Below are 56423 nucleotides of genomic sequence, written 5' to 3' on the forward strand. Positions count from 1 at the left end.
CAGGAGCGTCGCTCTTTGTGCTGCTGTCTGTGATGCGCGTGGTGTTCCCAGGGCTCGACATGCGATCTCCTTGATTAAGGTAAGCCTAACCTAACCTATTCGGAGGTCTGGAGAACGTGCCTAACCAGTCGCGTCCCAAGGTCAAGAAGTCCCGTGCGCTCGGTATCGCGCTGACGCCGAAGGCCGTCAAGTACTTCGAGGCCCGCCCCTACCCGCCGGGCGAGCACGGCCGTGGCCGCAAGCAGAACTCGGACTACAAGGTCCGTCTGCTCGAGAAGCAGCGTCTGCGTGCGCAGTACGACATCAGCGAGCGCCAGATGGCGCGCGCCTACGACCGCGCCAAGAAGGCCGAGGGCAAGACGGGCGAGGCGCTGGTCGTCGAGCTGGAGCGTCGTCTCGACGCCCTGGTCCTGCGTTCGGGCATCGCCCGCACCATCTACCAGGCCCGCCAGATGGTCGTCCACGGCCACATCGAGGTCAACGGTGGCAAGGTCGACAAGCCGTCGTTCCGCGTCCGTCCCGACGACGTCGTGATGGTCCGCGAGCGCAGCCGCAGCAAGAGCCTGTTCCAGGTGGCCCGTGAGGGTGGCTTCGCCCCCGACGGCGAGACCCCCCGCTACCTCCAGGTCAACCTGAAGGCCCTGGCCTTCCGCCTGGACCGCGAGCCGAACCGCAAGGAAATCCCGGTCATCTGCGACGAGCAGCTGGTCGTCGAGTACTACGCCCGCTGACCCGGGTGTAACGCTCACGCGTGCACCGAGCCCGCCGTTCCCTCCGGGGAGCGGCGGGCTCCGGCGTTTCCGCCCGCGATCGCCGGCCGGACGGGGGGGGCGGACGGCGGGCCGCGCGGGCTCGTTTCCGCACGCGGCCGCGGCAGGCCCGGCCGGCGCCCTCACGGCCGCCGGTCCCGAGGCGCCGGGCCCGGAGGCGCCCCGCCCGGAGGCCTCCCGCCTCCGACGCACCCGCAGCGGCCCGCACGGCACGCCGCCGCCCCGCCGCCCTCCGGGGCACCCGCGCAGGGCCGGCCCGACAGCGCGCGCTCCACCGCCGCGTCCAGCGACAGCGCCCCGCCCTCCGCCACGTACGCCCGGAACCGCTCCGCGCCCAGCTTCGCGGCCAGGTGCTGCGCCAGGTGCGCCTCGTCCGGCACCTCCAGGCACAGCTCCAGGGCGGCCCGCAGATCGGGCGGCGCGCCGTCGGCGCAGGCCGCCACCTCGGCCTGGCGCGGGCTGAACCACTCCACCTCGCACCAGGTGGCCAGGCCCATGTACCAGTCACGGTGCCGCCGCCGCATCCGCTCCTCGTCGCCCAGCGCGGCCAGCCACTGGGCGCCGTACGCCCGGACGGTGTCCAGCAGCCGGTAGCGCATGCCCGCGGGGGTCTCCTCCCGCAGCACCACGGACTGGCCCACCAGACCGCCGAGGGTGAGCGCCAGCCGGGTCTTGCCCACCCCTCCCACGCCGGTCACCGTGACGAGCCGGAACCGGGCCAGCAACCGCTCCACTTCGGCGAGTTCGCCCTCACGTCCGACGAACCGGTTCAGCTCCGCCGGAAGACAACCCCGTCGCTTGGAACACATGGAACACGGAGCGTCCTCAGAGGAACGCGCTGCGTACAATCGGACCGCACAACTCCGGCTCCGGACGCCCCTAATGCGGTACGGGGAGCGAGCATCGGCGCGATAGGCTCGGAGAACGACTTTCACGACGTTCGACACCCGACGTGCGACGTCCGACGACCGACGAGCAGAGAGCGGTGCGCAGTGACCGGTGGAGAGGTTGCCGGGATTCTGGTCGCCGTCTTCTGGGCGATCCTGGTCTCCTTCCTGGCCGTGGTGCTGGTGAGGCTGGCCCAGACGCTCAGGGCGACCACCCGACTCGTGGCCGAGGTGACCGAGCAGGCGGTCCCGCTGCTGGCCGACGCCTCCGCGACGGTGCGCTCCGCGCAGACGCAGCTCGACCGGGTCGACGCGATCGCGTCGGACGTCCAGGAAGTCACCTCCAACGCCTCCGCGCTCTCCACGACGGTCGCCTCCACCTTCGGCGGACCGCTCGTCAAGGTCGCGGCGTTCGGCTACGGCGTGCGCCGGGCGATGAGCCGGAACAAGAACGACAGGCCGGCCGAGCAGCCCCGGCGTACGGTGATCGTCGGCCGTACGGTGCCGGGCGCCAGGGGCCGGAAGCGGAAGGGCTGACGCAAGGGATGTTCCGCCGTGCTTTCTGGTTCACCGCGGGCGCCGCAGCCGGCGTGTGGGCCACCACCAAGGTCAACCGCAAGCTCAAGCGGCTGACCCCCGAGAGCCTCGCCGCCCAGGCCGCCGACAAGGCGGTCGAGACCGGCCACCGGCTCAAGGAGTTCGCACTCGACGTCCGCGCGGGCATGCTCCAGCGCGAGGCCGAACTGGGCGAGGCCCTCGGCATCGAGGCGCCCGCCGGCGACCCGGCGCTGCCGGCGCCGCGCCGCGCCGCCCTGGACAGTCCCCGGGACGGCGCCCGCCGTCCGTACCCCGACAACCACTCGTACAACCGGAATGAGGACCACTGATGGAGTCGGCTGAAATCCGCCGCCGCTGGCTGAGCTTCTTCGAGGAGCGCGGGCACACCGTCGTCCCTTCGGCGTCGCTCATCGCGGACGACCCGACTCTGCTCCTGGTCAACGCCGGCATGGTGCCGTTCAAGCCCTTCTTCCTCGGTGAGGAGAAGCCGCCGTACACCCGCGCCTCCAGCGTCCAGAAGTGCGTGCGCACGCCGGACATCGAGGAGGTCGGCAAGACCACCCGGCACGGCACCTTCTTCCAGATGTGCGGCAACTTCTCCTTCGGCGACTACTTCAAGGAAGGCGCCATCAAGCTCGCCTGGGAGCTGCTGACCACCTCCGTCGAGCACGGCGGCTACGGTCTGGCCCCGGAGAAGCTGTGGATCACCGTCTACCAGGACGACGACGAGGCCGAGCAGATCTGGCGCGACGTCGTGGGCGTGCCCGCCGAGCGCATCCAGCGCCTGGGCAAGAAGGACAACTTCTGGTCCATGGGCGTCCCCGGCCCCTGCGGACCCTGCTCCGAGATCAACTACGACCGCGGCCCCGAGTTCGGCGTCGAGGGCGGCCCGGCCGTCAACGACGAGCGGTACGTGGAGATCTGGAACCTGGTCTTCATGCAGTACGAGCGGGGCGAGGGCACCTCGAAGGAGGACTTCGAGATCCTCGGTGACCTGCCGAGCAAGAACATCGACACGGGTCTCGGCCTGGAGCGCCTGGCGATGATCCTCCAGGGCGTACAGAACATGTACGAGACCGACACCCTGAAGGTCGTCATCGACAAGGCCACCGAACTCACCGGTGTGCGGTACGGCCAGGCCCACGGGAGCGACGTCTCGCTGCGCGTGGTCGCCGACCACATGCGCACCTCCGTGATGCTCATCGGTGACGGCGTCACCCCCGGCAACGAGGGCCGTGGCTACGTGCTGCGCCGCATCATGCGCCGCGCCGTCCGCAACATGCGCCTGCTGGGCGCCACCGGCCCGGTCGTCGGCGAGCTCGTCGACACGGTCATCCGGACGATGGGCGAGCAGTACCCCGAACTGGAGACCGACCGCAAGCGCATCGAGACCGTCGCCCTCGCCGAGGAGGCCGCCTTCCTCAAGGCCCTCAAGGGCGGCACCAACATCCTCGACACCGCCGTGACCGAGACCAAGGCCGCCGGCGGCACGGTCCTGCCCGGCGACAAGGCGTTCCTGCTCCACGACACGTGGGGCTTCCCCATCGACCTCACCCTGGAGATGGCCGCCGAGCAGGGCCTTTCCGTGGACGAGGCCGGCTTCCGCCGCCTGATGCAGGAGCAGCGGGACCGCGCCAAGGCGGACGCCCGCGCCAAGAAGACCGGCCACGCCGATGTCTCCGCCTACCGGGAGATCGCCGACACCTCCGGTGCCACCGAGTTCGTCGGCTACACCAACACCGAGGGCGAGACGACCGTCGTCGGCCTGCTGGTCAACGGCGTCCCCTCGCCGGCCGCCACGGAGGGCGACGAGATCGAGGTCGTCCTCGACCGCACGCCGTTCTACGCCGAGGGCGGCGGCCAGATCGCCGACACCGGCCGCATCCGGCTGCACAGCGGTGCCGTCATCGAGGTGCGCGACGTCCAGCAGCCGGTTCCGGGCGTCTCCGTCCACAAGGGATCGGTGCAGGTCGGCGAGGTGACCGTGGGCGCCACCGCCTACGCCACGATCGACGTCCGGCGCCGCCGGGCCATCGCCCGCGCCCACAGCGCCACGCACCTCACCCACCAGGCGCTGCGTGACGCCCTCGGCCCCACGGCCGCCCAGGCCGGTTCCGAGAACCAGCCCGGCCGGTTCCGCTTCGACTTCGGCTCCCCGTCCGCCGTTCCGCAGACGGTGATGACCGACGTGGAGCAGAAGATCAACGAGGTGCTGGCCCGCGAGCTGGACGTGCACGCCGAGGTCATGCCCATCGACGAGGCCAAGCGGCAGGGCGCCATCGCCGAGTTCGGCGAGAAGTACGGCGAGAGGGTCCGCGTCGTCACCATCGGCGACTTCTCCAAGGAGCTGTGCGGCGGTACGCACGTCCACAACACCGCCCAGCTCGGTCTGGTGAAGCTGCTGGGCGAGTCGTCGATCGGCTCCGGTGTGCGCCGTATCGAGGCCCTCGTCGGCGTCGACGCCTACAACTTCCTGGCCAGGGAGCACACGGTCGTCGCCCAGCTCCAGGAGCTGGTCAAGGGCCGTCCCGAGGAGCTTCCCGAGAAGATCTCCGGCATGCTCGCCAAGCTGAAGGACGCCGAGAAGGAGATCGAGAAGTTCCGCGCCGAGAAGGTGCTCCAGGCCGCCGCCGGGCTGGCCCAGGGCGCCCAGGACGTGCGCGGCGTGGCCCTGGTGACCGGCCAGGTCCCCGACGGCACCTCCGCCGACGACCTCCGCAAGCTGGTCCTGGACGTGCGCGGCCGCATCCCGGGCGACCGCCCGGCCGTGGTGGCCCTGTTCACCACCGCCAACGGCCGCCCGCTGACGGTCATCGCCACCAACGAGGCCGCCCGTGAGCGCGGGCTCAAGGCCGGCGACCTGGTCCGCACGGCCGCCAAGACCCTCGGCGGCGGCGGTGGCGGCAAGCCGGACGTCGCCCAGGGCGGCGGCCAGAACCCGGAAGCCATCGGCGACGCCCTGGCCGCCGTCGAGCGTCTCGTCGCGGACACCGTCTGATGAGACGGGGCCGCCGGCTCGCGATCGACGTCGGGGACGCCCGGATCGGGGTCGCCTCGTGCGACCCCGACGGGGTGCTCGCCACACCGGTGGAGACCGTGCCGGGACGTGACGTCCCGGCCGCCCACCGGCGGTTGAAGCAGCTCACCGAGGAGTACGAACCGATCGAACTCGTGGTCGGGCTGCCTCGCTCCCTCAGTGGGGGCGAGGGCCCGGCCGCGGTCAAGGTCCGCGCCTTCGCCCAGGAGCTCGCCCGGGGCGTCGCCCCCGTCCCCGTACGACTGGTGGACGAGAGGATGACCACAGTGACGGCGGGTCAGGGGCTCCGCGCGTCGGGCGTGAAGTCCAAAAAGGGCCGTTCTGTCATCGATCAGGCGGCCGCTGTGATCATCCTTCAGAACGCTCTTGAGTCCGAACGGGTATCGGGTAATCCGCCCGGGGAGAGCGTCGAAGTGGTCATCTGATCGCGATACGGTAACGTTCCGCGCGATGCGGTGGTGTTCGAACAGAACCGCCGCCGCGCGACGTAGAGGCGGATCGTCCGGAAGCCTCGCGGCTGTTTGGGGATCGATGACTGAGTATGGCCGGAGCCCCGGCTCCGAACCGTGGCACCCCGAGGACCCGGCCCACGGGCACCAGGGGTGGGAAGGTCAGCAGGCCTACTACCAGCAGACGCCGTACGGGAACGAGCAGGACCCGTACCAGCAGCAGCCGCAGCAGGGTTACGGCGACCAGCAGTACCAGGGCGGGCAGGAGTACCAGGGCCCGCAGGTCCCTCCGCAGCAGGCGCACCCCCAGCAGCCCCAGGCCGAGCAGTACCCGCCCCAGCAGGGGCATCCGCAGCACGGCCACCCCCAGCAGTCCTACCCGCAGCAGGCCTACGCGGGGCAGACCTACGGGGGGCAGCCGTACGACACCGGAGGCTGGGACACCGGCCAGCAGACCGCCATGCCCTACGGCGCGGCGGCCCCGGCCGACCCGTACGGCGCCCAGGGACCCGACCTGTACGGCACGCCCGAGGCGTACCCGCCGCCGCAGCCGCCCGGCCGGCGGCGGGCCGAACCGGAACCGGAGCGCCGGGAACCGGAACAGGAGCCGGAGGAGGAGAGCCACCCGTTCTTCTCGGACGGCGCCGACGACGGCGACGAGGACGACGGCCACGACGACGAGGCCGCCGGATCGCGGCGCGGCGGCGGGCCGGGCCGCCGGGGCGGCAAGCAGCAGAAGAAGAAGAGCCGCAACGGACTGGCCTGCCTGGTCGTCGCCCTGGTCATGGCGGGCGGCGCGGGCGGTGTCGGCTACTTCGGCTACCAGTTCTGGCAGGGGCAGTTCGGCCCCGCCCCCGACTTCACCGGCGACGGCACCGGCGAGACCGTCCAGGTGGAGATCCCCAAGGGCGCGGGTGGCTACGAGATCGCCGCGCTGCTCGTCAAGAACGGTGTGGTCAAGAGCCAGGGTGCCTTCGTCTCCGCCCAGGAGAAGAACCCCGACGGCAAGAGCATCCAGGACGGCGTCTACACGCTCAAGAAGGGCATGTCCGCCGCCAGCGCCGTCGAAGCCATGCTCGATCCCGCGAACCGGAACGCGCTGACCATTCCGGAAGGCAAGCGGAGCGCCTACGTCTACGCGCAGATCGACAAGAAGCTCGAACTGAAGCCGGGCACGACGAAATCGGTCGCCCTGGCCAAGGCGAAGACCCTCGGGCTGCCGGCCTGGGCGACCAACCACCCCGACCTCAAGGACCCGCTGGAGGGATTCCTCTTCCCGGCCAGCTATCCGGTGGCGAAGGGCACCAAGCCGGAGGACGTCCTCAAGAAGATGGTCGCCCGGGCGAACGCCGAATACGCGAAGCTCGACATCGAGACGAAGGCCACCTCCCTCGGCCTCAAGGGGCCCTGGGAACTGCTGACCGTCGCGAGCATGGTCCAGGTCGAGGGCAAGTACAAGCGCGACTTCGACAAGGTCGCCCGGGTCGTCTACAACCGGCTCAAGCCCAACAACCTGGAGACGGTCGGCCGGCTCGAATTCGACTCCACGATCAACTACATCAAGGAAGAAAGCACCCTTGACGTCGGTACGGTCGCCGATCTCCGGAAGATCGACGATCCGTACAACACCTATGACATCAAGGGCCTCACGCCCGGCCCCATCAGCAATCCGGGCGTCGACGCCATCAATTCCGCGCTGAAGCCGACTCCCGGCCCCTGGTACTACTTCGTCTCGATCAACGAGGAGAAGACCGTCTTCTCGGTGACGAACGAGGAACACAACCGGAACGTCGAGCAGTACGAGAAGGAACGGGAGAAGTCCGGCCAGTGAGCACAGCGAAGCGCGCCGCCGTACTCGGGTCGCCCATCGCCCACTCCCTCTCCCCGGTGCTGCACCGCGCCGCCTACGCGGAACTCGGCCTCACCGACTGGTCGTACGGCAGGCACGAGGTGGACGAGGCCCGGCTCCCCGCTTTCCTGGAGGGGCTGGACGCGTCCTGGGCCGGGCTGTCCCTGACCATGCCGCTCAAGCGGGCCGTGATCCCGTTGCTCGACGAGGTCACCGCCACGGCCGCCGCCGTCGAGGCCGTCAACACGGTGGTGTTCACCGAGGACGGCCGCCGCCTGGGCGACAACACCGACATCCCCGGCATGGTCGCCGCGCTGCGGGAGCGGGGCGTGGAGACGGTGGAGTCCGCCACGGTGCTCGGCGCGGGCGCCACCGCGTCCTCCGCGCTCGCCGCGCTGTCCCGCGTCTGCACCGGCCCCGTCACCGCCTATGTGCGCAGCGAGGCCCGCGCCGCCGAGATGCGCGGCTGGGGCGAGCGGCTCGGCGTCCCGGTCCGTACCGCCGACTGGTCACGCGCGGCCGAGGGCCTGGCGGCGCCGCTGGTGGTCGCCACCACGCCCGCCGGGACCACCGACGCGCTCGCCGCCGGGGTGCCCGCCCGGCCCGGCACCCTCTTCGACGTGCTGTACGACCCCTGGCCCACCGCCCTGGCGGCCGCCTGGTCCGCGCGCGGCGGCGGCGTGGTCGGCGGGCTGGACCTGCTCGTCCACCAGGCCGTCCTCCAGGTGGAACAGATGACCGGGCGCACGCCCGCCCCGATGGCCGCCATGCGGGCCGCCGGGGAGCGGGCCCTGGCCGCCGGGTAGCGCCCCGCCCGGTCCGCCCCGGCCCGTGCGCGCCGGTCCGCTCCGGGGTGCCCGGGGTGGCCGGGGTGGCCCAGGCGCCGGTCGGCTCCGGCCCGTCCGGGGAGTCCGTGCGCCGGGCCGCCCAGGGGGTGTCCGCCTGACGGACCGGATGTCCGCGTGCTGGACCGGACACCGGGGCGCCCCCCGGACATGGGAGGATCGGGGGAGGCGGGCCAGGGCCGCGCACCCGGTCGCGCCGTCGCAGTCGAGGCGCGAGCATGAGGAGCACCGTTGAGCAGGTTGCGCTGGCTGACCGCGGGGGAGTCGCACGGCCCCGCACTGGTGGCGACGCTGGAGGGCCTTCCCGCCGGCGTCCCGATCACCACGGAGATGGTGGCGGACCACCTGGCCCGTCGGCGCCTCGGCTATGGGCGCGGTGCGCGGATGAAGTTCGAGCGCGACGAGGTGACCTTCCTCGGCGGCGTACGCCACGGCCTGACCATGGGCTCGCCCGTCGCCGTGATGGTCGGCAACACCGAGTGGCCCAAGTGGGAGAAGGTCATGTCGGCCGACCCGGTCGACCCGGCCGAGCTCGCCGAACTGGCCCGCAACGCCCCGCTGACCCGGCCCCGCCCCGGCCACGCCGACCTGGCCGGCATGCAGAAGTACGGCTTCGACGAGGCCCGGCCGGTCCTGGAGCGGGCCAGCGCCCGCGAGACCGCGGCCCGCGTCGCGCTGGGCGCGGTCGCCCGCTCGTACCTCAAGGAGACCGCCGGCATCGAGATCGTGTCGCACGTCGTGGAGCTGGCCGCCGCGAAGGCCCCCTACGGCGTGTACCCGACCCCGGCCGACGTCGAGAAGCTGGACGCCGACCCGGTGCGCTGCCTGGACGCCGACGCCTCGAAGGCGATGGTCGCCGAGATCGACCAGGCCCACAAGGACGGCGACACCCTCGGCGGCGTCGTCGAGGTCCTCGCCTACGACGTACCCGTCGGCCTCGGCTCGCACGTCCACTGGGACCGGCGCCTGGACGCCCGCCTGGCCGCCGCCCTGATGGGTATCCAGGCCATCAAGGGCGTCGAGGTCGGCGACGGGTTCGACCTCGCCCGCGTGCCCGGCTCCAAGGCGCACGACGAGATCGTCGCCACCGACGAGGGCATCAGGCGCACCTCCGGCCGCTCCGGCGGTACGGAAGGCGGCCTCACCACGGGCGAGCTGCTGCGCGTCCGCGCCGCCATGAAGCCCATCGCGACCGTGCCCCGGGCGCTGAAGACCGTCGACGTCGTCACCGGCGAGGCAGCCGCCGCTCACCACCAGCGCTCCGACGTCTGCGCGGTCCCGGCCGCCGGCATCGTCGCCGAGGCCATGGTGGCCCTCGTCCTCGCCGACGCGGTCGCGGAGAAGTTCGGCGGCGACAGCGTGACGGAGACCCGCCGCAACGTCCGCTCGTACCTCGACAACCTCCACATCCGGTGAGCACCGGCCCGCTGATCGTCCTGGTCGGCCCGATGGGCTCCGGCAAGTCCACCGTGGGCGCGCTGCTCGCCGAACGGCTCGGCGCGCCCTACCGGGACACCGACGCCGACATCGTGGCCGCCGAGGGACGCGAGATCTCGGACATCTTCGTCGAGGACGGCGAGGAGCACTTCCGCGCCCTCGAACGCGAGGCCGTCCGGACCGCCGTCGCCGAGCACCGGGGCGTCCTCGCCCTCGGCGGCGGCGCCGTCCTCGACGCCGGCACCCGCGCACTGCTCGCCGGGCTGCCGGTCGCCTACCTGTCGATGGACGTCGAGGAGGCGGTCCGGCGCGTCGGCCTCAACACCGCCCGCCCGCTGCTCGCCGTCAACCCGCGCCGTCAGTGGCGCGAGCTGATGGAGGCCAGGCGCCACCTGTACACCGAAGTCGCCCGGGTGGTGGTCGCCACCGACGACAAGACCCCCGAAGAGGTCGCCGAGGCGGTCCTCGACGCACTGGAGCTGAAGAAGTGACTGACCAGGCAGTGACCCGCATCCAGGTCGGCGGCACGGCCGGCACCGACCCGTACGAGGTACTGGTCGGCCGGCAACTGCTCGGCGAACTCGCCGGCGTCATCGGCCCCAAGGCCAAGCGCGTCGCCCTGATCCACCCCGAGGCGCTCGCCGAGACCGGTGAGGCGCTGCGCGCCGACCTCGCCGACCAGGGATACGAGGCGGTCGCCATCCAGGTGCCGAACGCCGAGGAGGCCAAGACGGCCGAGGTAGCGGCGTACTGCTGGAAGGCGCTCGGGCAGACCGGCTTCACGCGCACCGACGTGATCGTCGGCGTGGGCGGCGGAGCCACCACCGACCTCGCCGGTTTCGTGGCGGCCACCTGGCTGCGCGGGGTGCGCTGGGTCGCCGTGCCCACCACCGTCCTGGCGATGGTGGACGCGGCCGTCGGCGGCAAGACCGGCATCAACACCGCCGAGGGCAAGAACCTGGTCGGCGCCTTCCACCCGCCGGCCGGCGTCCTGTGCGACCTGGCCGCGCTGGACTCGCTGCCCGTCCACGACTACGTCAGCGGCCTGGCCGAGGTCATCAAGGCCGGTTTCATCGCCGACCCGGTGATCCTGGACCTCATCGAGGCCGACCCGGCCGCCGCGCGGACGCCCCAGGGTCCGCACACCGCCGAGCTCATCGAGCGCTCCATCCGGGTCAAGGCGGACGTCGTCTCGTCCGACCTGAAGGAATCCGGCCTGCGCGAGATCCTCAACTACGGTCACACCCTCGCCCACGCCATCGAGAAGAACGAGCGCTACAAGTGGCGCCACGGCGCCGCGGTCTCCGTGGGCATGGTCTTCGCCGCCGAACTCGGCCGGCTCGCCGGACGGCTCGACGACGCCACCGCCGACCGGCACCGCGCCGTCCTGGAGTCCGTCGGACTGCCCCTCACCTACCGCGGCGACCAGTGGCCCAAGCTGCTGGAGACCATGAAGGTCGACAAGAAGTCCCGCGGCGACCTGCTGCGCTTCATCGTCCTCGACGGGCTGGGCAAGCCCACGGTGCTCGAGGGCCCGGACCCGGCCGTCCTCGTCGCGGCCTACGGGGAGGTCGCCGCGTGACCCGCAAGGTGCTGGTCCTCAACGGCCCCAACCTCGGCCGCCTCGGCTCGCGGGAGCCCGACGTCTACGGCGCGACCTCCTACGCCGGCCTGGTGGACGCCTGCCGGGCCCTCGGCAAGGAACTCGGCTTCGACGTCGACGTACGCGAGACGAACGACGAGGGCGAGATGATCCGCTGGCTGCACGAGGCGGCCGACGGGGCGCTCCCGGTCGTCATCAACCCCGGCGCCTTCACCCACTACTCGTACGGGATGAGGGACGCGGCCGCCCAGCGCACCGCCCCCCTCATCGAGGTGCACATCTCCAACCCGTACGCGCGGGAGGAGTTCCGTCACACCTCCGTCGTCGCGGCGGTCGCCAGCGGCACCGTCGCGGGCTTCGGCATCGGCTCCTACCGGCTGGCCCTGCGCGCCCTCGCCGACGAGCTCACCGGCTGACCGGCACGTCCCCGCCTCCCCGGCCGTTTCACCCAACGGCGGCCGGGGAGGGTACGGTTCGGTAACGGCCGATCCGAACGGCCGCCCGACCAGCGTCAGTCGCACGAGACGGAGTGGCACCGGATGCAGCATGCAGTGGGGGCTCCGCTGCCGCCGCCCCACCACCCGGGGCACGCAGCCACCGGATGGATGAATCAGCCCGCCGCCCACCACCCGGGCCCGCCGCCGCCCCAGGGGCCGCCCGCCCCGCCCGCGGCCGCCCCGGTACCCGCGCCCCCGGCCGCCCCCGCGGCGCCGGTGCCGCCCGGCTGGACGCCACCGGGCGCGCCCCCGCGCGACGCCACGGGCCACATCCACCTCCCGCCCGGCGCCCCGGTCGCCGCCCCGGCCCCGCCCCCGCCCGCCGACCACGGCGGTACGGGCGCCGCCACCCTGGCCGTCCTGCTCATAGGCCCGGCCGGCGCGGGCAAGACGACCGTCGCCCGGTACTGGGCGAACAACCGCCGGGTGCCGACCGCGCACATCAGCCTCGACGACGTCCGCGAATGGGTCCGCGCCGGCTTCGCCGACCCCCAGGACGGCTGGAACGACCAGTCCGAGGCCCAGTACCGCCTCGCGCGGCGCACCTGCGGCTTCGCCGCGCGGAACTTCCTCGCCAACGGCATCTCCTGCATCCTCGACGACGCCGTCTTCCCCGACCGGCCCGTCGTCGGCCTCGGCGGCTGGAAGCGGCACGTCGGGCCGGGCCTGCTGCCCGTCGTGCTCCTCCCGGGCCTGGAGATCGTCCTGGAGCGCAACGCCGAGCGGTCCGGCAACCGCCGCCTCTCCGACGAGGAGGTCGCCGGCATCCACGGCCGGATGGCCGGCTGGTACGGCTCCGGCCTGCCGATCATCGACAACTCGAAGTACGACGTGGAGACCACCGCCCGCGTCCTGGACGACGTCCTCGCGCGCGCGATCGCCAGCCCCCCGGCCTTCTAGGTCGCGGGTAGGTCCGTCCGGGCCGGTCACGCACCGCCCGCACGACCGCACCGCCCGGACGGCGGGAACCGTCCGGGCGGTGCGGGTGACCGGGCCGGGGACGCGGGCCCGGTGGCCGGCGGGGAGCCGGGGGCGCCGGCTCGGGGCCGGGGCTCAGTCGGAGGACGACTCCACCAGCCGGCGCACGTTCTCCACGCTGCCGCAGTCGTCCGCGAGCAGCCGCGCCCGCGCCTCCTCGAACGCCGCGCCGAGTTCCGCGCGGCGCTCGGCCGCGACGTTCTCGCGCGCGTCGTTCAGGAGCGTCCGCTCCTCCTCGTCGGCGTGGTGGTTCACCGCCGTGACCAGCTCCTCCAGCTTCTCGTCCCACTCCTCGGAGCCGGTGTCCCCGACCTCCAGCAGCGCCAGGAGGGCCTCGTTGCCCTCCCGGTGCTCGTGGACGCTGTGTTCGACGTCCTCGTCGTCCACGTTCTTGTAGCGCCGCAGCGCCGGGTAGACCTCGCGCTCCTCCGCCTCGGCATGGGCCACGAGGAGGGCTGCGAACTCCTGGAGCGCCCCGGCACGGTCCGCCTGGACGTTGCGCATCGCCCGGAACAGCTCCTCCATCCGGCGGTGGTCCCGGAGGATCAGCTCGACGACGTCGGTGGTGGTCGTGGCGGGGCTGCTGCTGGGCATGGTGGCGACTCCTTCGAACCGTGGCGACTGCTGTCCGAAGCGCCGGATACCCCGCTTCCGGCCGTTGACTACCGCAACCTCACCCGGTCGGCGGCATGACCGTACGCGGGCGTCCGCCCCGGCCGCTCGGCCGGGCCGCACAGCGCCTTGTCGAGCAGCTCCTCGGTGACCGCCCCTTCGCCGGCGTCCGGCCCGTAGGGGTTGGCCGACAGCGCCACCTGGCGCCGCCCGTCCTCGGTACCGAGGAGGAACGTGGAGTAGCCCTCGATTCCGCCGGGGTGGCCCCACACCGGTCCGCAGGCCGTCTCGTACCGGATGATCCCCAGCCCGTAGGAGGCGCCCAGCTCGGGCGCGGGGACGGTCCGCTTCAGCTCCGCGAGCTGCGCCTCCGGCAGCAGCCGCCCGCCGAGCAGTGCCGACAGGAACCGGTTGAGGTCACGGGTGGAGGAGATGCCGGCCCCGGCCGCGCCGGCCACGCTGGGGTTGAGCCGGCTGACGTCGGCCGGGCCCTCCGGCAGCGGGAAGTAGCCCTTCGCGTGCGGACCCGGGATGCGCGTCGAGGTGTCGGGCATGACCGTGCCGTCCAGCCGCAGCGGGCGGAGGATCCGCCGTTCCACCTCCCGCTGCCAGGTCCTGCCGGTCACCTTCTCCACGATCATTCCCACCAGCACGTAGTTGGTGTTGGAGTACCTCCAGCCCTGGCCCGGCGCGAAGTACGGGTCGTGGCGGTCGGCCGCGTCGAGAAGCTGCCGGCGGCTGTACGTCCGCCACCGGTCCTCCGCCAGGAACCGGCGTACGTCCGCCTCGTCCTCCAGGGCGAACTCCGGGTCGGAGGTGTAGTCGTAGATGCCGCTGGTGTGGTTGAGGAGCTGCCGGACGGTCACGCTCCGCCCATGGGGGAGAGGTCCGGGAAGATACCGCTCCACCGGGTCGTCGAGCCCGATGCGGCCCTCGGCCGCGAGCTGGAGCACCACCGTGGCGACGAACGTCTTGGTGACGCTGCCGATGCGGAAGCGTCCGTCCGCCCGGGCGGGCGCCCCCGTCCGCAGGTCGGCCGCGCCGGCCGCTCCCCGCCACGTGACCCGCCCCCGGTCCCGGACCTCGCCGAGCGCGGCGCTCGCCCCGGCCCGCTCGACCAGTGCCCGGAGCTCCGGCCCCAGGTCGGTGCCGTGTACCCGGTCACCCTGCCCGGCGGATGCGGCGGATGCGGCGGATGCGGCGGATGCGGCGGATGCCGCGGGGGACGGGGCGGCCATGGCGGCCGGGGCGACGGTCAGCAGGGTCGCCCCCACGAGCGTCGTGGCGGTCATCCATAAGGCCGTCCGGCGGGCGCCGCGCACGGCTGACTGCTTGGCGATCACGTCTCTCCCTCCACGGGCCGCCCGGTGCGGCCCGGTGCGGAAAGCCTCGCAGCGGACGTCCGCTGCGGCGTCCGCCGCAGGTACCCGGCCGTTTCCTCCCTCCGGCAGAGGGACGGCCCCCGCATTTCCCCGGGTCGCGACGGTGCCCGGGGAGGATGCCCGCCGGGCGCCCGTCGGCGAAAATGCGCGCCCGCCGTGACCGCCGCCGTGACCGCCCGCCGTAGCCGCCCGCGTGGCCCGCGCCCGGCCCGGGCGCCCGGGCCCCGGGGAGGCGCCCCGCCCCGGTCGGACCCGCCCGACCTGCCGGGGCGCGCCCACCCTCGTAGGCTCGGGGCATGTCAGAGGTGTTTGCGGACCGACGAGGGCGGCTGCGCGACCGGTGCGCGGCGTCCGGCTCTGCGGCGGCCCTGGTCTCCCGCCCCGCCAACGTCCGGTATCTCGCGGGCGGCGCGCCCCCGGGCGCCGTCCTGCTCCTGGGCGCCGACGACGACGTCCTGCTGTGCCCCCGCACGCCGTCCGGCGACCCCGTGGAGGGCCGCATCGACGAGCGGCTGCGGCTCGTGGTGCTGCCCCCGTCCGGCGGGGACCCGGCGGTCGCGGCCGCCGGTTTCGCCGGCACGGCCGGAGCGGACGTGCTCGCGGTCGAGGAGCACCACCTGAGCGTGGCCCGGCACCGCGCGATGGGCGCGGCCGCCCCGCGACTGCGCCTGGCGGACCTGGGCTCGGCCATCGAGCAGGAGCGGATCGTCAAGGACGAGGACGAGATCACCTGCCTCCGGATCGCGGCGGAGATCACCGACCAGGCCCTGGGCGAGCTGCTGGAATCCATCCTCGTCGGCCGCACCGAACGCCATCTCGCGCTCGAACTGGAGCGCCGGCTGGTCGACCACGGCGCCGACGGCCCGGCGTTCCCCACCTCGGTCGCCACCGGCCCCAACGCCGGCCGGGGCGGCCACCGGCCCTCCGACCGCCGGGTCGAGGAGGGTGATTTCCTCTCCGTCTGTCTGGGCGCCAACTACCGCGGCTACCGTTGCGAGATCGGCCGGACGTTCGTCATCGGGACCTCGCCGGCCGACTGGCAGATCGAGCTGTACGACCTCGTCTTCGCCGCTCAGCGCGCCGCCCGGGAGTCACTGGCGCCGGGGCGGGCGTACGGCGACGTGGACCGCGCGGCCCGCCAGATCCTCGACGGCGCCGGGTACGCGGAGTGCGTCGCACCCGTCATCGGACACGGTGTGGGGCTCGAAATCGAGGAGGACCCGCAGTTGGCACCCGGCGCCATGGGTAAACTGGACGCTTGTGTGCCGGTCACCGTCGAACCGGGGGTCCACCTCCCGGGCCGGGGCGGGGTCCGGATCGATGACACGCTCGTCGTACGCCAGGAGGCGGACGGCGGACCCGAGCTACTCACCATCACGACCAAGGAGCTGCTCGCGCTGTAGCGCGTGACGCACCACGCCTCGGTCGTCCACCAGCGTCAGTCCAGGAGATTCCGCAACCGTGGCTTCCACGAACGACCTCAAGAACGGCATGGTGCTCAAGCTCGACAACGACCAGCTCTGGTCCGTGGTCGAGTTCCAGCACGTCAAGCCCGGCAAGGGCCCGGCCTTCGTGCGCACCAAGCTCAAGAACGTGCTCTCCGGCAAGATCGTCGACAAGACGTTCAACGCCGGTGTGAAGGTCGAGACGGCCACCGTCGACCGCCGCGACATGCAGTTCTCGTACATGGACGGCGAGTACTTCGTCTTCATGGACATGCAGACGTACGACCAGCTGCACGTCTCCCGCGCGGCCGTCGGCGACGCCGCGAACTTCCTGATCGAGGGCTTCACCGCCACCGTCGCCACGCACGAGGGCGAGGTGCTCTACGTCGAGCTGCCCGCCGCCGTCGAGCTGACGATCCAGGAGACCGAGCCGGGTGTGCAGGGCGACCGCTCCACCGGTGGCACCAAGCCGGCCATCCTGGAGACCGGCCACCAGATCCAGGTCCCGCTCTTCATCACCACCGGTGAGAAGATCAAGGTCGACACCCGCGACAGCGGCTACCTCGGCCGGGTGAACAGCTAACCGTGGCTGCCCGGAACAAGGCCCGTAAGCGCGCCTTCCAGATCCTCTTCGAGGCCGACCAGCGCGGTGCGTCCGTGCAGGAGGTCCTCGCGGACTGGGTCCGGCACGCCCGGTCCGACGACCGGCAGCCGCCGGTCAGCGAGTACACGATGGAGCTCGTCGAGGGGTACGCGCAGTACGCCGGCCGCATCGACGAGCTCATCGCCACCTACGCGGAGGGCTGGGCGCTCGACCGGATGCCGGTCGTCGACCGGAACATCCTGCGCCTCGGTACGTACGAGCTCGTCTGGGTGGACGGCACGCCGGACGCGGTGGTGATCGACGAGGCGGTGCAGCTCGCCAAGGAGTTCTCCACCGACGAGTCCCCGTCGTTCGTCAACGGCATGATGGCCCGCTTCAAGGACCTCAAGCCGAAGCTCCGCCGGGACTGATCCCGACGACCTGCCGAAGGGCCCGCCGCGCACTCCGCGCCGCGGGCCCTTCGGCGTACCCGGGGCGGGAGGAAGGCCGGGGACGGGCCCATGACGGAACCGCCGGGTGCGGAGGGCGCCCGAAGGCTTCCCCCGCACCCGGCGGCAACGTTTCTGCTGTGGTGGCCCGTGGATCAGGCCTCTTCGTGGGCGACCGCCCGACGCGCGTCCGCGTCCAGCACTCCCCAGCTGATCAGCTGCTCGGTCAGCACCGAGGGCGACTGGTCGTAGATGACGGCCAGGGTGCGCAGGTCGTCCTGGCGGATCGAGAGCACCTTGCCGTTGTAGTCGCCGCGCTGCGACTGGATCGTCGCCGCGTAGCGCTGCAACGGGCCCGCCTTCTCCGCGGGGACGTGGGCCAGGCGCTCCAGGTCCAGGACGAGCTTCGGCGGCGGCTCGGCGGCCCCGCCCGGCGTGGTGCCCGGCAGCAGCTCCTGCACCGGGACGCCGTAGAAGTCGGCCAGCTCGGCGAGGCGCTGCACGGTCACGGCACGGTCACCGCGCTCGTACGAACCGACCACCACGGCCTTCCAGCGGCCCTGCGACTTCTCCTCCACACCGTGGAGGGAGAGGCCCTGCTGGGTGCGGATGGCACGGAGCTTGGCCCCGAGCTGTTTTGCGTATTCGCTGGACATATAGCTCCCGGGACGAAGGCTGGTAACTCACTGTGAGGTTACGCAGCGTTACTTGGCTGCGTCAAGCCGAATGGTCCGTACCGACGGTCTTCACCGGGCCGGAGCGGAGCAGCCGCCGGGCCCTGGTACCGTGGGTGACGCAATTCCGACGTCCTTTAAGGTCCGTCCCGTGAGGCGGAGAAGGAGGTCCGTTTCGTATGGACGCCATTCAGCAGTCCGATGCCGCACGCCCCGTCCTCGAGGGCCCGGACATCGCGCGGGTCCTGACCCGCATCGCCCACGAGATCGTCGAGCGCGCCAAGGGTGCCGACGACGTCGTCCTCCTCGGCATTCCCACGCGCGGCGTCTTCCTCGCCCGCCGTCTCGCCGACAAGCTCGAGCAGATCACCGGCCGCCCGGTGCCGGTCGGCTCCCTCGACATCACCATGTACCGGGACGACCTGCGGATGCGGCCCGCCCGCGCGCTCGCCCGCACCGAGATCCCCGGTGACGGCATCGACGGCCGCCTCGTCGTCCTCGTCGACGACGTCCTCTTCTCCGGCCGCACCATCCGCGCCGCCCTCGACGCGCTCGGCGACATCGGCCGCCCGCGCGCCGTGCAGCTCGCGGTCCTCGTCGACCGGGGACACCGCGAACTCCCGATCCGCGCCGACTACGTCGGCAAGAACCTCCCCACGTCGCTGCGGGAGACGGTCAAGGTCCAGCTCGCCGAGGAGGACGGTCGCGACACCGTGCTGCTCGGTGTGCGGGAGACCGCCCCCACCGCCCCGGCCGGCGAGCGGTAGCACCCCCGTACGACCCCGTCGTACGGCGTGTGCCGCCGTGCGCCCGCATGCCCGCCGGGCCTGTCCGACAACAGGTCACTCCGGCCCTCACCTCCACCTCAACGGAGAGAACCCCCGATGATGCGCCACCTCATCTCGGCCGCCGACCTCACCCGCGACGACGCCGTCCTCATCCTCGACACCGCCGAGGAGATGGCCCGGGTCGCCGACCGGCCGATCAAGAAGCTGCCCACCCTCCGCGGCCGCACGGTCGTCAACCTCTTCTTCGAGGACTCGACCCGCACCCGCATCTCCTTCGAGGCGGCCGAGAAGCGCCTGTCCGCCGACGTCATCAACTTCAGTGCCAAGGGCTCCTCGGTCTCCAAGGGCGAATCGCTCAAGGACACCGCGCAGACCCTGGAGGCGATGGGCGTCGACGCCGTCGTCATCCGGCACGGCGCCTCCGGCGCCCCGTACCGCCTGGCCACCTCCGGCTGGATCGACGCCGCCGTCATCAACGCCGGCGACGGCACCCACCAGCACCCCACCCAGGCCCTGCTGGACGCCTTCACCATGCGCCGCCGCCTCGTCGGCCGGGACGCCGGCCTGGGGCAGGACCTGGCCGGAAAGCGCATCACCATCGTCGGCGACGTCCTGCACAGCCGGGTCGCCCGCTCCAACGTCGACCTGCTGCACACCCTCGGCGCCGAGGTCACCCTGGTCGCCCCGCCCACCCTCGTCCCCGTCGGCGTCGAGACCTGGCCCTGCGAGGTGTCGTACGACCTCGACAGCACCCTGCCGAAGTCCGACGCCGTGATGATGCTGCGCGTCCAGCGCGAGCGCATGAACGCCGCGTTCTTCCCCACCGAGCGCGAGTACTCCCGCCGCTACGGCCTGGACGGGGACCGCATGGCGCGGATGCCGGAACACGCCATCGTGATGCACCCCGGCCCGATGGTGCGCGGCATGGAGATCACCGCCGAGGTCGCCGACTCCGGCCGCTGCACGGTCGTCGAGCAGGTCGCCAACGGCGTCTCCATCCGCATGGCCGTCCTCTACCTGCTGCTCGGCGGTAACGAGTCCGCCGTCGCCCACACCCGTACCGAGGAGAAGTAAGAACCATGAGCAAGATCCTGATCCGTGGTGCGAAGGTGCTGGGCGGCGAGGCCCAGGACGTCCTGATCGACGGCGAGACCATCGACCGGGTCGGCTCCGGCCTGCCGGCCGACGGCGCCACCGTCGTCGAGGCCGAGGGGCGGATCCTGCTGCCCGGCCTGGTCGACCTGCACACCCACCTCCGCGAGCCCGGCCGCGAGGACTCCGAGACCGTCCTCACCGGCACCCGCGCCGCCGCCACCGGTGGCTACACCTCCGTGTTCGCCATGGCCAACACCTTCCCGGTCGCCGACACCGCCGGCGTGGTCGAGCAGGTCTACCGGCTCGGCCAGGAACACGGCTACTGCGACGTCCAGCCCATCGGCGCCGTCACCGTCGGCCTGGAGGGCAAGAAGCTCGCCGAGCTCGGCGCCATGCACGAGTCCGCCGCCGGCGTCACCGTCTTCTCCGACGACGGCAAGTGCGTCGACGACGCCGTGATCATGCGCCGCGCCCTGGAGTACGTGAAGGCCTTCGGCGGCGTCGTCGCCCAGCACGCCCAGGAGCCCCGCCTCACCGAGGGTGCCCAGATGAACGAGGGCGTCGTCTCCGCGGAGCTGGGCCTCGGCGGCTGGCCGGCCGTCGCCGAGGAGTCGATCATCGCCCGGGACGTGCTCCTCGCCGAGCACGTCGGCTCCCGCGTCCACATCTGCCACCTGTCGACCGCCGGGTCCGTCGAGATCGTCCGCTGGGCCAAGTCGCGCGGCATCGACGTCACCGCCGAGGTCACCCCGCACCACCTCCTGCTGACCGACGAGATGGTCCGCTCGTACAACCCGGTCTACAAGGTCAACCCGCCGCTGCGCACCGAGCGCGACGTGATGGCGCTGCGCGCGGCGCTGGCCGACGGCACGATCGACATCGTCGCCACCGACCACGCCCCGCACCCGCACGAGGACAAGGACTGCGAGTGGGCCGCCGCCGCCATGGGCATGGTCGGCCTGGAGACCGCGCTGTCCGTCGTGCAGCACACGATGGTCGAGACCGGGCTGCTGGACTGGGCCGGCGTCGCCGACCGCATGTCCTTCGCGCCCGCGCGGATCGGCCGCGCCACCGGCCACGGCCGCCCCGTCTCGGCTGGTGAGCCCGCCAACCTCACCCTGGTCGATCCGGCATACCGTGGAGCCGTGGACCCCGCGGGCTTCGCCTCCCGCAGCCGCAACACGCCCTACGAGGGCCGTGAGCTGCCGGGGCGTGTCACCCACACCTTCCTGCGGGGCCGGGCGACGCTCATGGACGGGAAGCTGGCGTGACACTCATCGAACTGGCCGCGGAGCAGAAGTCCGCCGAGGTGACCGACTGGGCCGCCCGGCTCGGCTGGGTCGCCGGACTGCTGCTCTTCATCACCCTCGTCTACTGGCTGATGCGCCAGGGATGGAAGTGGCGCGGCAGCCTCCAGTCCGGTCTGCCGGACCTCCCCGCCGCGCCGGACGCGCCCGGTGCGGCGAGACTGACGATGAGCGGCCGCTACCACGGGTCCACCACCGCCGGGCAGTGGCTCGACCGGATCGTCGCCCACGGCCTGGGCACCCGCAGCCGGGTCGAGCTGACGCTGACCGACGCGGGACTGGTGGTCGTCCGCCCCGGGGCGCGCGACTTCTTCGTCCCGGCCGGGCAACTGCGCGGCGCCCGCCTCGACAAGGGCATCGCGGGCAAGGTCCTCACCGAGGGCGGCCTGCTGGTCGTCACCTGGGAGCACGGCGGCACGCTGATCGACTCGGGCTTCCGCTCGGACCGGGCGGCGGAGCACGGCACCTGGGCCGACACCCTCAACACCATGATCACTACGACGGAAGGCACCGCACGATGACCACCTCCACCCGGGGAACCAAGGTTCCCGCCGTACTCGTCCTGGAGGACGGCCGCACCTTCCGCGGCCGCGCCTACGGGGCCGTGGGGGAGACCTTCGGCGAGGCCGTCTTCTCCACCGGCATGACCGGCTACCAGGAGACGCTGACCGACCCGTCGTACCACCGCCAGGTCGTCGTGATGACCGCGCCGCACGTCGGCAACACCGGTGTCAACGACGAGGACCCCGAGTCCGGGAAGATCTGGGTCTCCGGCTACGTCGTCCGCGACCCCGCCCGCGTCCCGTCGAGCTGGCGCTCCCGCCGCACCCTCGACGAGGAGCTGGCCGCCCAGGGCGTCGTCGGCATCAGCGGCATCGACACCCGCGCCCTGACCCGCCACCTCCGCGAGCGCGGCGCCATGCGCGTCGGCATCTTCTCCGGCGAGGCCCTCGCCGACGACGCCGCCCTGCTGGCCAAGGTCCAGGCCGCCCCGCAGATGAAGGGCGCCGACCTGGCCGCCGAGGTGGCCACCAAGGAGCCCTACGTCGTCCCGGCCGTCGGCGAGAAGAAGTTCACCGTCGCCGCCGTCGACCTCGGCATCAAGGGCATGACCCCGCACCGGATGGCGGAGCGCGGCATCGAGGTGCACGTGCTGCCCGCCACCGCCACCGCCGAGGACGTGTACGCCGTGAACCCCGACGGCGTGTTCTTCTCCAACGGCCCCGGCGACCCCGCCACCGCCGACGGCCCCGTCTCCGTGATGCGGGCCGTGCTGGAGCGCAAGACGCCCCTGTTCGGCATCTGCTTCGGCAACCAGATCCTGGGCCGCGCGCTCGGCTTCGGCACCTACAAGCTGAAGTACGGCCACCGCGGCATCAACCAGCCCGTGCAGGACCGTACGACCGGAAAGGTCGAGGTCACCGCGCACAACCACGGCTTCGCCGTCGACGCCCCGCTCGACAAGGTGTCCGAGACCCCCTTCGGCCGCGCCGAGGTCTCCCACGTCTGCCTCAACGACAACGTGGTGGAGGGCCTCCAGCTGCTCGACCAGCCGGCCTTCAGCGTCCAGTACCACCCCGAAGCGGCCGCCGGCCCGCACGACGCCGCGTACCTCTTCGACCGCTTCGTAACCCTGATGGAGGCCGAGCGTGCCTAAGCGCACCGATATCCAGTCCGTCCTGGTCATCGGCTCCGGCCCGATCGTCATCGGCCAGGCCGCCGAGTTCGACTACTCCGGCACCCAGGCGTGCCGCGTCCTCAAGTCCGAGGGCCTGCGGGTCATCCTGGTGAACTCCAACCCGGCGACGATCATGACCGACCCGGAGATCGCCGACGCCACCTACGTCGAGCCGATCACCCCCGAGTTCGTCGAGAAGATCATCGCCAAGGAGCGCCCCGACGCGCTGCTGCCCACCCTCGGCGGCCAGACCGCGCTCAACACCGCCATCTCCATGCACGAGCAGGGTGTGCTGGAGAAGTACGGCGTGGAGCTCATCGGCGCCAACGTCGAGGCGATCCACAAGGGCGAGGACCGCGACCTGTTCAAGGGCGTCGTCGAGGCCGTCCGTGCCAAGATCGGCCACGGCGAGTCCGCCCGCTCGGTGATCTGCCACTCCATGGACGACGTCCTCAAGGGCGTCGAGACGCTCGGCGGCTACCCCGTCGTCGTCCGCCCCTCCTTCACCATGGGCGGCGCCGGCTCCGGCTTCGCCCACGACGAGGAGGAGCTGCGCCGCATCGCCGGCCAGGGCCTCACGCTCTCCCCGACCACCGAGGTGCTCCTGGAGGAGTCCATCCTCGGCTGGAAGGAGTACGAGCTGGAGCTGATGCGCGACAAGCACGACAACGTCGTGGTCGTCTGCTCCATCGAGAACTTCGACCCCATGGGCGTCCACACCGGTGACTCCATCACCGTCGCCCCGGCGATGACCCTCACCGACCGCGAGTACCAGATCCTCCGGGACGTCGGCATCGCGATCATCCGCGAGGTCGGCGTCGACACCGGTGGCTGCAACATCCAGTTCGCGGTCAACCCCGAGGACGGCCGGGTCATCGTCATCGAGATGAACCCCCGGGTCTCCCGCTCCTCCGCCCTCGCGTCCAAGGCCACCGGCTTCCCGATCGCGAAGATCGCCGCCCGGCTCGCCGTCGGCTACACGCTCGACGAGATCCCCAACGACATCACCGAGAAGACCCCGGCCTCCTTCGAGCCGACCCTCGACTACGTCGTCGTCAAGGCCCCGCGCTTCGCCTTCGAGAAGTTCCCCTCCGCCGACTCCACGCTGACCACGACCATGAAGTCGGTCGGCGAGGCCATGGCCATCGGCCGCAACTTCACCGAGGCCCTCCAGAAGGCCCTGCGCTCCCTGGAGAAGAAGGGCAGCCAGTTCACCTTCACCGGCGAGCCCGGCGACAAGGACGAGCTGCTGCGCGCGGCCGTGCGCCCCACCGACGGCCGTATCAACACCGTCATGCAGGCCATCCGCGCCGGCGCCACGCCCGAGGAGGTCTTCGATTTCACGAAGATCGACCCGTGGTTCGTCGACCAGCTCTTCCTGATCAAGGAGATCGCCGACGAGCTCGCCGCCGCCGAGAAGCTCGAGCCCGAGCTGCTCGCCGAGGCCAAGCGCCACGGCTTCTCCGACGCCCAGATCGCCGGGATCCGTGGTCTGCGCGAGGACGTCGTCCGCGAGGTCCGGCACGCCCTGGGCGTCCGCCCGGTCTACAAGACGGTCGACACCTGCGCCGCCGAGTTCGCCGCCAAGACCCCGTACTTCTACTCCTCGTACGACGAGGAGAGCGAGGTCGCGCCGCGCGAGAAGCCCGCGGTGATCATCCTGGGCTCCGGCCCGAACCGCATCGGCCAGGGCATCGAGTTCGACTACTCGTGCGTCCACGCCTCCTTCGCCCTGAGCGACGCGGGCTACGAGACCGTGATGGTCAACTGCAACCCCGAGACGGTCTCGACCGACTACGACACCTCCGACCGCCTGTACTTCGAGCCGCTGACGCTCGAGGACGTGCTGGAGATCGTCCACGCCGAGACCCTCGCCGGACCCGTCGCGGGCGTCGTCGTCCAGCTCGGCGGCCAGACCCCGCTGGGCCTCGCCCAGGCGCTCAAGGACAACGGCGTGCCGGTCGTCGGCACCTCCCCGGAGGCCATCCACGCCGCCGAGGACCGCGGCGCCTTCGGGCAGGTCCTCGCCGAGGCCGGACTGCCCGCCCCCAAGCACGGCACCGCGACCACCTTCGCCGGCGCCAAGGCCATCGCCGACGAGATCGGCTACCCCGTCCTCGTACGCCCGTCGTACGTGCTCGGCGGCCGCGGCATGGAGATCGTGTACGACGAGGCGCGCCTGGAGGCGTACATCGCCGAGTCCACCGAGATCTCCCCGACCCGCCCGGTCCTGGTCGACCGGTTCCTCGACGACGCCATCGAGATCGACGTCGACGCCCTCTACGACGGCACCGAGCTCTACCTCGGCGGCGTCATGGAGCACATCGAGGAGGCCGGCATCCACTCCGGCGACTCGGCCTGCGCCCTGCCCCCGATCACGCTCGGCGGCTTCGACATCAAGCGGCTGCGCGCCTCCACCGAGGCGATCGCCAAGGGCGTCGGCGTCCGCGGCCTGATCAACATCCAGTTCGCCATGGCCGGCGACATCCTGTACGTCCTGGAGGCCAACCCGCGCGCCTCCCGCACGGTCCCCTTCACCTCCAAGGCGACCGCCGTGCCGCTGGCGAAGGCCGCCGCCCGCATCTCGCTGGGCGCCACCATCGCCGAGCTGCGCGCGGAGGGCCTGCTGCCGAAGAACGGCGACGGCGGCACCCTGCCGCTGGACGCGCCGATCTCCGTCAAGGAGGCCGTCATGCCGTGGTCGCGCTTCCGCGACGTGCACGGCCGCGGCGTGGACACCGTCCTCGGCCCCGAGATGCGCTCCACCGGCGAGGTCATGGGCATCGACGCGGTCTTCGGCACCGCGTACGCCAAGTCGCAGGCCGGCGCCTACGGTCCGCTGCCCACCAAGGGCCGCGCCTTCATCTCGGTCGCCAACCGCGACAAGCGCTCGATGATCTTCCCGGCCCGCGAGCTGGTCGCCCACGGCTTCGAGCTGCTGGCCACCTCCGGCACCGCCGAGGTCCTCAAGCGCAACGGCATCAACGCCACCGTCGTGCGCAAGCAGTCCGAGGGCGAGGGCCCCAACGGCGAGAAGACCATCGTCCGCCTCATCCACGACGGCGAGGTCGACCTCATCGTCAACACCCCCTACGGCACCGGCGGCCGCCTCGACGGCTACGAGATCCGCACCGCGGCCGTCTCCCGCGGCGTCCCGTGCCTGACGACCGTCCAGGCGCTCGCCGCGGCCGTCCAGGGCATCGACGCGCTCAACCACGGCGGCGTCGGCGTCCGTTCCCTCCAGGAACACGCCGAGCACCTGACCGCGGCCCGCGACTAGCAGCGAGGGGGACACCGGAAACGGTGTCCCCCTCCTCATGAGGACACCACCACACATGTACAAGCTCTTCTTCCGGCTGTTCTTCACCCGCATGGACCCCGAGCAGGCCCACCACCTGGCCTTCCGCTGGATCCGGCTGGCCGCCCGCGTCCCGGTGCTGCGCACCTTCCTCGCCGCCGCCCTGGCACCCCGCCACAAGGAGCTGCGCACCGAGGCGCTCGGGCTGCGCATGCACGGCCCCTTCGGGCTCGCCGCCGGCTTCGACAAGAACGCCGTCGCCATCGACGGCATGGCCATGCTCGGCTTCGACCACGTCGAGATCGGCACGGTCACGGGTGAGCCGCAGCCCGGCAACCCCAAGAAGCGCCTCTTCCGCCTCGTCACGGACCGCGCCCTGATCAACCGCATGGGCTTCAACAACGACGGCTCGGCCGCCGTCGCCGCCCGCCTCCACGCGCGCGTGCCGGTGTTCCGGACGGTCGTGGGCGTCAACATCGGCAAGACCAAGGTCGTCCCGGAGGCCGAGGCCGCCGCCGACTACGTGAAGTCCACCGAGCGGCTCGCCCGCCACGCCGACTACCTGGTCGTCAACGTCTCCTCGCCGAACACCCCGGGGCTGCGCAACCTCCAGGCCACGGAGTCCCTCCGGCCCCTGCTGACGGCCGTCCGCGAGGCCGCCGACCGCACGGTCACCGACCGCCGCGTCCCGCTGCTCGTCAAGATCGCGCCCGACCTGGCCGACGAGGACGTCGACGCGGTCGCCGACCTGGCCGTCGAGCTCGGCCTGGACGGCATCATCGCCACCAACACCACCATCGCGCGCGAGGGCCTGAAGTCCCCGGCGTACCTCAGCAGCGAGACCGGCGGCCTGTCCGGGGCGCCGCTCAAGCAGCGCTCCCTGGAGGTGCTGCGCCGTCTCCACGCGCGCGTGGGCGACCGCCTCACGCTCGTCGGCGTCGGCGGCATCGAGAACGCCGAGGACGCCTGGCAGCGGATCCTGGCCGGGGCCACCCTGATCCAGGGGTACAGCGCCTTCGTCTACGAGGGCCCGTTCTACGCCCGCGCCATCCACAAGGGCCTCGCGGCCCGGCTGCACGCGTCCCCCTACGCCACTCTCGCCGAGGCCGTCGGCGCCGACACCCGGAAGGCCGCCGCATGAGCCCCCTCGCCCCCTTCGGTGCTCGTCTGCAGCTCGCCATGGACGCCCGTGGCCCGCTGTGCGTCGGGATCGACCCGCACGCCTCCCTGCTGGCCGACTGGGGCCTGGCGGACGACGTGGCGGGCCTGGAGCGCTTCACGCGCACGGTGGTGGACGCGCTGGCCGACCGGGTGGCCGTCTTCAAGCCGCAGAGCGCCTTCTTCGAGCGGTTCGGCTCGCGCGGCATCGCCGTCCTGGAGCGGGCCGTCGCCGATCTGCGGGAGGCGGGCGCCCTGGTGGTGATGGACGCCAAGCGCGGCGACATCGGCTCCACCATGGCCGCCTACGCCGAGACCTACCTGCGGGAGGGCGCGCCGCTCTTCTCGGACGCGCTGACGGTCTCCCCGTACCTCGGGTACGGCTCCCTGAAGCCGGCGGTCGACCTGGCCCGCGAGAGCGGCGCCGGACTGTTCGTGCTCGCCCTCACCTCCAACCCGGAGGGCGCCGAGGTCCAGCGCGCCGTCCGCGCCGAGGACCCGGCCGGCCGCACCATCGGCGCCACCATGCTGGCCCACCTCGCCGCGGACAACGCGGGCGCGGAGCCGCTCGGCTCCTTCGGCGCGGTGGTCGGCGCCACGCTCGGCGACCTCTCCTCGTACGACCTGGACATCAACGGCCCGCTCCTCGCGCCCGGCATCGGCGCCCAGGGCGCGACCCCGGCCGACCTACCGGCCGTCTTCGGGGCGGCCGTGCGCAACGTGGTCCCGAGCGTCAGCCGGGGCGTGCTGCGGCACGGTCCCGACGCGGCGGCGCTGCGCGGGGCGGCGGAGCGGTACGCGGACGAGGTGCGGGCGGCGACCGGCGGCTGACCCGCCCGTTCCGCTCCTGGTCGGAGCCCACGGTCACCTCGGGGTGACCGTGGGTTCCGGCGTTTCCGGTGTGATGCGTCTCACGTTCGACCGGCTCGTGCTTCCCCATGTCGGAATCTGCGCGCAAAACCGGGTCGTTATGTCGCACATGTCTGGGTAGGTCGATGCTGACCAGGACTTTTCCTTCGTTCTCGCTGACTCTGGCGGCCATGGCCGCTAGTCTCCGTCGCAGAGCCAACGTGCACTGCGTTGCTCGTTGCTCCCCTGGTGTGGGCCGACTAGGTTCCTCACCGGTCCGTATCCGACAGTTCGACATCCGAGGTGACGTAGGCGTGGCTCTTCCGCCCCTTACCCCTGAACAGCGCGCAGCCGCGCTCGAAAAGGCCGCCGCGGCTCGCCGGGAGCGGGCCGAGGTCAAGAATCGACTCAAGCACTCCGGCGCCTCGCTCCAGGAGGTCATCAAGCAGGGCCAGGAGAACGAGGTCATCGGCAAGATGAAGGTCTCCGCCCTCCTGGAGTCCCTGCCGGGCGTGGGCAAGGTCCGCGCCAAGCAGATCATGGAGCGGCTCGGCATCTCCGAGAGCCGTCGTGTCCGGGGCCTCGGCTCCAACCAGATCGCCTCTCTGGAGCGCGAGTTCGGTAGCACCGGGGCCTGACGTCCGGGGCACTGGCTTAAACCTGGAATAATCGCCCCATGGCCGCAACATCCCGGGGGACCGCCCCCGAGCCCCCGGACGTACGTCCGCGACTGACCGTGCTCTCCGGCCCCTCCGGGGTCGGCAAGAGCACGGTCGTCGCTCATATGCGCAAGGTCCACCCCGAGGTCTGGCTGTCGGTGTCCGCGACGACCCGCAAGCCGCGCCCCGGTGAGCGGGACGGCGTGCAGTACCACTTCGTCGCCGACGACGAGTTCGACAAGCTGGTCGCCAACGGCGAACTGCTGGAGTGGGCCGAGTTCGCCGGCAACCGCTACGGCACCCCGCGCCGCGCGGTGCTGGAGCGGATCGAGGCGGGTGAGCCCGTGCTGCTGGAGATCGACCTCCAGGGCGCGCGGCTGGTCCGCGAGTCGATGCCCGAGGCCCAGCTCGTCTTCCTGGCCCCGCCGAGCTGGGACGAGCTGGTCCGCCGGCTGACCGGCCGCGGCACCGAGCCGCCGGAGGTCATCGAGCGACGCCTGGAGGCGGCCAAGGTCGAGCTCGCGGCGGAGTCGGAGTTCGACACCACCCTGGTCAACACCTCCGTCGAGGACGTAGCCCGTGAGCTGCTAGCCTTGATGCAAGTTGTTTGATCTTTGTCCCATTTTCCAGAAGTTTTTCGGAAGGTAGAGCGTGTCCTCTTCCATCACCGCGCCCGAGGGCATCATCAACCCGCCGATCGACGAGCTGCTCGAGGCCACTGACTCGAAGTACAGCCTCGTGATCTACGCGGCCAAGCGTGCGCGTCAGATCAACGCGTACTACTCGCAGCTCGGTGAGGGCCTGCTGGAGTACGTCGGTCCGCTGGTGGACACCCACGTCCACGAGAAGCCGCTCTCGATCGCCCTGCGTGAGATCAACGCGGGTCTGCTGACCTCCGAGGCCATCGAGGGCCCGGCCCAGTAGGCGCCCCACTGCACGTCATGACAGGCCCGGTGGACACTCCGCCGGGCCTGTGGTGTGTCATGGAGTCGTAGGACTCGTACGCGTTACGGAGCCGGGAGGCGTTGAGTGGACAAGCCGAAGGTCGTCCTCGGGGTCAGCGGGGGCATCGCCGCCTACAAGGCGTGCGAGCTGCTGCGCCGGCTCACCGAGTCCGGTCATGACGTACGGGTCGTCCCGACCGCGGCCGCCCTGCACTTCGTCGGCGCCGCGACCTGGTCCGCGCTCTCCGGCAACCCGGTCTCCACCGAGGTCTGGTCGGACGTGCACGAGGTCCCGCACGTACGCATCGGGCAGCACGCCGACCTCGTGGTCGTCGCCCCCGCCACCGCCGACATGCTGGCCAAGGCCGCCCACGGCCTGGCGGACGACCTCCTCACAAATACGCTGCTCACCGCCCGGTGCCCGGTGGTCTTCGCGCCGGCGATGCACACCGAGATGTGGGAGCACCCCGCCACCCAGGAGAACGTCGCCACCCTGCGCCGCCGCGGCGCCGTGGTCGTCGAGCCCGCCGTGGGCCGCCTCACCGGCGCCGACACCGGCAAGGGCCGGCTGCCCGACCCGGACGCGATCTTCGAGGTCTGCCGCCGGGTGCTGGCCCGCGGCACCACCGCCGTGCCCGACCTCGCCGGCCGGCACGTGGTGATCAGCGCGGGCGGTACGCGGGAACCCCTGGACCCCGTGCGCTACCTGGGCAACCGCTCCTCCGGCAAGCAGGGGTACGCCCTCGCCAGGACCGCCGCCGCCCGGGGCGCCCGGGTGACGCTGATCGAGGCCAACACCGGGATGCCCGACCCGGCGGGCGTCGACGTCGTCCACGTCGGCACCGCCGTCCAGCTCCGCGAGGCGGTGCTCAAGGCGGCCGCCGACGCGGACACCGTGGTGATGGCCGCGGCCGTCGCGGACTTCCGCCCCGCCACGTACGCCGAAGGCAAGATCAAGAAGAAGGACGGCCAGGAGCCGGCCCCCATCGCCCTGGTGCGCAACCCCGACATCCTGGCAGAGATCTCGGCGGAGCGTCCCCGTCCGGAGCAGGTGATCGTCGGGTTCGCCGCCGAGACGGATGATGTTTTGGCCAATGGTCGGGACAAGCTGCGCCGCAAGGGGTGCGACTTCCTCGTGGTGAACGAGGTGGGGGAGCGCAAGACCTTCGGCTCCGAGGAGAACGAAGCCGTGGTCCTGGCGGCGGACGGCGGGGAGACCCCCGTTCCCCACGGCCCGAAAGAAGCCCTGGCGGAAACCGTCTGGGACCTCGTCGCACCCCGGCTCGGCGGGGTGGGGAGAACCGACTCGGACAAAACAGGATGAATCTCTGATTTCGCCCCTTTGGGTGGATGAAACCCCACGAAAACCGGCGTTCCGGCCCGGAGTGGAAGCCGATCTTCCTACCGCCGAAACGGTGGATGTGGCCGATCCGGCTCCCACCTTGCGAGACACCTGGTCCGACGGCCGAGAGCGCCCGATAAACTGTCCTCGGAACGACGCGGGGCGCAGCCCCCTGCCGGTCCGCAAATGATCAGCCAGCAGCCGCTGCAAACCCAGGGAGCGTTGTGTCCCGTCGTCTCTTCACCTCGGAGTCCGTGACCGAGGGTCACCCCGACAAGATCGCTGACCAGATCAGCGACACGATTCTCGATGCGCTGCTCCGGGAGGACCCCACCTCCCGCGTCGCCGTGGAGACGTTGATCACCACCGGCCTGGTGCACGTGGCCGGCGAGGTGACGACCAAGGCGTACGCCGACATCCCCACGCTGGTGCGCAACAAGATCCTGGAGATCGGTTACGACTCCTCCAAGAAGGGCTTCGACGGCGCGTCCTGCGGCGTCTCCGTCTCGATCGGCGCCCAGTCGCCGGACATCGCGCAGGGCGTCGACACCGCCTACGAGAAGCGCGTCGAGGGCGACGAGGACGAGCTCGACAAGCAGGGCGCGGGCGACCAGGGCCTGATGTTCGGGTACGCCTCGGACGAGACGCCCGAGCTGATGCCGCTGCCGATCCACCTCGCGCACCGGCTCTCCAAGCGCCTGACCGAGGTCCGCAAGAACGGCACCATCCCCTACCTGCGGCCCGACGGGAAGACCCAGGTCACCATCGAGTACGACGGCGACAAGGCCATCCGCCTCGACACGGTCGTCGTCTCCTCCCAGCACGCCTCGGACATCGACCTGGAGTCGCTGCTCGCGCCCGACATCCGCGAGTTCGTCGTCGAGCACGTCCTCAAGCAGCTCCTGGACGACGGCATCAAGCTGGAGACCGAGGGCTACCGCCTGCTGGTCAACCCGACCGGCCGCTTCGAGATCGGCGGCCCGATGGGCGACGCCGGCCTCACCGGCCGCAAGATCATCATCGACACGTACGGCGGCATGGCCCGCCACGGCGGCGGCGCCTTCTCCGGCAAGGACCCGTCCAAGGTCGACCGCTCGGCCGCCTACGCCATGCGCTGGGTCGCCAAGAACGTCGTCGCGGCCGGGCTCGCCTCGCGCTGCGAGGTCCAGGTCGCCTACGCCATCGGCAAGGCCGAGCCGGTCGGCCTCTTCGTCGAGACCTTCGGCACCGCCAAGGTCGAGGTGGAGAAGATCGAGAACGCGATCGGCGAGGTCTTCGACCTCCGCCCGGCCGCCATCATCCGCGACCTCGACCTGCTGCGGCCGATCTACGGCCAGACGGCGGCGTACGGCCACTTCGGCCGCGAGCTCCCCGACTTCACCTGGGAGCGCACCGACCGCGTGGACGCGCTGCGCAAGGCCGCCGGACTGTAGCCCGCAGGCCGACCGCCCGACCGGAAGTCCGGCATCCCCGACAGGGGTGCCGGACTTCGGCGTTCCGGCGGCGGCACGGGCGGACGGGGAACGGCTCAGCGGCCGGACCCGGGACGGCCGAGGACCGCCAGGTCCCCGGCGAGGCCGGCGAGCGCCGGCCCCGGGTTCAGGGCGGCCACCACCTCATCGGGTGAGGGGACGCGACGCGAGGACGCCCGAGCCGTTGCTCATCGAGGCCAGCTCCTCGGTCCGCGACCAGTGCGCGTCGAAGGAGTAGTGCCGGTACGCCGAGTCGCGGCAGAGGATCGCCTCCAGCAGGGCCAGGGCACGGCAGTGGTCGCGGAGGACCCGTGGGGGAGGCAGCAGCCTCGCGGTGTCATGGACGGTCACGGGACCATGGAAGCGCACCCCGCCGACAACGGGCGCTGTCAGTCCGCTCTGGTAGGAATGTGGCTGTGAGCAGCGACGACGGGAAGAGGGAAGGCGGGGGCCGGGGGGCCGAGCCGCCCGAGCAGCTCGCGCTCATACGGGAGACCGTGCGCAAGGCGAAGGTGCCCCGCGCCAAACCGCGCACCTGGCGCGGGGCCGCCCTGGCCAAGGAGCTGCCCGTCGCGCGGGTCGTGGTCAACAAAGGCGTGCTCCACCTCGACCAGTTCTTCGACTACGCCGTGCCCGAGGAACTCGACGCCGTCGCCCGGCCGGGCGTGCGGGTGCGGGTGCGGTTCGGGGCGGGCGCCCACCAGGTGCGCGACGGGCGGCGCGAGGGCGGACGGCTGCTGGACGGCTTCCTGGTCGAACGGCGGGCCGAGTCCGACTACTCGGGACCGCTGGCGGCGCTGGCCGACGTGGTGTCGCCCGAACCGGTCCTCGACGACGAACTGCTCGGCCTGGCCCGGGCGGTCGCCGACCGGTACGCCGGCAGCCTCGCCGACGTGCTCCAGCTCGCCGTCCCGCCGCGCAACGCCAGGGCCGAGGGCAAGCCGTCGCCCCCGCCGCTGCCGCCGCCCCCGCCGCCGGACCCCGGCACCTGGAGCAGGTACGAACGGGGGGAGGCGTTCCTGGCCGCGCTCGCGGACGGTCGCGCGCCACGGGCCGTGTGGAACGCGCTGCCCGGACCGCACTGGGCGGAGGAGCTCGCCCGCGCGGTGGCCGCCACCCTCGCGTCGGGGCGCGGCGCGCTCGTCGTGGTGCCCGACGGGCGGGCGGCCGGCCGGGTCGACGAGGCCCTGACCACCGTGCTCGGCCAGGGGCGGCACGCCCTGCTGACCGCCGAGGCGGGGCCCGAGAAGCGGTACGCGCAGTGGCTCGCGGTGCGGCGCGGAGCCGTCCGCGCGGTCGTCGGCACCCGGGCGTCGATGTTCGCCCCGGTGCGAGACCTGGGGCTGGTGGCCATCTGGGACGACGGGGACTCCAGCCACAGCGAGCAGCACGCCCCGCTGCCCCACGCCCGCGAGGTGCTGCTGCTGCGCGCCGCGCACGACGGGTGCGCCTTCCTGCTGGGCGGCACGAGCTGCACGGTCGAGGCGGCCCAGCTCGTCGAGACCGGCTGGGCCCGCCCCCTGATGGCGCCCCGGGACCAGGTGCGGGCCGCCGCGCCGCTCGTCCGGACCGTGGGGGACGGGGAGCTGGCGCGCGACGAGGCCGCGCGGGCGGCCCGGCTGCCGTCGCTGGCCTGGCAGGTCGCCCGGGAGGGCCTGAAGACCGGGCCGGTGCTGGTGCAGGTGCCCAGGCGGGGATACGTACCCCGGCTGGCGTGCGAGCGGTGCCGGACGCCCGCGCGGTGCCGGCACTGCGCGGGCCCCCTGGAGGCGCCCGGTCAGCGGGAGCTGCGGTGCGGCTGGTGCGGGCGGGGCGCGCCCGACTGGCACTGCGTGGAGTGCGGGTCCGCTCGGCTGCGGGCCCAGGTGGTGGGCGCCCGGCGCACGGCCGAGGAACTGGGGCGGGCGTTCCCCGCCGTACCGGTACGGACCTCGGGGCGGGACCATGTGCTGGACACCGTGCCGGGGCGTCCCGCCCTGGTGGTCAGCACCCCGGGCGCCGAGCCGGTCGCCGAGGGCGGGTACGCGGCGGCCCTGCTCCTGGACGGCTGGGCCATGCTGGGCCGGGCCGACCTGCGGGCCGGCGAGGAGGCCCTGCGGCGCTGGACGGACGCCGCCTCGCTGGTACGCGGCCAGGAGGAGGGCGGCACCGTCGTCATCGTGGCCGAGCCCACCCTGCGGCCGGTGCAGGCCCTGGTGCGGTGGGACCCGGTCGGGCACGCCCAGCGGGAGCTGGCCGAGCGGGCCGAGCTCGGCTTCCCCCCGGTCTCCCGGATGGCCGCCGTGACGGGCCGGGCGGAGGCGGTCGCGGCGTTCCTGGCCGCCGCCGAGCTGCCCGCCGAGGCCGAGGTCCTCGGCCCCGTGCCCCTCGCGCCCCCGCCGCCGGGCGCCCCCCGCCGCCCGGGCGACCCGCCGCCGGGCGAGGTCTGGGAGCGGGCCCTGCTCCGGGTGCCGCCGGGCCGGGGCTCGGCCCTGGCGGCCGCCCTCAAGACCACCCAGGCGGCCCGCCTCGCCCGCGGCGGCACGGACCCGGTCCGCATCCGCGTGGACCCTCCCGACATCGGCTGACCGAGGGGCCTGCCGGACCTCCCGGGCCTGCCTGACCGGGCGGGCGCGGGGTGGTGGCGCCGTGGGTCCGCGGGCGCGCGCCGGGCTCTGTCCGACCCGACCGGCGGGACCGGGACCGGCGCGGCGGCGCCCATGGGCGGGATCCGCCCCCAGGGCGGCGGTTCGGCGCCCTTCCGGGAAGGCCCCGTGGCGGTGCCCGGCGGGCGGCGCCTCACGCCGGGCGGCACCCGACACGCACGGGGCGAGAGCCGGCATGGGCGGCCGCCCGGTCCCCTGGGGGCAGGGGGCCGGGCGGCCGGTGGGGTCAGCCGTTGCGCGGGCCGGGGAAGGCGCTCGGGCGGACCTCCTCGCGGAGGGTCTGGGAGCCGGAGGTGGGCTGCGGCGGCATCGACCGCGCGGCCGGGACCGAGGGCATCGTGCGCGTACCGCCCGGCTCGACGGTGTGCTCCGCCTCCGCCGGGCCCGGCTGCTGGGCCGTGGCGCGCCGGGAACCGTACCGGCGGTGGACCGCCTGCTTGGTCACCCCGAGCGCCGAGCCCACCGCGTCCCACGAGAAGCCCAGCGAGCGGTCGAAGTCCACCGCCGCGGTCACCAGGGTCTCGACGCTGTCCCGCAGCTCCTGGGCGAGCCGGACGGTGGGGGCCGGGGCCCTGCCGTAGACGACGAAGCCCGTGGACGGGCCGGAGCGCCGCGGGCGGTAGACATTGCCGAGCTGGGCGGTGAGCGTGCGCAGCGCGTCCACCTGCCGGCGGACCCGCTCGATGTCCCGCACCAGCAGGTGCAGGCTCGCCCGGGCTTGGGCGTCGTGGGTTGCGTGGTCGGCCATGTACAAGCCTCTCGAACCGGCGTTGGAAAGGGGTGGGCCACTCCGTGGCGGCGGCCCGTGACGGTCAATCTGCCTTGACCAACGCGCCACCCGGGGTCCGGGTCACGCTGCGGGGGCGTATCCGCATATGCCCAGGGCGCGCAAGGCGGCGTACGCCCCCGCCCCGACGGCACCTAAACTGGTGCGTTGCCCACCACCGCCACCGGACAGACAGGCAGTCAGCCACTGATGAAGCTCGTCTTCGCAGGCACCCCCGAGGTCGCCGTACCCGCCCTGGACGCCCTGATCGCCTCGGACCGGCACGAGGTGGCCGCCGTCGTCACCCGCCCCGACGCCCCCGCGGGGCGCGGCCGCCGGCTGGTCGCCAGCCCGGTGGCCCAGCGCGCCGAGGAGGCCGGGATCGAGGTGCTCAAGCCGGTGAGGCCCCGCGACGAGGAGTTCCTCGCCCGGCTGCGCGAGATCGCGCCGGACTGCTGCCCCGTCGTCGCCTACGGCGCCCTGCTGCCCAAGGTGGCCCTGGACGTCCCCGCGCACGGCTGGGTGAACCTGCACTTCTCGCTGCTGCCCGCCTGGCGCGGCGCCGCGCCCGTGCAGCACGCGATCATGGCCGGGGACGAGGTGACCGGAGCCTCGACCTTCCAGATCGAGGAGGGGCTGGACTCCGGCCCCGTGTACGGCGTGATCACCGAGGGGATCCGGCCCACCGACACCAGCGGCGACCTGCTCACCCGGCTCGCCTTCGCCGGCGCCGGGCTGCTCGCCGCGACGATGGACGGCATCGAGGACGGCTCCCTGAAGGCCGTGCCGCAGCCGGCCGACGGCATCTCGCTCGCCCCGAAGATCACCGTCGAGGACGCGCACCTCGACTGGACCGCCCCGGCGCTGCGCGTCGACCGTGTCGTCCGCGGCTGCACGCCCGCCCCCGGCGCCTGGACCGTCTTCCGCGGCGAGCGGCTGAAGATCGTCCAGGCCGCCCTCGTCCCGGACCGCACCGACCTGGCCCCCGGCGAGCTGTCGGCCGGCAAGAACAACGTGTACGTCGGTACCGGATCGCACGCCGTCGAGCTGCTGTGGGTGCGGCCCCAGGGCAAGAAGCCGATGCGCGCCGCCGACTGGGCCCGGGGCGTCCGGATCGCCCCGGGGGAGAAGGCCGGCCCGGCCGACGTAGGCTGAAAGGGTAGATGCCTCACCGAAAAGCGGAGCACCTTTTGAGCGAGCAGTCCCGTCGCCGTCCCCCCAAGCCGTACCGCCGCCCCAAGAAGGACCCGGTGCGGATCCTGGCCTTCGAGGCGCTGCGCGCCGTCGACGAGCGCGACGCGTACGCCAACCTCGTCCTGCCGCCGCTGCTGAAGAAGGCGCGCGAGAAGGAGGGCTTCGACGGCCGCGACGCGGCGCTCGCCACCGAGCTGGTGTACGGCACGCTGCGCCGCCAGGGCACCTACGACGCGGTCATCGCGGCCTGCATCGACCGGCCGCTGCGCGAGGTGGACCCGCCGGTGCTGGACGTGCTCGCGCTGGGCGCGCACCAGCTCCTCGGCACCCGCATCCCCACGCACGCGGCGGTGTCGGCGAGCGTGGAGCTGGCGCGGGTGGTGCTCGGCGACGGGCGGGCCAAGTTCGTCAACGCCGTGCTCCGCAAGATCGCGCAGCAGGACCTGGACGCCTGGCTGGAGCAGGTGGCCCCGCCGTACGACGAGGACGCCGAGGACCACCTGGCGGTCGTCCACTCGCACCCCCGCTGGGTCGTCTCCGCGCTGTGGGACGCGCTGGGCGGCGGGCGCGCCGGGATCGAGGACCTGCTGGAGGCCGACAACGAGCGGCCCGAGGTCACCCTGGTGGCCCGCCCGGGCCGGTCCACCCCCGACGAGCTGCTGGACCTGCTGGGGGAGGAGGCCGGCCTGCGGGGCCGCTGGTCCCCCTATGCCGTGCGGCTCGCCGAGGGCGGGGAGCCCGGCGCGATCGGCCCCGTGCGCGAGGGCCGGGCGGGCGTCCAGGACGAGGGCAGCCAGCTCGTCGCGATCGCCCTCGCCAACGCCCCGGTCGACGGCCCCGACGCCCGCTGGCTCGACGGCTGCGCGGGCCCCGGCGGAAAGGCGGCCCTGCTGGGCGCCCTGGCCGCCGAGCGGGGCGCCGCCCTGCTCGCCTCCGAGAAGCAGCCCCACCGCGCCCGGCTGGTCGACCGGGCGCTGTCCGGCAACCCCGGCCCGTACACGGTCATCGCCGCCGACGGCACCCGGCCGCCGTGGCGCCCCGGCTCCTTCGACCGGGTCCTCGTGGACGTGCCGTGCTCGGGCCTGGGCGCCCTGCGGCGCCGCCCCGAGGCCCGCTGGCGCCGCCGTCCGGAGGACCTGGAGGGCTTCGGCCCGCTGCAACGGGGTCTGCTCACCGAGGCGTTGCGGGCCGTCCGGGTCGGCGGCGTCGTCGGGTACGCGACCTGCTCGCCGCACCTGGCCGAGACGCGGGTGGTCGTCGACGACGTCCTCAAGCGGCACGGCGGCGCCGAGCTGATCGACGCAAGGCCCCTGATGCCGGGGGTCCCGGCGCTCGGCGACGGGCCCGACGTACAGCTCTGGCCGCATCTGCACGGAACGGACGCGATGTACCTGGCGCTGCTGCGGCGTACCGCGTGAGCACTTCGATTCGCCGGGAATGCGGCAAGTGTGCCGCGTCCCGCGAGGGCCGCGGCGGCATCGGGTAAAAGAAACCCCATGGGACATGGCAGGCTTGGCTCATGGCCCAGATCAACCCCAGCATCCTGTCCGCCGATTTCGCCCGGCTCGCCGAGGAGGCGAAGGCCGTCGACGGCGCCGACTGGCTCCACGTCGACGTCATGGACAACCACTTCGTGCCCAACCTGACCCTGGGCGTGCCCGTCGTGGAGTCGCTCCGGCGGGCGACGGACACCCCGCTGGACTGCCATCTGATGATCGAGGACCCGGACCGCTGGGCCCCGCAGTACGTGGAGGCGGGGGCCGGGTCGGTCACCTTCCACGTGGAGGCGGCCGCGGCCCCCGTGCGGCTGGCCCGCGAGATCCGGGCCAAGGGCGCGCGGGCGTCGATGGCGCTGAAGCCCGCCACCCCCATCGAGCCGTACGAGGACCTGCTCCCCGAGCTCGACATGCTGCTGATCATGACCGTGGAGCCGGGCTTCGGCGGCCAGGCGTTCCTCGACATCATGCTGCCGAAGATCCGCCGCACCAGGGAGCTGATCTCCAAGCACGGCCTGGAGCTGTGGCTCCAGGTCGACGGCGGGGTCTCGGCCGCCACGATCGAGCGCTGCGCGGAGGCCGGTGCGGACGTCTTCGTCGCCGGTTCCGCCGTGTACGGAGCGGAGGACCCGGCCGCCGCGGTGCGGGCCCTGCGCGAACAGGCCACCGCGGCGACCACCACGGCCGCGTGGGCGTGCGGCCACTGAGCCACGGGTGGACCACGGGCAGATGAACGCAGCCCATCAGGACCGATCGAGGACCGCCGCATCTGCGAGGATGGCGATCCGAAGTGTGAACAGCAGTGAGGAGATCGCGGTGTCTGCTATGTCGGCGGGACGGCCAGCCCTGCGGATGGGACCCGCGGAGCTGGTGCAGGCGGCGGCCATGGCCCGTCGCTTCTATCTCGAGGGCAAGTCCAAGATCCAGATCGCGGAGGAGTTCGGCGTCAGCCGCTTCAAGGTCGCCCGGGTCCTGGAGACCGCCCTCGAGCGTGACCTCGTACGCATCGAGATCCGCGTACCCGCCGAGCTCGACGCGGAGCGCTCCGACGCGCTGCGCGCCCGGTACGGGCTGCGTCACGCGGTGGTCGTCGAGTCCCCGCCGGAGGGCGAGGACGCCTCGCCGGACCCCGAGAACCTGGGCGAGGTCGCGGCCGACCTGCTCGGTGAGCTCGTGGCGGAGGGCGACGTCCTGGGCCTCGCCTGGGGCCGCTCCACCATCCACATGGCGGCCGCCCTCGACCGGCTGCCGCCCTGCACGGTCGTCCAGCTCACGGGCGTGTACGACGCCGGCACCGCCGAGCGCGGCTCGGTGGAGGCGGTACGGCGGGCCGCCCAGGTCTCCGGCGGCGAGGCGCACCCGATCTACGCGCCCATGCTGCTGCCCGACCCGGCGACCGCGGCGGCGCTGCGCAACCAGACCGGCATCGCGCGCGCCTTCGAGTACTTCGACAAGGTCACCGTCGCGGCCGTGTCCATCGGCTCCTGGGAGCCGGGCATCTCCACGGTGCACGACATGCTCACGGACGAGGAGCGGGCGCACTACGCCTCGCTGGGCGTCGCGGCCGAGATGTCGGCCCACCTGTTCGACGCGTCCGGACGCCGGGTCGGCCGGGACCTGGGGGAGCGGTGCATCACGGTCGAGGCCGACCGGCTGCGGCGCATCCCGGAGGTCGTGGCCATCGCGGGCGGCCGCCGCAAGGCCGCGGCGATCGGCGCGGTACTGCGGTCCGGGCTGGTCACCAGCCTGGTCACGGACACCATGGCGGCGGATTACCTGCTCACCGAGTTCACCCCGGGCCCCCGCCCGGCCCTCGACCGCGCGGACCCCGACGAGTAGCCCCGGGCTCCGGCCACCCCGGGGCTCCGCTGCCGTCACCGCCCCCGGGCACCGTCCGGGGGCCGGCGCGCGCCCGGACGGTGCCCGCTTGGAGGAAACCACCAGGGCCCTCCCGCGTCCCTGTGCCTTTCGCCCGGGGCGTACGCGTGTGCGGCCATGGGAGAATGAAGTACGTGCGTTTTCCCCCCGGCTGAAATGCCCGGGGGCCAACTCCGAACGACTGGGATGTTCAGCACGTGCGTTTCCTCAATGACCTGAAGCCGCCGTACGACCTCACGTACGACGACGTATTCATGGTGCCTAGCCGCTCGGCCGTGGGCTCCCGCCAGGGCGTCGACCTGTCCTCCCCCGACGGCACCGGGACCACCATCCCCCTGGTCGTCGCCAACATGACGGCGATCGCCGGCCGCCGGATGGCCGAGACCGTCGCCCGGCGCGGTGGCCTCGTCGTCATCCCCCAGGACATTCCGATCGAGGTCGTCACCGACGTCATCTCCTGGGTCAAGAGCCGTCACCACGTCCTCGACACCCCGATCGTCCTCGACCCGCACCAGACGGTCGCCGACGCGCTGTCGCTGCTGCCCAAGCGCGCGCACAACGCGGCGGTCGTCGTGGACGCCGACCAGCGTCCGATCGGTGTCGTCACCGACGAGGACCTGTCCGGGGTCGACCGCTTCACCCAGCTCTCCGAGGTCATGTCCAAGGACGAGCTGCTGCTGCTCGACGCCGACATCGACCCGCGCGAGGCGTTCAACACCCTCGACCACCACAACCGCCGCTACGCCCCGGCCGTGGACAAGGACGGCCGCCTCGCCGGCATCCTGACCCGCAAGGGCGCGCTGCGCGCCACGCTCTACTCGCCGGCCGTCGACGCCAACGGCATGCTCCGCATCGCCGCCGCCGTCGGCATCAACGGCGACGTCGCCGGCAAGGCCAAGCAGCTTCTCGACGCGGGCGTCGACACCCTCGTCGTGGACACCGCGCACGGCCACCAGGAGTCGATGATCGCCGCGATCAAGGCCGTCCGCGGTCTCGACCCGCACGTGCCGATCGTCGCGGGCAACATCGTCGCCGCCGAGGGCGTGCGCGACCTGATCGAGGCCGGCGCGGACATCATCAAGGTCGGTGTGGGCCCCGGCGCCATGTGCACCACCCGGATGATGACCGGCGTGGGCCGCCCGCAGTTCTCCGCCGTCCTCGAATGCGCCGCCGAGGCCAAGAAGTACGGCAAGCACGTCTGGGCCGACGGCGGTGTCCGTCACCCGCGCGACGTCGCCATGGCGCTCGCCGCCGGCGCGTCGAACGTGATGATCGGCTCCTGGTTCGCCGGTACGTACGAGTCCCCGGGCGACCTCCAGCAGGACGCCAGCGGCCGCCTGTACAAGGAGTCGTTCGGCATGGCGTCCAAGCGCGCCGTCCGCAACCGCACGAGCGAGGAGTCCGCGTACGACCGGGCCCGCAAGGCGATCTTCGAGGAGGGCATCTCGCACTCGCGGATGTTCCTGGACCCGGCCCGCCCGGGCGTCGAGGACCTGATCGACTCGATCATCGCGGGCGTCCGCTCGTCCTGCACGTACGCCGGCGCGGCCTCCCTGGAGGAGTTCGCCGAGAAGGCCATCGTGGGCGTCCAGAGCGCCGCCGGGTACGCCGAGGGCAAGCCGCTGCACGCCAGTTGGAGCTGACGGCCCCTCAAGCCGCGGCCGGAGCGGCCGTTTCGCGCCAGGTGCGCGGAGCGGCCGTTCCGCTTTTTTCACGCCGGGCCGAATCCGTACGCGTGCTCGGGCCGGAGGCGGGTACACGCGCCCTGCGAACGCGTGCAGACAAGAGGGAGGGTGCAGTGTCCATGGCGACCACGATCTCGGCCGGTACCGCCTCGCAGGCCACGACCGGTCTGCCGGAGATCCGGAACCCGGGCGAGGTGGCTCCGAAGGACGCGAAGGAGCTGTCGAAGCAGTTCTTCGACCGGCTGGCTGTTCTCGAGGAGGGGACCGCGGAGTACCAGTACGTCCGCAACACCCTGATCGAGCTCAACCTCTCCCTGGTGAAGTACGCGGCGACCCGCTTCCGCAACCGGGCCGACCAGATGGAAGACATCATCCAGGTCGGCACCATCGGGCTGATCAAGGCGATCGACCGGTTCGACCTCAGCCGCGAGGTGGAGTTCACCACCTTCGCGATGCCGTGCGTCATCGGTGAGATCAAGCGGTTCTTCCGGGACACGAGCTGGTCGGTGCACGTGCCCCGGCGGCTCCAGGAGCTGCGCATCGACATCGCCCGCGCGACCGACGAGCTCTTCCAGCGCCTCGACCGCTCTCCGACCCCGGCCGAACTGGCCGAGCACCTGGGGATGGAGGAGGACGAGATCCTCGAAGGGCTCGTCGCCGCCAACGGGTACACCGCCGGCTCCATCGACCTCCCGCTCGACGACAGCGCCGACAACTCCTCCGAGACGCTGGGCGACCGGCTGGGAGCGCCGGACCGGGAGCTGGAGATCGTCGAGAACGTCCAGGCCCTGAAGCCGCTCATCGAGAAGTTCGACGAGCGCGACCGGCGCATCCTGCGCATGCGGTACGTGGACGAGATGACCCAGGCCGAGATCGGCGCGGAGCTGGGGGTGTCGCAGATGCACGTCTCCCGGCTGCTGTCGCGGATCACCGCGCGGCTGCGGGAAGGACTCCTGGCCGTGGAGTGACTCCACCGGCCGGTCACCGCCGGCGCCCGGGCCCCACGGTCCGGACGCCGGCGGACGCGCTTGTGGGGTGGGCGGGGGACGGCGCGGCGATTCCGGTACGGAGGCCGTGACGGCCTGACCGCCCGACCGAGCCGCCCGGGCCGCCCGTGCCGCCGCGAGGGGGGCCGGATCAGGCCGCGGCCGCCCGGCGCGACCAGATCGCCCGAATCGTCTTGCCCGCCGCCGTCGGGCGGACCTCCACCCGGCCCGCCAGGCTCAGCACCATCGGCCAGCCGAAGCCGCCGCCACCGCCCGTGAAGTCCGGCGTCCGCGCCTCGGGAACGGCGTGGCTGGAGTCGTCCAGCTCCACGGCCAGCTCGCCCGGCTCGGCCCGCATCCGCAGCCGCCACCAGCCGGTCGTATGGCGCAGGGCGTTGGCGGTCAGCTCCGTGACCACCAGTTGCACGGCGTCCAGGTCCGCCCACGGGCAGTGCTCGGTGACGAAACGCGCGGCCGAGTCACGGGCCGAGGCACAGTCGACGGAGGGCGAAATCATGACAACCACGAGCGGCTCCTTCATCCTTCACCGCTCGCTTACCCAGACCTCGTGCGTTCACCACGGGTCCGGCGAGGATCAGCCGCGTACCCGCCGCACGGTCAGGGCGACGGTGTCGTCCGGATGCAGGATCACCGTGTGCATCTCGTCGGCGATGGCGGCCGGGATCTCCTCTATCGGCAGGTGCCGGTGCCGGCGGGCCGCCCGCGCCAGCCGCAGCTCGCCCTCCCGGGGGTCACGGCGGCTCTCGGTCAGCCCGTCCGTGTAGAGCACCAGCAGATCCCCGGGGTCGAGCCGGGCGTGCAGCAGCCGCTCGCTGCCGGGCAGCGGGAAGCCGATGCCCCGGCCGCGCACCTCCAGCAGGGACGATTCCCCGTCCTCCCGTACGAGGAGGGCCGGCGGGTGGCTGCCGTTGGCCAGCACCAGTTCCCCGCTGTCCGGGTCGAGCCGCACGAGCTGCACGGTGGCCATCAGCTCGTGGTCGAAGGTGGCGAGCACCTCGTCCGTCCGGGCGACGATCGACTCCAGGGGGTGCCCCTCCAGGGCCAGGGTGCGGACCGCGTGGGTGACGTTGAGCGCGCTGCGCGTACTGGTCAGTCCGTGCCCCAGGGCGTCCACGATCGTGATGTGCACGGTGCCGTCCGGCAGGACGAACCAGTCGTAGAGGTCGCCGCCCGTCGGGGCGTGCTTCTCCGCGGGTTCGTAGTGGACGGCCATCTCCAGGCCCGGCACCCGTACCGGCGGCGGGCGCAGGGCGTCCTCGAGCTGGCGCAGTATCCGGCCGTGGGCCTGGCGCAACTGCTCGTCGCGCTCTTCGAGCTGCACGTACAGGGCCAGCACGCCGCTGTTCGTCTCGGCCAGCTCGTGCTTGAGGCGCTGGTGGCCCTCGGCGAGCGCGTCCGCCCGGTCGACGGCGGCGCTCAGCTCCTCCTCCAGCAGCTCCACCAGACCCGGCGGGTCGTCCCGGCCGGTGTCCTCGGCGGACGGGACGGGGGCGGGGACCCGCCACACGGCGGCCGTGCCGGGCAGCCGCTCCGCGGGCAGCGGCAGCCCCTCCAGGGAGGGCCGGCGCGGCGCGTGCGGCAGGTGCAGCCGTACGACGAGCCGCCCCTCCGCGGCACCGTCGCCCGGCCCGCCGCCGGCCCGCCCCTCGCCCGGGCGGCCGTCCGCACGGCCGGAGGGCCGCGGCGGCACGGTCTCCAGCAGGACGGGCCGGCCGGCCGCGAGCTCGGCGCGCGCCACCCTGGTCGCCGACAGCGCCAGCCGGTAGCGCAGTTCGACGGACAGGCCGGCCCGGTGGGCCAGCCGTCGCAGGGCGCTGCGCAGCCCCGCGAGCGAGTGCAGGGTGGTGATCTGCGGTTTCATGGCTCTCTCCGGGCCGGGCCGAGCGCGAGGACGGTCGCGTCGTCCCGGCTCCGCCGGTTCTCGTGGACGAGGGCTGCGGCGAGCAGCGGCGCGGGCAGCCCCGTGAGGAACGGGGTCAGGGTGTGCGTCCACCCGGCGTCGATGCCGTCGCTGTGCAGCAGGGCGATGGCGCCCGGTTCGGCCGGCACCCGCTGCACCCGCGGTTCGGGCATGTTCCAGCCGACGACCCCGGGCTGGCCGCCGAAGCGCCGGCGCACCCCGTCGTGTCCCAGCAGCAGGGCGCGCACATTGCCCACCGAGCAGTGGTCCACACCGTCGGGGGACAGACGCAGCAGCCCGACCGCCGCGCCCCTGCTGCGCCGCAGCGCCCGGTTCATCGCGCGCAGCAACTGCGGCAGCGGCTGGTCCGGGTCCCGGTGGAAGGCGCGGACGGCCGCCTCGGCCGCCTCGGCCGCCGGCGTGCCGTGCCCGAGGCCGTCGACGACCAGGGCGGTGCGTATCTCCCCGGACACGGCCAGACCCCAGGAGTCGCCGCACGCGGTCTCCCCGTCGGCGGGCACGCGCACCGCGCCCACGCCGGGCGTCCCCTCGGCGGGGCCGCCGCGCGGCTCGCCCAGCCGGGCGGAGACGACGGTGCCGGTGCCCTCCCTCGTCCGTACGGTGAACTCGTCCGCGATCCGGCGGACCGCGCCCAGGCCGGAGCCGAGCGTGCGGCTGGTGGTGTACCCGTCGGTGAGGCACTGCTCCAGGTCCGCCATGCCCGGCCCCCGGTCGACGGCGAGGATCTCCACCCCGGCGCGCAGCGGCAGCGGCTGGATGTACAGGGAGCCGCGCCGGGCGTGCTTGGCCACGTTGCCGGCCAGCTCGCTGGCGAGGACGGCCGCCTGGTCGGGCAGCGCGCCGGTGAGCCCCTGTTCCAGCGCCGTCCGGCGGGCGGCCGTGGCCGCGAGCTGGACGGCGCTGTAGTGGTCCACCGGGACGTGGGTGGTGACGGACTCCGGTGACCTCGTCAACGGTCGTTCCAGCGCGTCACGACGACGGTGGTGCCCTGCCCCGGGCGGCTGTGGACCTGGAACTCGTGCATCAGCCGCCGGGCGCCGCCCAGGCCGTGGCCCAGCCCGCCGCCGGTGGTGAACCCGTCGGTCAGCGCCTCCTCCAGGTCGGGGATGCCGGGCCCGTCGTCCCGGACCGTCAGCCGCAGGCCCCGGCGCCCGGCCCGGGTCGCGGCCTCGATCTCCAGGGAGCCGCCGCCCCCGTGGACGTAGGCGTTGCGGGCGAGCTCACTGGCGGCGGTCACGATCCTGGTCTGGTCGACCAGACCGAAGCCGGCCTCGATCGTGGCGGCCCGCACCGCGTGGCGGACCGTCAGCAGGTCTTCCTCGGAGGCGACGTTGAAGCGCGACCCGGCGCCGTGGCCGCCGGCCGGTGGCGGCGGGTCCGCGGGGCCGCCGTCGGACGCGTCGGCGCGGGTGCCGGACGGCCCGGCCGCGACGGAGGAGCCGGAGAGGGGGGAGCGCTGGGCGATCAGCTCGGAGCCCGGTGTCGCCACCCGTTCACCGCGGAGCGTCACGTCGGACCTCCCCCGGGGGTCGGGGCATACGGTGCCAGCCGAGTGCGGTCAGGCCCTGTTCCGCGTTGAGGGCCGTCTCGACGCCGGTCAGTTGCAGGCCGAGCTCGACCAGGGTGATGGCGACCGCCGGCCGCATCCCGGCCACGATCACCCGGGCGCCGAGCAGCCGGGCCATGGTGGTGAGTTCCATCAGGGTGCGCGCGACGAACGAGTCGATGATCTCCAGCCGGGAGATGTCGATCAGCACACCCCTGGCGCCGTCCCCGGCGATCCGCTCGGTGAGCTCGTCGGTGAAGGCCACCGCCGACTGGTCGTCCAGCTCATTGAGCAGCCCGGTGACCAGCACGTCGCCGAGCCGCAGGATCGGCACGCCGGTGGCGCGCGGGGCCGTCACGCGGTCACCGGCCGGGCGCTGACGGCGTCCTGGCCGACGGGGTCCTGGCCGACGGCGGGCTGGTCGGTCAGCCGGATGGCGGCGGCCAGGGCGTCCGCCAGGGTGGCCCGGGTCAGGATGGTCGACAGGTCGATGCCCAACTGCGCGATGGTCTGGGCGATCGGCGGCCGGATCCCGCTGATCACACAGTCCGCGCCCATCAGCCGCACCGCGTTGACGGTGTGCATCAGGTGCTGGGCGACCGCGGTGTCGACGGCCGGCACTCCGGTGATGTCGATGATGGCGACCTGGGCCTCGTTGTCCTGGATCGCCTGGAGGAGGCTCTCCATCACGACCTGCGTGCGGGCGGTGTCCAGCGTGCCGATCAGGGGTACGGCCAGCACGTGCCGCCACAGCCGGACCACCGGCGTGGAGACCTCCAGCAGTTGTCGGCTCTGCCGCTGGATGATCTCCTCGCGCCCCTCCACGTACGTCTCGAAGGAGAGCACACCGGCCGCGTCCAGCAGCCGGTTGACCAGGATGGCGGCGGAGAACAGCTCGGCCGAGTCGCGGGTGGTGTGCTGCACGGCGGACAGCAGCGCCTCCTTGAGCGACAGCACGGCCAACGACGTGGCGGTCGGAGAGGCACCGGCCCGCGCGCGGCGCAGCGACAGCTCTATGACCGTCTGGCGCAGCTCGTTGCGGGACGCCACCAGGCGTTCCACCGGTACGTCACTGGCCAGGCCCGCCGCGAGGGCGGAGATCAGCAGGTCCGCTTCCTCGCGCACCTCGTGCTCGCTCATGTCCGTGCTGAGCACCGCCTGCTCCAGCTGGAGCCGGACCCAGCGGTCCGCGATCTCCTCCTCGCGCTCCCGCAGGGCCTCACACAGGCGGTCCCGCACGCTCGATTCGCTGGTGTTCACAAGCACCTCTCGCAGTCGGAAACGGTTCGGGCGGGTTTCCGCGGCGAGGCGCCGGAAACATCGACGGGATGGCCGCCCGGCCCGCTTCTCGTGTTCAACGGCGGTTGGATCGTAGTGGCCGGGGGCGGTGGGAAGAAACGTGACTCCACCGCGCGGACGCCGAGGGCGGCGACCGGAGAGTGCCGGTCGCCGCCCTCCCCGTCCGCTCAGCGCGAGACCGACGCCGCCGCGACGGTCACCGGCTCCCCGGCCGCCCTGACGGTCACCTGCTCCCCGGCCGCCGCGATCGCCTGCCGGGCCACCCGCAGAGCGTCGCGTATGTCACGTGTGCCGGTGGACACGCACAGGGTGTAGGCGGTGTCCTCCCGTTGACGCACGATCTTCGGGTCCACCGACTCCGCACCGGATGCGGCCAGTTCCTCATACCTGGCCACGAGCTTGCGCAGCATCGACGGGTGCGCCATCAGCACGTCAGAACCTCCTTGTGGCGGAAAACCCCGGACCTGGGATTGTCAGCCGGAAAATGTTGTCACCGGCCAGAGGCGCCCCTACCCCGACGTCGTCGGGTCATTCCCCCTCACCTCCCTCCCCGCCTCCCTCCGGCACGGATGTGCGCGGCGGACCGGCCGTCACCTCCCGGTGAGCACCCGTCCCCGGAGCGGCCCCGCGGTCCGTACCGCCGAGGCGACCGCGGCGGCGACCCGCGCGTGGCCCGCGTCGTCCGGATGCAGACCGTCCGCGAGGTGCCCGGGGCCCAGCAGGTCCCGCCCGGGCAGCAGGGCCAGCCGCTCGTCACCGGCCGCGACCAGGTCCCGGACGGCCTCCTCCATGGCGGTGCGCAGCTCGGCGAGCGTCGCGCCCAGGGCGTTGGCCGTCGACTCCGCCTCGGGGCGCAACAGCGGCGAGAGCAGCAGCAGGGGTGTGTCCGGATGGCCCCGGCGCACCAGGGTGATGAACGCCCGCGTCGTCTCGTACAGCAGGGGCGCCGAGTGCGGGACGCCGGACCAGCAGTTCGTGCCGAACGCCAGGGTGAGGAGGTCGGCGGGGAGGGCGGCCAGGTGCTGGGCGGTGGGCAGCTCGCCGCGCCCGCAGCCTGCGTAGCCGAGGTTGACCGTGTCCAGGCCCAGGGCCCGTCCGGCGACGGCGGGCCAGGAGTGGGCGGGGCGGGTGGACCACCAGCCCTCGGTGATCGAGTCGCCGTGCACCAGCCAGCGGGGCCGCGGGGGAGCGGGGGAGAGGGTGCCGCCGACGGCCCGGAGCCCCAGGACGTCGGGGGCCTGGCTCTCCGGCGGGTGGACGGTGTAGGGCCCTGGCCCCCCGGGAAGCGGGACGGTGACGGTGGCTTCCTCGGCGGGGTCGGCGAGGGCCTCGTGGACGCATGTCCGGCCCTCCCAGAGCGCGAAGCAGTGCGCCAGCCGGCGCAGGTCCCGGGGCGCGTCCGGCACGGTGGCCCGGTAGCGGATCTCCACGGCCCGGGTGCCCGGCGACACCGTGAACTCCAGGCGTACGCCGATGGGCAGCTCGGCCCGCCGGGCCGAGTCCCACGTCAGGCGCGCCAGGTCGGCGGGGTCGGCGCGCACCGCGCGGCCGCGGTCGTCGAGCCAGGCCGTCCCGCGGAGGAAGGGCACCGGATCCTGCCAGGTCATGCGGGTCTCCTCAGGTCGGTGAAATGCCTGCCCCGGACCCCCAATGTGTCGATTCGTGCGGCGGGGCGCAATGTTTCCCCGTCTGTGCCCCAAGCGCGCAATGATCAATCGTCGGTGCGCAACAACCCTGCATTACGAGCGCGAACCGCACATCGTAGGCTCAGGGCCCGTACCAGGAGTGGCGGCGACCGCCTGCTCGGCGGTTCCCCTTCCCCGTGGTCTGCGCACGCACGCCCACGGAGCCGCCGCGGGTCGCCTCCGTTCGACCCGCAGCCATGAAGGAGCCTCCGCAGTGCTGGACCAAGGCGCAGCCCCTCCCCCCACCGAGAAGTCCGCGCCCAAGGCGTCCGGCCTCTCCGCCCTCACCCGCCGCAAGCCGGTGGACGTGCTGGTCGCAGAGGGTGGACAGGGTGAGGGCGGTTCCCTCCGCCGCTCACTCTCCATGTGGCAGCTCACCATGATCAGCATCGGTGCCACGCTCGGCACCGGTATCTTCGTCGTCCTCGGGGACGCCGTCCCGCAGGCCGGACCCGCGGTCACCCTGGCGTTCGTGATCGCCGGTCTCACCGCCCTCTTCTCCGCCCTCTCCTACGCCGAGCTGGCCGGCTCGATCCCCGTCGCCGGCTCCTCGTACTCGTACGCGTACGCAACGATGGGCGAACTCGTCGCCTGGGTCTGCGGCTGGTGCCTGGTGCTGGAGTACGGCGTCTCGGTCGCCGCGGTGGCCGTCGGCTGGGGCGAGTACCTCAACGAGCTCCTGAACGGCACCATCGGCGTCACGATCCCGGACGTGCTCTCCTCCGCGCCCGGCGAGGGCGGTGTCATCAACCTGCCCGGCCTGATCGTCGTGATGCTCGCCATGGTCTTCCTGCTCGGCGGCGCCCGTGAGTCCGCCCGCATCAACACGATCATGGTCGTGGTGAAGATGGCCGCGCTGGTCCTCTTCTGCGCCATCGGCTTCATGGGCTTCAAGTCCGGCAACTACGCCGACTTCATGCCGCTCGGCATGGCGGGCGTCAGCGCCGCCGGTGCCAGCCTCTTCTTCTCCTACATCGGCTTCGACGCCGCCTCCACGGCCGGCGAGGAGGCCAAGAACCCGCAGCGCGACCTGCCGCGCGCGATCATGCTGTCGCTGATCATCGTCACCGCGCTGTACGTCCTGGTCGCCGGTGTCGCCGTCGGCGCGCAGAACTGGAAGGACTTCGAGGGCTCCGAGGCCTCGCTCGCCGCGATCATGAACGACGTCAGCGGCCACGCCTTCTGGGGCACGCTCCTCGCCGCCGGCGCCGTCATCTCCATCGCCAGCGTCGTGCTGACCGTGCTGTACGGCCAGACCCGCGTCCTGTTCGCCATGTCCCGCGACGGTCTGGTCCCCAAGGCGTTCGGCAAGGTGGACGAGAAGACCGGCACCCCGCGCGTCAACACCGTGATCGTGTCCGTCTTCTGCGGTCTGCTCGCCTCCGTCATCCCGCTGGGTGAGCTGGTCGACGCCACCAGCATCGGCACCCTGTTCGCCTTCGCCCTGGTCAACATCGCGGTGATCGTGCTGCGCCGCACCCGTCCGGACATGCCGCGCACCTTCCGGGTCCCGCTCGGCTGGCTCTTCCCGGTGCTGGGCTTCCTGTTCTGCGCGTACAACATGTTCAGCCTCGACGCCATCACGTGGATCGTCTTCGGTGTCTGGATGGCCGTCGGCCTCGTGTTCTACTTCCTGTACGGCATGCGCCGCTCCCGTTTGGCCACCGCAGAGAAGTGACCCACGCCCAGTGCGACTGAACGATCTCGACGAACGCATCGTCCACGCCCTCGCCGAGGACGCCCGCCGTTCCTACGCCGACATCGGCTCGCTCGTCGGTCTGTCCGCGCCCGCCGTCAAGCGGCGGGTGGACCGGCTGCGGGCCGAAGGGGCCATCACCGGGTTCACCGTCCGGGTGGACCCGGCGGCGCTCGGCTGGGAGACCGAGGGGTTCATCGAGATCTACGCACGGGGCAACACCTCGCCCGAGACCATCCAGCGCGGTCTCGAGCGTTACCCGGAGGTCGCGGCCGCGTCCACCGTCACCGGTGACGCGGACGCGATCGTCCAGGTCTTCGCCTCCGACATGCGCCACTTCGAGCGCGTGCTGGAGCGCATCGCGGGCGAGCCGTTCGTGGAGCGCACCAAGTCGGTGCTGGTGCTTTCCCCCCTGCTGCGGCGCTTTTCGTCCGGCTCGCCCGCCTAGGGAGTGTCCGGGAAAGTATCGGCGTCCGCCCGGAGGCCAGGCGAGGCTTTCCGGACACGACCTAGGGGGCGTCTCGCCGATCTTGCCGGGCTCTCGCTGATCCGGCCCGTCGACACCACGCCCCCTAGCCCGTACGGACCCGGTCCCCGCCCCGTCCTCGGAGGTGGCGGCGGAGCCCTCCGGGCTGGTGGGAGGCGCCGGCCCGCCGCGTCGCGGCCCGGGGGCGACCTGGCTCCGACGCTCGGCGAGGGAGCCTTCCGAGCCAGGGAGGACGGCCGCGCAATGAATCACCGCGCGGCACCCCTTCCGCGCAATGGATCGGTCGTCGGTCCGCAACGGTCACGCCTTGTCCCGGAAGAACCCCGGACCGTACCGTTTTGAACGTCTTACGACACCTTCCCCGCCCGTCACGCACCCGACCGAGGTCTGCCGATGCCGCCGCTGCGCACCGCCCTGCTCCAGAGCTCCGGACAGCCCGGTGACGTCGCCGCCAACCTCAAGGTCCTCGACGAGGCCGCCGGCCGTGCCGTCGCCACCGGCGCGGGGCTGCTGGTCGCCCCCGAGATGTTCCTCACCGGGTACGCGATCGGTGACGGGATCGCCCGGCTGGCCGAGCCCGCCGACGGCGACTGGGCCGACGCCGTGGCCGACATCGCCGAGCGTCACGGCCTCGCCGTCGCCTACGGCTACCCCGAGCGCGACGGCGACCACGTGTACAACGCCGCCCAGCTCATCGGCCCGGACGGCACCCGGCTGCTGAGCTACCGCAAGACCCACCTCTACGGCGGCTTCGAGACCGGTGCCTTCACGCCCGGCGACCAGCCGGTCGTCCAGGCGCAGCTCGGCGGACTGCGCGTCGGCCTGATGATCTGCTACGACGTCGAGTTCCCCGAGAACGTGCGGGCGCACGCCCTGGCCGGCACCCAGCTCCTGCTGGTGCCCACCGCCCTGATGCACCCCGCCGAGATCGTCGCCGAGTCCGTGGTGCCGGTGCGCGCCTTCGAGAACCAGATCTACATCGCGTACGCCAACCGCACCGGCCCCGAGGGCGAGTTCGAGTTCGTCGGCCTGTCCGCCCTGGCCGGCCCCGACGGCACCGCCCGCGCCCGCGCCGGCCGCGGCGAGGAGCTCGTCACCGGCGACGTCGACCCGGAGCTGCTGACCTCCTCGCGCGAGGCGAACCCCTACCTGCGCGACCGCCGCCCCGGCCTCTACACCTCCCTCGTCTGAGCCCCGCCTCCCGCCCCGCCCCAGCTTTCCCGCAAGGAGTCCGTACCCCATGACGTCCACGGTGCCCACCGCCGTCCAGCACACCGACGCGCAGCCGCCGATCACCATGTTCGGTCCGGACTTCCCGTACGCGTACGACGACTACCTGGCCCACCCGGCCGGGCTCGGCCAGATACCCGCGACCGAGCACGGCACCGAGGTCGCCGTCATCGGCGGCGGGCTGTCCGGCATCGTCGCCGCGTACGAGCTGATGAAGATGGGCCTCAAGCCCGTCGTCTACGAGGCCGACCAGATCGGCGGCCGGCTGCGCACCGTCGGCTTCGAGGGCACCGGCACCGAGGGCCTGACCGCCGAGATGGGCGCCATGCGGTTCCCGCCCTCCTCGACCGCGCTCCAGCACTACATCGACCTCGTCGGCCTGGAGACCCGCCCGTTCCCCAACCCGCTCGCCGAGTCGACCCCGTCGACCGTCGTCGACCTCAAGGGCGAGTCCCACTACGCGGAGACCATCGACGACCTGCCGCAGGTCTACCGCGACGTGGCCAAGGCCTGGAACGAGTGCCTGGAGGAGGGCGCGGACTTCTCCGACATGAACCGCGCCATGCGCGAGCGCGACGTCCCGCGCATCCGCGAGATCTGGGGCAAGCTGGTCGAGAAGCTGGACAACCAGACCTTCTACGGCTTCCTCTGCGAGTCCGAGGCCTTCAAGTCCTTCCGGCACCGCGAGATCTTCGGCCAGGTCGGCTTCGGCACCGGCGGCTGGGACACCGACTTCCCCAACTCCATCCTGGAGATCCTCCGCGTCGTCTACACCGAGGCGGACGACCACCACCGCGGCATCGTCGGCGGCTCCCAGCAGCTACCGCTGCGCCTGTGGGAGCGCGAGCCGGAGAAGATCGTCCACTGGCCGCTCGGCACGTCGCTGAAGTCGCTCCACGAGGGCGACCCCAAGCCCGCCGTCACGCGCCTGCACCGCACCGCCGGCAACCGCATCACCGTCACCGACGCGAACGGCGACATCCGCACGTACCAGGCGGCGATCTTCACCGCCCAGTCCTGGATGCTGCTGTCCAAGATCGCCTGTGACGACTCGCTGTTCCCCATCGACCACTGGACGGCGATGGAGCGCACCCACTACATGGAGTCGTCCAAGCTCTTCGTCCCGGTCGACCGGCCCTTCTGGCTGGACAAGGACGAGGAGACGGGCCGTGACGTCATGTCGATGACGCTCACCGACCGGATGACCCGCGGCACGTACCTGCTGGACGACGGCCCGGACAAGCCGGCCGTCATCTGCCTGTCGTACACCTGGTGCGACGACAGCCTGAAGTGGCTGCCGCTCTCCGCCAACGAGCGCATGGAGGTCATGCTCAAGTCGCTCGGTGAGATCTACCCGAAGGTCGACATCCGCAAGCACATCATCGGCAACCCGGTGACCGTGTCGTGGGAGAACGAGCCCTACTTCATGGGCGCCTTCAAGGCCAACCTGCCGGGTCACTACCGCTACCAGCGGCGCCTGTTCACCCACTTCATGCAGGACCGGCTGCCCGAGGACAAGCGCGGCATCTTCCTCGCGGGCGACGACATCTCCTGGACGGCCGGCTGGGCCGAGGGCGCCGTTCAGACCGCGCTGAACGCCGTGTGGGGCGTCATGCACCACTTCGGTGGCGGGACGGACGCCACGAACCCAGGCCCGGGCGACGTCTACGACGAGATCGCCCCGGTGGAACTCCCGGAGGACTGACGGCCGGCACCGCGCGGGACGTCAGTGTCCGGGCGGTGCGAGCGGGGTCAGCAGCATCCGTCCCACGAGCCCGACGGAGCGGTCGAGGCGTTCGGTGAACTCCTCGGCCGGCTCCGGGGGCCCGCCCGCCCGGGTCGGCCCGGCCAGTCCGGCCAGTCCGGTCAGCCGCCCCAGCCGCTCGAGCTGCCACAGGGAGCGGGCCGCGAGCCATGCCCCCTCGCGGGCCCGCTCCAGGCTCCAGCAGCCCACCAGATGGGTCAGCGGGTCGGCGATCTCCAGCAGGTCGGGGCCCGGCATCAGCTCCTCGCGGATGCGCTCCTCCAGCAGTACGAGGATGTCGCCCACCCGGTCGAACTCCTCCTCCAGGTCGGCCGGTTCGCAGCCGAGCGTACGACAGGCGTCCACCACGGCCAGCGCCAGATCGTGCCCGACGTGCGCGTTGATGCCCGCCAGGGCGAACTGCAACGGCCGTACGCCGGGATGGCGCCGGTAGTCGAACAGCGGCCGCCAGCACGCGGGCGGACGCCCGCCCGCGGCGACCGCGTCGACGGCCGCGAGGTACCTCTCCGCGAACCGTACGTCCAGCGTGGCGGCGGCCCGCCGGTCCGCGAACCCGCCCGCGTCGATGCGCCGGGCGATCTCCTCCGTGACGGTCAGGTAGACCCGGTTGAACACGGCCACGCCGTCTGCCGCCGGCCACAGTTCGCGGAACGCCCGCATCCGGGTCAGGACGGGGCCGACCGCCGAGGGGGCCGCCGAGAACTGTTCGATCTGCGCCATGGGGGCAGCGTCCCAGTAGGTAGGCTCTCGGTGGTGTCATCGCGCCGGGCTTCCCCGGAACGGGGGAACGATCCGCCCGGGCGAGCACCCAGGGGGAGGGGAAAACCACGGTGTCAGGCGTGCGCGCACAGCGCCCGACGAAGCGTACGGGCCGCACCGGCCCACCGGAACGAGCCGCCCGCCACGAGGCGGAGGCCCCGTACGCGGCGGCCCCGCACAGGCCGGATCCGGCCACCACGGGCCCGGCGACCGGCCCGGGCGCGGATCCGGCGGACGCGGCGGAGCCGGGGGCGGCCGCCTGGTCCGGGACGGAGCTGCCCGGCAGCGGTGGCACCGGCGGGCCCGGGCGCGACGGCGGTGGCCGGGGTGGCCGTGGCGGTCGTGGCCGGGGCCAGGACGGCCCGGGCGGCCCCGGCGGCGGTGGCGAAGGCGGCGGACGGCGGCGGACGCGGGGACGCCGCGCCGAGCGGCGCCGCACCGCGCGCCGTCACGCCATGGCGGCCGCCGCCTCGGTGGTCGTCGCCGTCGGCACCGTCAGCGGCCTGCTCGCCGCGACCGGGGGCGACCGCGACGACTCGGCCCGGCCGCGCCCCGAGGTGTCGGCCAGCGCCCTGCCCGTACCGCTGCCCGCGCGGCCCAGCCCCACGGCCGCCTCGCCCTCACCGTCCCCGACGCCCTCGCGCACCCCGGCGAAGCCGTCCGCCGCGCCGAGGCCCAAGCCCTCCGTGACCAAGAAGCGGGCGCCCCGGGCGCCCGCC

54 protein-coding genes and 1 pseudogene (1 of these 55 running past the window's edge) are annotated in these 56423 nt (G+C 72.8%); 40 read left to right on the plus strand and 15 right to left on the minus strand.

Features of this window, described 5'->3' with window-relative positions:
* Positions 1-116 precede the first annotated feature (116 nt).
* Positions 117-731 carry a 30S ribosomal protein S4 gene (rpsD, locus tag ACZ7LK_RS23620; protein ID WP_126884528.1) on the plus strand — a complete coding sequence of 205 codons (615 nt, stop codon included), beginning with the start codon at positions 117-119 and terminating at the stop codon, positions 729-731.
* A gap of 374 nt (positions 732-1105) precedes the next feature.
* Here the strand turns inward: rpsD and ACZ7LK_RS23625 are convergent.
* Positions 1106-1579, minus strand: a pseudogene (locus ACZ7LK_RS23625) (winged helix-turn-helix domain-containing protein); the annotation flags it as partial.
* 183 nt (positions 1580-1762) lie between these two features.
* Between ACZ7LK_RS23625 and ACZ7LK_RS23630 the strand changes: the two are divergent.
* The 11 genes from ACZ7LK_RS23630 (at position 1763) to ACZ7LK_RS23680 (ending at position 12832) form a co-directional block, all read left to right on the plus strand.
* Positions 1763-2194, plus strand: a complete 432-nt coding sequence (locus ACZ7LK_RS23630) for a DUF948 domain-containing protein (protein WP_064068038.1) — start codon at positions 1763-1765, stop codon at positions 2192-2194.
* Between the two features lie 8 nt (positions 2195-2202).
* A complete protein-coding gene (locus ACZ7LK_RS23635; RefSeq protein WP_471143120.1) occupies positions 2203-2544 on the plus strand; it encodes a DUF6167 family protein in 342 nt (113 codons plus the stop codon).
* Positions 2544-5213 carry an alanine--tRNA ligase gene (gene alaS / locus ACZ7LK_RS23640; protein WP_469462315.1) on the plus strand — a complete coding sequence of 890 codons (2670 nt, stop codon included), beginning with the start codon at positions 2544-2546 and terminating at the stop codon, positions 5211-5213. Before ACZ7LK_RS23635 ends, alaS begins: the two co-directional genes overlap by 1 nt.
* A complete protein-coding gene (gene ruvX / locus ACZ7LK_RS23645; protein ID WP_392275954.1) occupies positions 5213-5677 on the plus strand; it encodes a Holliday junction resolvase RuvX in 465 nt (154 codons plus the stop codon). Before alaS ends, ruvX begins: the two co-directional genes overlap by 1 nt.
* Positions 5678-5783: 106 nt before the next feature.
* Positions 5784-7532 (plus strand): endolytic transglycosylase MltG, encoded by a 1749-nt coding sequence (gene mltG, locus ACZ7LK_RS23650; protein WP_471143123.1) that lies wholly within the window; start codon positions 5784-5786, stop codon positions 7530-7532.
* Positions 7529-8356, plus strand: coding sequence for a shikimate dehydrogenase (locus ACZ7LK_RS23655; RefSeq protein ID WP_392275956.1), 828 nt, complete (start codon positions 7529-7531; stop codon positions 8354-8356). The genes mltG and ACZ7LK_RS23655 overlap by 4 nt, the downstream gene beginning before the upstream one ends.
* Positions 8357-8626: 270 nt before the next feature.
* Positions 8627-9811, plus strand: coding sequence for a chorismate synthase (gene aroC, locus ACZ7LK_RS23660; protein ID WP_469462319.1), 1185 nt, complete (start codon positions 8627-8629; stop codon positions 9809-9811).
* The gene (locus ACZ7LK_RS23665) at positions 9808-10323 is read left to right on the plus strand and encodes a shikimate kinase (RefSeq protein ID WP_392275958.1); all 516 of its coding nucleotides are present in this window, start codon (positions 9808-9810) and stop codon (positions 10321-10323) included. The genes aroC and ACZ7LK_RS23665 overlap by 4 nt, the downstream gene beginning before the upstream one ends.
* A complete protein-coding gene (gene aroB, locus ACZ7LK_RS23670) occupies positions 10320-11414 on the plus strand; it encodes a 3-dehydroquinate synthase (RefSeq protein ID WP_471143127.1) in 1095 nt (364 codons plus the stop codon). The genes ACZ7LK_RS23665 and aroB overlap by 4 nt, the downstream gene beginning before the upstream one ends.
* Positions 11411-11851 (plus strand): type II 3-dehydroquinate dehydratase, encoded by a 441-nt coding sequence (aroQ, locus tag ACZ7LK_RS23675; protein WP_392275960.1) that lies wholly within the window; start codon positions 11411-11413, stop codon positions 11849-11851. Before aroB ends, aroQ begins: the two co-directional genes overlap by 4 nt.
* Positions 11852-11974: 123 nt before the next feature.
* Entirely contained in the window at positions 11975-12832 is an 858-nt protein-coding gene (locus ACZ7LK_RS23680) for a P-loop nucleotide/nucleoside kinase family protein (RefSeq protein WP_469462325.1), read from the plus strand.
* Between the two features lie 153 nt (positions 12833-12985).
* Here ACZ7LK_RS23680 and ACZ7LK_RS23685 read toward each other — a convergent pair whose 3' ends face one another.
* The gene (locus tag ACZ7LK_RS23685) at positions 12986-13504 is read right to left on the minus strand and encodes a hemerythrin domain-containing protein (protein WP_392275962.1); all 519 of its coding nucleotides are present in this window, start codon (positions 13502-13504) and stop codon (positions 12986-12988) included.
* A 68-nt stretch (positions 13505-13572) separates the two neighbouring features.
* Entirely contained in the window at positions 13573-14814 is a 1242-nt protein-coding gene (locus ACZ7LK_RS23690; protein ID WP_471143130.1) for a serine hydrolase domain-containing protein, read from the minus strand.
* 386 nt (positions 14815-15200) lie between these two features.
* Between ACZ7LK_RS23690 and ACZ7LK_RS23695 the strand changes: the two genes are divergently transcribed.
* The 3 genes from ACZ7LK_RS23695 to nusB are packed head-to-tail and all read left to right on the plus strand — an operon-like array spanning position 15201 to position 17363.
* A complete protein-coding gene (locus ACZ7LK_RS23695; protein WP_469462330.1) occupies positions 15201-16307 on the plus strand; it encodes an aminopeptidase P family protein in 1107 nt (368 codons plus the stop codon).
* Between the two features lie 58 nt (positions 16308-16365).
* Complete coding sequence (gene efp, locus ACZ7LK_RS23700) at positions 16366-16932, plus strand: elongation factor P (protein WP_064068025.1); 567 nt, start codon at positions 16366-16368, stop codon at positions 16930-16932.
* A 2-nt stretch (positions 16933-16934) separates the two neighbouring features.
* On the plus strand, positions 16935-17363 hold the full coding sequence (gene nusB / locus ACZ7LK_RS23705; RefSeq protein WP_392275965.1) for a transcription antitermination factor NusB: 429 nt from the start codon (positions 16935-16937) through the stop codon (positions 17361-17363).
* A gap of 173 nt (positions 17364-17536) precedes the next feature.
* Here the strand turns inward: nusB and bldD are convergent, their stop codons facing one another.
* Positions 17537-18037, minus strand: a complete 501-nt coding sequence (gene bldD, locus ACZ7LK_RS23710) for a transcriptional regulator BldD (RefSeq protein WP_064068023.1) — start codon at positions 18035-18037, stop codon at positions 17537-17539.
* 197 nt (positions 18038-18234) lie between these two features.
* On the opposite strand from bldD, the gene pyrR reads away from it, so the two are divergent.
* From pyrR to metK, 13 genes are all read left to right on the plus strand, one after another.
* A complete protein-coding gene (gene pyrR / locus ACZ7LK_RS23715; RefSeq protein WP_392275966.1) occupies positions 18235-18822 on the plus strand; it encodes a bifunctional pyr operon transcriptional regulator/uracil phosphoribosyltransferase PyrR in 588 nt (195 codons plus the stop codon).
* A 117-nt stretch (positions 18823-18939) separates the two neighbouring features.
* Positions 18940-19917, plus strand: coding sequence for an aspartate carbamoyltransferase catalytic subunit (locus tag ACZ7LK_RS23720; RefSeq protein ID WP_392275967.1), 978 nt, complete (start codon positions 18940-18942; stop codon positions 19915-19917).
* 5 nt (positions 19918-19922) lie between these two features.
* Positions 19923-21209 (plus strand): dihydroorotase, encoded by a 1287-nt coding sequence (locus ACZ7LK_RS23725; RefSeq protein WP_392275968.1) that lies wholly within the window; start codon positions 19923-19925, stop codon positions 21207-21209.
* Positions 21206-21766 (plus strand): PH-like domain-containing protein, encoded by a 561-nt coding sequence (locus ACZ7LK_RS23730; protein ID WP_392275969.1) that lies wholly within the window; start codon positions 21206-21208, stop codon positions 21764-21766. The genes ACZ7LK_RS23725 and ACZ7LK_RS23730 overlap by 4 nt, the downstream gene beginning before the upstream one ends.
* Positions 21763-22902 carry a glutamine-hydrolyzing carbamoyl-phosphate synthase small subunit gene (carA, locus tag ACZ7LK_RS23735; protein WP_392275970.1) on the plus strand — a complete coding sequence of 380 codons (1140 nt, stop codon included), beginning with the start codon at positions 21763-21765 and terminating at the stop codon, positions 22900-22902. The genes ACZ7LK_RS23730 and carA overlap by 4 nt, the downstream gene beginning before the upstream one ends.
* A complete protein-coding gene (gene carB / locus ACZ7LK_RS23740; RefSeq protein WP_392275971.1) occupies positions 22895-26203 on the plus strand; it encodes a carbamoyl-phosphate synthase large subunit in 3309 nt (1102 codons plus the stop codon). The genes carA and carB overlap by 8 nt, the downstream gene beginning before the upstream one ends.
* 55 nt (positions 26204-26258) lie before the next feature.
* Positions 26259-27362 carry a quinone-dependent dihydroorotate dehydrogenase gene (locus ACZ7LK_RS23745; protein ID WP_471143136.1) on the plus strand — a complete coding sequence of 368 codons (1104 nt, stop codon included), beginning with the start codon at positions 26259-26261 and terminating at the stop codon, positions 27360-27362.
* On the plus strand, positions 27359-28210 hold the full coding sequence (gene pyrF, locus ACZ7LK_RS23750) for an orotidine-5'-phosphate decarboxylase (protein ID WP_471143139.1): 852 nt from the start codon (positions 27359-27361) through the stop codon (positions 28208-28210). The genes ACZ7LK_RS23745 and pyrF overlap by 4 nt, the downstream gene beginning before the upstream one ends.
* 332 nt (positions 28211-28542) lie before the next feature.
* A complete protein-coding gene (locus tag ACZ7LK_RS23755) occupies positions 28543-28866 on the plus strand; it encodes an integration host factor (protein ID WP_064068014.1) in 324 nt (107 codons plus the stop codon).
* 38 nt (positions 28867-28904) lie between these two features.
* Positions 28905-29498, plus strand: coding sequence for a guanylate kinase (gmk, locus tag ACZ7LK_RS23760; protein ID WP_392275974.1), 594 nt, complete (start codon positions 28905-28907; stop codon positions 29496-29498).
* Between the two features lie 40 nt (positions 29499-29538).
* Positions 29539-29811, plus strand: coding sequence for a DNA-directed RNA polymerase subunit omega (rpoZ, locus tag ACZ7LK_RS23765; protein ID WP_005319902.1), 273 nt, complete (start codon positions 29539-29541; stop codon positions 29809-29811).
* Between the two features lie 105 nt (positions 29812-29916).
* On the plus strand, positions 29917-31155 hold the full coding sequence (gene coaBC, locus ACZ7LK_RS23770; RefSeq protein WP_471143142.1) for a bifunctional phosphopantothenoylcysteine decarboxylase/phosphopantothenate--cysteine ligase CoaBC: 1239 nt from the start codon (positions 29917-29919) through the stop codon (positions 31153-31155).
* Between the two features lie 242 nt (positions 31156-31397).
* Positions 31398-32606, plus strand: coding sequence for a methionine adenosyltransferase (metK, locus tag ACZ7LK_RS23775; protein ID WP_392275976.1), 1209 nt, complete (start codon positions 31398-31400; stop codon positions 32604-32606).
* Between the two features lie 183 nt (positions 32607-32789).
* Here the strand turns inward: metK and ACZ7LK_RS23780 are convergent, their stop codons facing one another.
* A complete protein-coding gene (locus tag ACZ7LK_RS23780) occupies positions 32790-32996 on the minus strand; it encodes a hypothetical protein (RefSeq protein WP_471143144.1) in 207 nt (68 codons plus the stop codon).
* A 65-nt stretch (positions 32997-33061) separates the two neighbouring features.
* On the opposite strand from ACZ7LK_RS23780, the gene ACZ7LK_RS23785 reads away from it, so the two are divergent.
* Positions 33062-35212, plus strand: coding sequence for a primosomal protein N' (locus tag ACZ7LK_RS23785; RefSeq protein WP_471143145.1), 2151 nt, complete (start codon positions 33062-33064; stop codon positions 35210-35212).
* 304 nt (positions 35213-35516) lie between these two features.
* On the opposite strand, the gene ACZ7LK_RS23790 is transcribed toward ACZ7LK_RS23785, so the two are convergent.
* Complete coding sequence (locus tag ACZ7LK_RS23790; RefSeq protein WP_392275979.1) at positions 35517-36038, minus strand: hypothetical protein; 522 nt, start codon at positions 36036-36038, stop codon at positions 35517-35519.
* A 228-nt stretch (positions 36039-36266) separates the two neighbouring features.
* Between ACZ7LK_RS23790 and fmt the strand changes: the two genes are divergently transcribed.
* From fmt to ACZ7LK_RS23820, 6 genes are all read left to right on the plus strand, one after another.
* On the plus strand, positions 36267-37211 hold the full coding sequence (gene fmt / locus ACZ7LK_RS23795) for a methionyl-tRNA formyltransferase (RefSeq protein ID WP_392276060.1): 945 nt from the start codon (positions 36267-36269) through the stop codon (positions 37209-37211).
* Positions 37212-37246: 35 nt separating this feature from the next.
* The gene (locus tag ACZ7LK_RS23800) at positions 37247-38668 is read left to right on the plus strand and encodes an RsmB/NOP family class I SAM-dependent RNA methyltransferase (RefSeq protein ID WP_471143148.1); all 1422 of its coding nucleotides are present in this window, start codon (positions 37247-37249) and stop codon (positions 38666-38668) included.
* 101 nt (positions 38669-38769) lie between these two features.
* Complete coding sequence (rpe, locus tag ACZ7LK_RS23805; RefSeq protein WP_392275981.1) at positions 38770-39453, plus strand: ribulose-phosphate 3-epimerase; 684 nt, start codon at positions 38770-38772, stop codon at positions 39451-39453.
* An 85-nt stretch (positions 39454-39538) separates the two neighbouring features.
* Complete coding sequence (locus ACZ7LK_RS23810; protein WP_469462346.1) at positions 39539-40585, plus strand: sugar-binding transcriptional regulator; 1047 nt, start codon at positions 39539-39541, stop codon at positions 40583-40585.
* Between the two features lie 236 nt (positions 40586-40821).
* Positions 40822-42267 (plus strand): GuaB1 family IMP dehydrogenase-related protein, encoded by a 1446-nt coding sequence (locus tag ACZ7LK_RS23815; RefSeq protein ID WP_392275983.1) that lies wholly within the window; start codon positions 40822-40824, stop codon positions 42265-42267.
* Between the two features lie 161 nt (positions 42268-42428).
* Positions 42429-43277 (plus strand): RNA polymerase sigma factor SigF, encoded by an 849-nt coding sequence (locus ACZ7LK_RS23820; protein ID WP_392275984.1) that lies wholly within the window; start codon positions 42429-42431, stop codon positions 43275-43277.
* 169 nt (positions 43278-43446) lie between these two features.
* Here the strand turns inward: ACZ7LK_RS23820 and ACZ7LK_RS23825 are convergent, their stop codons facing one another.
* The 8 genes from ACZ7LK_RS23825 to ACZ7LK_RS23860 form a co-directional block, all read right to left on the minus strand.
* On the minus strand, positions 43447-43812 hold the full coding sequence (locus ACZ7LK_RS23825) for an ATP-binding protein (RefSeq protein WP_469462394.1): 366 nt from the start codon (positions 43810-43812) through the stop codon (positions 43447-43449).
* A 78-nt stretch (positions 43813-43890) separates the two neighbouring features.
* Complete coding sequence (locus ACZ7LK_RS23830; RefSeq protein ID WP_471143150.1) at positions 43891-45177, minus strand: PP2C family protein-serine/threonine phosphatase; 1287 nt, start codon at positions 45175-45177, stop codon at positions 43891-43893.
* Entirely contained in the window at positions 45174-46190 is a 1017-nt protein-coding gene (locus ACZ7LK_RS23835; RefSeq protein ID WP_469462352.1) for an ATP-binding protein, read from the minus strand. The genes ACZ7LK_RS23830 and ACZ7LK_RS23835 overlap by 4 nt, the downstream gene beginning before the upstream one ends.
* Positions 46187-46702: an ATP-binding protein gene (locus tag ACZ7LK_RS23840; protein ID WP_469462396.1), complete on the minus strand. Its 516-nt coding sequence runs from the start codon at positions 46700-46702 to the stop codon at positions 46187-46189. The genes ACZ7LK_RS23835 and ACZ7LK_RS23840 overlap by 4 nt, the downstream gene beginning before the upstream one ends.
* Before the next feature lie 28 nt (positions 46703-46730).
* Positions 46731-47141, minus strand: a complete 411-nt coding sequence (locus ACZ7LK_RS23845) for an STAS domain-containing protein (protein ID WP_433180276.1) — start codon at positions 47139-47141, stop codon at positions 46731-46733.
* Entirely contained in the window at positions 47138-48043 is a 906-nt protein-coding gene (locus tag ACZ7LK_RS23850) for an STAS domain-containing protein (protein WP_392275989.1), read from the minus strand. The genes ACZ7LK_RS23845 and ACZ7LK_RS23850 overlap by 4 nt, the downstream gene beginning before the upstream one ends.
* A 206-nt stretch (positions 48044-48249) precedes the next feature.
* Complete coding sequence (locus tag ACZ7LK_RS23855; protein ID WP_392276062.1) at positions 48250-48507, minus strand: DUF5133 domain-containing protein; 258 nt, start codon at positions 48505-48507, stop codon at positions 48250-48252.
* A gap of 165 nt (positions 48508-48672) precedes the next feature.
* The gene (locus ACZ7LK_RS23860) at positions 48673-49689 is read right to left on the minus strand and encodes a GDSL-type esterase/lipase family protein (RefSeq protein ID WP_392275990.1); all 1017 of its coding nucleotides are present in this window, start codon (positions 49687-49689) and stop codon (positions 48673-48675) included.
* Positions 49690-49981: 292 nt separating this feature from the next.
* On the opposite strand from ACZ7LK_RS23860, the gene ACZ7LK_RS23865 reads away from it, so the two are divergent.
* The 4 genes from ACZ7LK_RS23865 to ACZ7LK_RS23880 all read left to right on the plus strand — a co-directional run bounded on the left by ACZ7LK_RS23865 (position 49982) and on the right by ACZ7LK_RS23880 (position 54885).
* Complete coding sequence (locus ACZ7LK_RS23865; protein ID WP_471143153.1) at positions 49982-51445, plus strand: amino acid permease; 1464 nt, start codon at positions 49982-49984, stop codon at positions 51443-51445.
* Between the two features lie 10 nt (positions 51446-51455).
* Positions 51456-51911, plus strand: a complete 456-nt coding sequence (locus ACZ7LK_RS23870) for an Lrp/AsnC family transcriptional regulator (RefSeq protein ID WP_064067061.1) — start codon at positions 51456-51458, stop codon at positions 51909-51911.
* Between the two features lie 432 nt (positions 51912-52343).
* A complete protein-coding gene (locus ACZ7LK_RS23875; RefSeq protein ID WP_471143156.1) occupies positions 52344-53141 on the plus strand; it encodes a carbon-nitrogen hydrolase family protein in 798 nt (265 codons plus the stop codon).
* A 49-nt stretch (positions 53142-53190) separates the two neighbouring features.
* Complete coding sequence (locus ACZ7LK_RS23880) at positions 53191-54885, plus strand: flavin monoamine oxidase family protein (RefSeq protein WP_392275993.1); 1695 nt, start codon at positions 53191-53193, stop codon at positions 54883-54885.
* Positions 54886-54906: 21 nt separating this feature from the next.
* Here the strand turns inward: ACZ7LK_RS23880 and ACZ7LK_RS23885 are convergent, their stop codons facing one another.
* Positions 54907-55665: a DUF5995 family protein gene (locus tag ACZ7LK_RS23885; RefSeq protein WP_469462365.1), complete on the minus strand. Its 759-nt coding sequence runs from the start codon at positions 55663-55665 to the stop codon at positions 54907-54909.
* Positions 55666-56159: 494 nt separating this feature from the next.
* On the opposite strand from ACZ7LK_RS23885, the gene ACZ7LK_RS23890 reads away from it, so the two are divergent.
* Positions 56160-56423, plus strand: the start of a protein-coding gene (locus ACZ7LK_RS23890) for a glycoside hydrolase family 6 protein (RefSeq protein ID WP_392276063.1). Its footprint extends 873 nt past the window's final position; 264 of the gene's 1137 nt are visible here — the first part of the coding sequence; the start codon lies at positions 56160-56162; its stop codon lies beyond the right edge, outside the window.

The organism is Streptomyces sp. NPDC039423 (assembly GCF_055598725.1).

Excerpts from the sequence above, each read along its gene's own strand:
- ACZ7LK_RS23635 (WP_471143120.1), top strand. The coding sequence starts at position 2,203 with ATGTTCCGCCGTGCTTTCTGGTTCACCGCGGGCGCCGCAGCCGGCGTG.
- alaS (WP_469462315.1), top strand. The coding sequence starts at position 2,544 with ATGGAGTCGGCTGAAATCCGCCGCCGCTGGCTGAGCTTCTTCGAGGAG.
- ruvX (WP_392275954.1), top strand. The coding sequence starts at position 5,213 with ATGAGACGGGGCCGCCGGCTCGCGATCGACGTCGGGGACGCCCGGATC.
- mltG (WP_471143123.1), top strand. The coding sequence starts at position 5,784 with ATGACTGAGTATGGCCGGAGCCCCGGCTCCGAACCGTGGCACCCCGAG.
- ACZ7LK_RS23680 (WP_469462325.1), top strand. The coding sequence starts at position 11,975 with ATGCAGCATGCAGTGGGGGCTCCGCTGCCGCCGCCCCACCACCCGGGG.
- ACZ7LK_RS23685 (WP_392275962.1), bottom strand. The coding sequence starts at position 13,504 with ATGCCCAGCAGCAGCCCCGCCACGACCACCACCGACGTCGTCGAGCTG.
- ACZ7LK_RS23690 (WP_471143130.1), bottom strand. The coding sequence starts at position 14,814 with ATGACCGCCACGACGCTCGTGGGGGCGACCCTGCTGACCGTCGCCCCG.
- ACZ7LK_RS23695 (WP_469462330.1), top strand. The coding sequence starts at position 15,201 with ATGTCAGAGGTGTTTGCGGACCGACGAGGGCGGCTGCGCGACCGGTGC.
- bldD (WP_064068023.1), bottom strand. The coding sequence starts at position 18,037 with ATGTCCAGCGAATACGCAAAACAGCTCGGGGCCAAGCTCCGTGCCATC.
- pyrR (WP_392275966.1), top strand. The coding sequence starts at position 18,235 with ATGGACGCCATTCAGCAGTCCGATGCCGCACGCCCCGTCCTCGAGGGC.
- ACZ7LK_RS23720 (WP_392275967.1), top strand. The coding sequence starts at position 18,940 with ATGATGCGCCACCTCATCTCGGCCGCCGACCTCACCCGCGACGACGCC.
- ACZ7LK_RS23725 (WP_392275968.1), top strand. The coding sequence starts at position 19,923 with ATGAGCAAGATCCTGATCCGTGGTGCGAAGGTGCTGGGCGGCGAGGCC.
- carA (WP_392275970.1), top strand. The coding sequence starts at position 21,763 with ATGACCACCTCCACCCGGGGAACCAAGGTTCCCGCCGTACTCGTCCTG.
- ACZ7LK_RS23745 (WP_471143136.1), top strand. The coding sequence starts at position 26,259 with ATGTACAAGCTCTTCTTCCGGCTGTTCTTCACCCGCATGGACCCCGAG.
- pyrF (WP_471143139.1), top strand. The coding sequence starts at position 27,359 with ATGAGCCCCCTCGCCCCCTTCGGTGCTCGTCTGCAGCTCGCCATGGAC.
- gmk (WP_392275974.1), top strand. The coding sequence starts at position 28,905 with ATGGCCGCAACATCCCGGGGGACCGCCCCCGAGCCCCCGGACGTACGT.
- ACZ7LK_RS23790 (WP_392275979.1), bottom strand. The coding sequence starts at position 36,038 with ATGGCCGACCACGCAACCCACGACGCCCAAGCCCGGGCGAGCCTGCAC.
- fmt (WP_392276060.1), top strand. The coding sequence starts at position 36,267 with ATGAAGCTCGTCTTCGCAGGCACCCCCGAGGTCGCCGTACCCGCCCTG.
- rpe (WP_392275981.1), top strand. The coding sequence starts at position 38,770 with ATGGCCCAGATCAACCCCAGCATCCTGTCCGCCGATTTCGCCCGGCTC.
- ACZ7LK_RS23820 (WP_392275984.1), top strand. The coding sequence starts at position 42,429 with ATGGCGACCACGATCTCGGCCGGTACCGCCTCGCAGGCCACGACCGGT.
- ACZ7LK_RS23825 (WP_469462394.1), bottom strand. The coding sequence starts at position 43,812 with ATGATTTCGCCCTCCGTCGACTGTGCCTCGGCCCGTGACTCGGCCGCG.
- ACZ7LK_RS23830 (WP_471143150.1), bottom strand. The coding sequence starts at position 45,177 with ATGAAACCGCAGATCACCACCCTGCACTCGCTCGCGGGGCTGCGCAGC.
- ACZ7LK_RS23855 (WP_392276062.1), bottom strand. The coding sequence starts at position 48,507 with ATGGCGCACCCGTCGATGCTGCGCAAGCTCGTGGCCAGGTATGAGGAA.
- ACZ7LK_RS23860 (WP_392275990.1), bottom strand. The coding sequence starts at position 49,689 with ATGACCTGGCAGGATCCGGTGCCCTTCCTCCGCGGGACGGCCTGGCTC.
- ACZ7LK_RS23875 (WP_471143156.1), top strand. The coding sequence starts at position 52,344 with ATGCCGCCGCTGCGCACCGCCCTGCTCCAGAGCTCCGGACAGCCCGGT.
- ACZ7LK_RS23880 (WP_392275993.1), top strand. The coding sequence starts at position 53,191 with ATGACGTCCACGGTGCCCACCGCCGTCCAGCACACCGACGCGCAGCCG.
- ACZ7LK_RS23885 (WP_469462365.1), bottom strand. The coding sequence starts at position 55,665 with ATGGCGCAGATCGAACAGTTCTCGGCGGCCCCCTCGGCGGTCGGCCCC.